Source organism: Oceaniglobus roseus, assembly GCF_002869745.1.
Classification (GTDB): Bacteria; Pseudomonadota; Alphaproteobacteria; order Rhodobacterales; family Rhodobacteraceae; genus Oceaniglobus; species Oceaniglobus roseus.
This window is the reverse complement of sequence record NZ_PNOS01000040.1, coordinates 1-44,614: the sequence shown is the minus strand read 5'-3', so window position 1 is coordinate 44,614 and position 44,614 is coordinate 1. Positions and strand designations below refer to the sequence as shown.

Sequence of the window (44,614 nt, the reverse complement as noted above, 5' to 3'; positions counted from 1 at the left end):
CCCCCCGCCACCGCGCCGGTGACGCCCCGCACCGGGGGGCTCGGCATCGGGCTCTCGGGCATCGCCGACTGGAGCACGGAACAGTCCTTCATCGACCTGATGAAGACCGCGCGCTCCTGGATCGGCCATCTGCCGGGCCGCTTCGGCGGCGTCGGCTACGAGGAGATGGAGGCGGACGGCCTGTTCGACGCGCAGGGCTGGCCCCGGTCGGTGCCGCACGATCTCGGCAGCATCGGCACCCTGATCCTGACCGACATGCCGGAGGCCGCCACCGGCCTTGCCGGGCGCCATGTCCTGCGCTTCGAGGGCCGCGGCATCGTCGAGGTCGGCGGCCGGGTGTCCAACGTCCGCTACGGGCCGAACGAGGTGCGCTTCAACTATGCGCCCGGCCCCGGCGCGGTCGAGATCCGGATCCAGCGCTCGGACCCCGCGGGCACCGGCGACCATGTCCGCGCCATCACCGTGATGCGCGAGGACCAGGCCGCCGCCTACGACGCGGGCGCGCGGTTCAACCCGGCGTTCCTGGCGCTTCTCGACGGCATGACCGTCCTGCGGTTCATGGACTGGATGGGCACCAACGGATCGACCCAGTCGGCCTGGGAGAACCGGCCGCGGGTCGATGACGCGACCTATGCGCGGAGGGGCGTGCCGGTCGAGGTGATGGTGGATCTCGCGAACGCCGTGGGCGCGGATCCATGGTTCAACATGCCCCACCTCGCCGACGACGCCTATGTCCGCCGCTTCGCCGAGGCGGTGAAGGAGCGGCTCGCGCCCGGGCGGCGGGCGATGGTGGAGTTCTCGAACGAGGTCTGGAACTATGCCTTCCCGCAGGCGGTCTGGGCGGCGGACGGGGCCGAGGCGCGGTGGGGCGTGCGGGACGCGGCGGCGCAGTTCCACGGGATGCGCGCGGCCGAGGTGGCGCGGATCTGGTCCTCGGTGATGCCCGCCGACAGGCTGGTGAACGTGATCGCCACGCACACCGGCTGGCTCGGACTGGAAGAGGCGATCCTGACCGCGCCGCTCTGGACGGCCGAGCCGGGGGTGACGGCACCGCCCGCCGCCTATTTCGACGCCTATGCCGTGTCGGGCTACTTCGGCGGGATCCTCGGCAACGAGGCCGATCTTGCCACGGTCGAAGGCTGGCTGGCGAAGAGCCGTGCCGCGGCAGAGGCGGAGGCGACGGAGCGGAACCTCGCCGGCGAAGCGCGCGACGGCTACATCGCCGCGCACCGCTACGACCTCGCCTCGGCGCTGGCCGGGCAGGACATCCTCGACGGCAGCGTGTCGGGACAGCTCGAAACCGCCCTGCCCGACCTCGTGAGCCGCGTCTGGCCCTACCATGCGGAGGTGGCGCGGCGCTACGGGCTGGAGCTGGTGGTCTACGAAGGCGGCAGCCATGTCGTCGGGATCGGCCCGGTGGTCGAGGACGCGGCGATGACCGACTTCCTGATCCACTTCAACTACAGCCCCGAGATGGGCGCGATCTACGACGCGCTGCTGGCGGGCTGGCGGGCGCTCGGCGCCGGGGTCTTCACCGCCTACAGCGACGTCTACGCGCCGACGAAATGGGGCAGCTGGGGCGCCAAGCGTTTTCTCGGCGACGACAACCCGCGCTGGCGGGCGCTGGAGCGCGCAAGGGACGCGGGCCGGTGAGCCTGTCGGTGATCCTGCCCGCCCATGACGAGGCGGACTACCTCGGCCCCTGCCTCGCGGCGCTGCTGGCCTCGGACCTTGCCGGGGCGGAGGTGATCGTCATCGCCAACGCCTGCCGCGACGCGACGGCCGAGGTGGCGCGGCGGTTCGCGGCTGACTTCGCGGCGAAGGGCTGGCGGCTGGAGGTGATCGAGACGGCGACAGGCGGCAAGCTGAACGCGCTGAACCTCGGCGACGCCGCGGCGCGGTTCGGCCCGCGCGCCTATCTCGACGCCGACGTGGTGGTGAGCCCGCCGCTCCTGTCCCAGATCGCCGCGGCGCTCGACACCGGGACGCCCCGTTATGCCAGCGGCACGCCGCAGGTGGCGGCGGCGGACAATGGCGTCACGCGGGCGTACGGACGGTTCTGGGCCACGCTGCCCTTCTTCGCGACGGGTGTTCCGGGCTTCGGCCTTTACGCGGTGAACGCGGCGGGCCGGCAGCGGTGGGGCGCCTTCCCCGACATCGTCTCCGACGACACCTTCGTGCGGCTGAGCTTCGCCCCGGCCGAGCGGGTCCGCGTGCCCGCGACCTACAGCTGGCCGATGGTCGAGGGGTTCGCGAACCTCGTGCGGGTGCGGCGGCGGCAGGACCGTGGCGTGGCCGAGATCGCCCGCCTCTTCCCCGCCCTCCCGGCCAACGACGACAAGGCGGCGGTCGGGGTGCGCGGGCTGGTGACGCGGCTGCTGCGCGATCCCGCGGGCTTCGCCGTCTATGCCGCCGTCGGCGCGGCGGTCAGACTGCCGCCGCGGGGCGGGCGCGAGGGCTGGGTAAGGGGGCGCTAGGCCGTCAGCCCCGCCCTTTCAGCGCCCGGATGTGCCCGAGCAGCTTCGCCGCCTCGCGGTCGACGTCGTGGCGTTCCAGCACGCGGGCGCGCCCGGCAAGGCCCATGGCCAGCATCCGCTCCCGCGCCATCCCCGCCATCCCGACCAGCGCAGCCGCCAGCGCCTCGACGTCACCCGCGGGGACAAGCAGGCCGATCTCGGGCGTGACCAGTTCGGGAATGCCGGCGATATAGGTCGAGATGACGGGACGCCCCGTCGCCATCGCCTCCATCAGCACCATCGGCAGACCCTCGGCGAAGCTCGGCATGACAAGGGCATGGGCCGAGGCAAGCTCGGCGTTCACCCGCGCCTCGTCGACCCAGCCGGTCAGGGCGATGCGGTCTTCCAGCCCGTGCCGACGGATCGCCGCCTCGAGGTCCGGGCGCATCTGGCCGTCGCCGACGAGGGTCAGGCGGATGTCGGGGTGGCTGTCCCTCAGCCGCGCCATCGCCAGCACCAACGTCATCTGGCCCTTCTGCTCGACGAAGCGGCCGATGGTGACAAGGCGCAGCGGCCCCTCCGGCAGCGGCGTCGGTTCGGGAAAGACCGAAGGCTCGATGCCGCACTGCACGACCCTGATCTTCGGCCAGTGCTCGAACCCCGCCCAGCGATAGAGCTGCGAGCGGCCGAACTGGCTGACGGCGACGCTGAGGTCGGCACGGGCCAGCTTCAGCGGCAGCGACAGCGCCTCGGGCGCGTCGAACTCCTCGGGGCCGTGCATGGTGAAGCTGAACGGCAGCCCCGACAACGTCGCCGCCAGCATCGCCACGGCGGCGGAGTTGGTGGCGAAATGGGCGTGCAGATGTTCGACGCCCTCGGCCGCGCAGCGTTCGGCGACATAGGCGGCCTCGATGAGGTAGAACAGGTGGCGGATCGGATCGGCGCCCGCGGTGCGGATCATCCGCACCGTCAGCCCGAGGGCGGTCAGGAACGCGCCGGGCGCCTTCACCATGCGGCGCAGCACGGCCCAGAGCAGGCGCGCCACCCCCTGCTCCAGCACGTAATGCGTGCGCTGCCGCTCGCCCTCGTTCCGCGGATCGACGAGCGGCCCCTCGAACCGGCGCATGGCAAGGCGCAGGATCCCGACCCCGGACCGCTCCAGCGCGTGGATCTCGCGGCGGATGAAGCTTTGCGACGGCTGCGGGTAGGTGTTGAGGACATAGGCGATCTTCATCGGGCGGCCTTCGCGGTGGGGGTCCGGGGCGCGCGGCCCGGATCGTTACAATCGGCGTCACATCACGACACTGTGCCCTTGCCGTGGCGGTTCCGGGGTTTTTCTTTTCGTCCCGCCCCATCCGTGCCATCAGGGCCCGAGGTGGCCGCCCGGCAGAGGCGGCGATGGGGAAATCGCAATGCAGGGCGTCCTGGCCGCTTTCCGGGGGAATCAGCTGCTGTCGCGGGCGCTGCGCAGCTCGTCCTGGATCCTTGTCGGCTACAGCGGCAGCCAGGGCATGCGGCTCCTGTCGAACCTGGTGCTGACGCGGCTGCTGTTCCCCGAGGCCTTCGGGATCATGGCGCTGGTCGGCGTGGTGACGGTGGGCCTCGCCATGTTCTCGGACGTCGGCATCAGCCCCTCGATCTCGCAGAGCCGGCGCGGGGACGATCCGGATTTCCTGAACACCGCCTGGACGATCCAGATGATCCGCGGCTTCGGGCTCTGGCTGCTGTCGGCGCTGCTGGCGTGGCCCGTCTCGCGGTTCTACGACGCGCCCGAGCTTGCGCTCTACCTCCCGGTCGCCGGCATCTCGCTCGCCATCGCGGGGTTCAACCCGACGCGGATCGAGACGGCGCAGCGCCACCTGCTGATCGGGCGGCTGACGCTGCTCGACCTTGCCGCGCAGGCCATCGGGATCGCCGCGATGGTTCTGCTGGCCTGGGCCACGGGATCGGTCTTCGCGCTGGTCGTGGGCGGGGTGATCGGCACGGCGGCGAAGCTGGCGCTGACCCACTACGGCCTGCCCGGCCCCGCCAACCGGCTGCGGTGGGAGCCCTCCTGCGCGCAGGAGCTGATCCATTTCGGCAAGTGGATCTTCCTGTCGACGGCGGCCTGGTTCCTGAGCTCGCAGGGCGACAAGGCGATCCTCGGGAAGTTCCTGCCGCTCGAAACCCTCGGCGTCTACAACATCGGCTACTTCCTGGCCTCCTTCCCGCTGTCGCTGGGGCTCGCGGTGGTGGGCAAGGTGCTGATCCCCGTCTACCGCGACACGCCCCCGGCCGACTCCCCCGCGAACGCGCGAAAGCTGAGGAAGCTGCGCTACGGGCTGTCGGCGGCGGTGCTGTCGCTGCTGCTGCTGATGGCCTATTTCGGCCCCGCGCTGGTCGGGCTGCTGTACGATGCGCGCTATACGGCGGCGGGGGCGATCCTGGTGATCCTGGCCGTGGCGCAGATCCCGCAGGTGATCGGGCTGTCCTACGACCAGGCGGCGCTGGCGGCGGGGGATTCACGGCGCTTCTTCGTCTTCACCTCGGCGCGCGCCGTGCTCCAGGTCGGGCTGCTGCTGGTCGGGGTCAGCCAGTTCGGCCTGATCGGCGCGCTGGTCGCCATGGGACTGTCGCTGCTGCTGGTGCATCCCGTGCTGGTCTGGCTCGCCGTCACCCACCGGGTCTGGGATCCGCTCCACGACGCGCTGTTCTTCGGGCTCGGCGGTGCGCTGGCGGCGGGGGCCCTGTGGCTGCACGCCGCCCCGGTCGCGGCGCTGTTCAACGGCTGATCAGTCCTGCGGCGGGGCCAGCCTGCGCCGCCCCCCCGGCAGCAACCCGGCGATGCGCGCGCGAAGCGACGGGCGCCAGACCTTCGTCTTCAGCACCGGGATCGACACCACGGGGTCGAGCCCGGTCTCGCGCCGCATCTGCCCGGCGGTGCGGATCACGGGATTGCGCAGCTCCAGCAGGAAGGCGACGCCAAGGGCCGCGACGAGGCTGGCGAGCGCGCCCATCAAGACCGTCACCTTGCGGCTGCGGGTGAACGGGTAATCCGCCATCACCGCCGCCTCGATCACCGTCAGCTTCTCGGCGTTGTTGCGGGATTCGAGCCTGAGCCCGATCTCGGCATCGCTGCGCCGCGCGACCGCGACGTTCAGCTGGTCCTGGAGCGTCTCGCGGTCGCGCTCGAAATCGGCAAGCTGGCGCTCGACCTCGGGGGAGGTGTCGAGCGTCTTCGTCAGCTCCTCCAGCCGGGCGTTCAGCAGCTCGCGCTGCGCGTCGAGCGCCGCAAGCTCGGCATTGAGCTCGGCGCGCTTCTGCTCGGCCGTCGCCCGGCGGGTCTGGACGGCGCCCACCTGGTCCAGCTCGCGCTGAACCCGGATGCGCTCGCGCGCCAGGTCGAGAAGCTGCTGGTTCAGCGTAGCCACCTCGGTCCGGTTGAACTCCACGCTGCCTTCGATCGCCAGCTTGTTGTCGTTGCGGAAGGCGGCGATGCGGTCCTCGAGCGCGGCGAGATCCGCCTTCAGCCCCTCCTCGCGGCGGCGGAAGAAGTCGAGCGTCGCCTGCGACTGGTCCAGCCGCTCGGAGGTGGACTGGGCGATGGTGCGGTTCGAGATCTCGGTCGCGATCTGCTGGGCCAGCTCGGGCGAGGGCATCTCGGCCGTCACCGTCAGCATCGAGATCGTGCCGTCGTCGGCGAAGCCCTCGCGCGCCGCGGCGACGCCGTCGATCCGGATCGAGCGGCGCAGCAGGTCCACCTTCTCGCTCAGCGTCAGGGCCGGGAGATCGCGGTAGAGGCCGTAATTCTCGATCAGCCCGATCAGGCTGCCGCGCGACATGATCTGCTGTTGGATCAGCTGGAGCCGTCGCGCCGACGACCCCTCGACCGTGCTGGCCGCCAGGTCGTTCGCGATCTTCGGCCGTTCGATCTGGATCGTCTCGGACGAGCGGTAGAGGTGCGGCGTGTGCTGCGCGTAGAGGACCGACACCGCGCAGCCGAGCAGGACCAGCCCGAGGATCAGGCGAAGGTGGCGGCGCACCATGTCGATGACGTCGTCGAGTGTATAGATCGGTCCCATCCGTCCGTCCCTTTCCGCGCCGCGGAGTCTAGGCGAGCCCGCGCCCGCCGACCGGCCCGACCGGACCGGGCCCCGGTCGCGGCGCCATGCTCAGCCCCGCCCCAGGATCGGCGGACGGGCGCGGTTCAGGATCACGCCCAGAAGCTGGGTCCGCCCGCCGATCAGCCGCTCGCATTCCGCGATCCGCCGCGCCGTTGTGCGGGTGCCGTCGGAGACCAGCAGCACGCCGTCGAGCTGCGGCAGCATCGCCCCGAGGTCGTCCTGTTCCAGCATTGCGGGCATGTCGTAGAGCACGACGTCCGGCTTCAGCACGTCGATCGCGCCGTCGATGATCGTCGCCGTGACCGGGTCGTGCAGCAGGTCCGCGCCGTCCTGGAAGCTGTCCGCCCCGAGCCCGAGCGCCAGCGTCTCGCCCGAGCGCACGATGTGGTCCGAAAGGTGCGAGGCGCCGCTCAGGAACTCGCGCATCGCCACGGTCCAGCCGATGTCGAGCGCGGCGGCGACTCCGGGGCGCTTCTGGTTCATGTCCATCAGCAGGGTGCGGCTGCCCGGGATCCGCCCGAGGCTGAGGGCGAGGTTCACAGCTGTGAAGGTGGTGCCGCCGCCTGCGTCGGGCGCGGCCACGGCGACGCGCCGCCAGCCGTTCTGGCGCAGCGTCTGCACCAGCCGGGTGCGCAGCACGTCGAAGGCGTGGGCCACGGGATCGTCACGGTAGAACGACACCAGCGGCGCCCCCGATTCGCGCAGCTTGCGGGTGCGCGGGCGCACCTCGCCAAGCGCGCCCCAGCCTTCGGGACGGGTGACGAGCTGACGGTTCGCCGCCGCTGCGGTGCGCGCCGCGGGCAGCGCGGGGGCGCCCGGGGGCTGCCCGGTGAACACCGACACCCGGGCCGCGCGCTCGACCACGTCGTTCAGCCTGCGCACCCAGTCGCTGTCCCTTGTCAGCCGGTCGCGGGGCTTGCGGTGATCCGCCATGGCATCGTCTTCCTCGGGCCAGACCTCCGGATCATGGTCTCCGGCGGCATCCGCGGAGGCCGCACGTCCGGTCGGCGGCGCTGACATGTCGTTCATTGCGGCCCTGTCCCTTCCCCCGTCTGCGCTCCGGTCCGCGCTCCGGGATGCGCCCGGCCGCGGCCCCGGCCACGGTCGACTCGGCGCGACCCTGCCGGGCAATCTGGGCGCGCGTGTGGCGCGGCGGCGAAAGGATCTGGCCCGTGCCGGTAACGTGGGCGGATCGGGCGCGGTTTCAATATCCCGTCCGGCGCAGCATGACCCCGACCGTGCGCAGCATCACACCGAGGTCGCAGGCCAGCGACATGTGACGGCGGTACTGCGCGTCGATCTCCGAGCGGAACGAGAAATGGCTCTGGTTGCGCGCCGACACCTGCCAGAACCCGGTGATCCCGGGGCGCAGCGCGAAATAGGCGGCCGTATCGCCGTACAGCGCCAGCTGGCCGGGCATCATCGGGCGCGGGCCGACGATGCTCATGTCGCCGGTCAGCACGTTCCAGAACTGCGGCATCTCGTCGAGCGATGTCGCCCGCAGCAGCGCCCCGACGCGTGTGATCCGCGGATCGCGCTTCAGCTTCTGGGAGATCGCCCATTCCAGCGCCAGGGCCGGGTCGCGCTCCAGATGCCGCTGGAGGCAGGCATCGGCATCGCGCACCATCGTGCGCAGCTTCAGGATCGAGAAGCTCCGCCCGTCGCGCCCCAGCCGTTGCTGGCGATAGAAGGGCTGCCCGCCCTCGATCCAGAGCGCCAGCGCGCAGACGGCGACCACCCCGAGGATGAGCGGCGCGCAGAAGAGAACGAAGACGATGTCGGCCAGACGCTTGCCGTGGGCGGCATACCATCCCTCGGGAGCCGTGCCGGTGCGGTCGGCGCGGAACGGGTGCGACGGGGCGGCGCGGGCGGCGGCCACCTCGGGCGAGAGCAGGGAGAGAAGTGTCGCCCGGCCGCCGATCGCCCCGCCGGCCAGCGCGTCGGCACCGGCCGCGGACAGCGGAAAGCTCTCGTCTGCGAAGTCCTTCACGTCCCTGTCCCCCGGGCGGCCGCGTTGCCGCCGCCCCTGCCGCACGGGCGCCATACCGCGCCCGGGAGGTGCGGCGAAAGGCGTGGGCGGCAGGATGTTCGACAGGGCACAGGCAGCGGACCGTCACAATGAATGAAGCGCCGTCAGCCACGTCGCGGGCATCGCGATCGTTTCTGCGGCTTGCAATTTATTGCGTGTTTCGTGCCAAATTTGCGGAAAACCGCCAGAAACACACTGTTTCACCTCTACTTGGATCAATTCTCGAAATAGTCGCGGGCGGAATCTTCAATCGTCTTTCGGGCGGCGACGACGCAGCTCCCGCGATCCCGGTCCTTCCACCGCCGGAAAATGGCGGGTTTGGACGGTTTGGCACGAAGGCGGTGCAGATCGTCTCCATTTCGGAAATACCGCTGGCGTCCGGCGCCGCCAAGTGCTGACATCGCCCGGTGTGGACGTGACCTTACGGCACGCGCCGCGCGCGGAGGGAGGGAAGGATGCACTTCGGACTGAGCGACGAGCAGGAGATGATCGTCTCGACCGTGCGCGATTTCGTCGAGCGCGAGATCTACCCGCACGAGGCCGAGGTCGAGCGCACCGGCGCGGTGCCGCCGGACCTGGCCGCCGGGATCAAGCGCAAGGTGATCGATCTCGGCTTCTACGCCTGCAACTTCCCAGAGTCCGTGGGCGGTGCGGGCCTGTCGCATCTCGACTTCGCGCTGGTCGAGCGGGAACTCGGCCGCGGGTCCATGGCGCTGACGCATTTCTTCGGACGGCCGCAGAACATCCTGATGGCCTGCACCGGCGATCAGATCGAGCGTTACCTCCTGCCCGCCGTGCGGGGCGAGCGGATGGATGCCCTCGCCATGACCGAACCCGGCGCAGGCTCGGACGTGCGGGGGATGAGCTGCAGCGCCGTGCGCGAGGGCGGCGACTGGGTGCTGAACGGGACCAAGCATTTCATCTCGGGCGCGGACCACGCGGATTTCGTGATCGTCTTCGTGGCGACGGGGGTGGACGACACGCCGCACGGCCCGAAGAAGCGGATCACCTGCTTCCTCGTGGACCGCGGCACGCCGGGCTTCACGATCCGGCCCGGCTACCGCTCGGTCTCGCACCGGGGCTATGCCAACTGCATCCTCGACTTCGACGGCTGCCGCCTGCCCGACGCGCAGGTGCTGGGCGAGGTCGACGGCGGCTTCGCGGTGATGAACGAATGGCTCTATGCCACGCGGATCACCGTGGCCACCATGGCCGTGGGCCGGGCGCGGCGGGTGTTCGACATGGCGCTGGCCCACGCGGCGGAGAGGAAGCAGTTCGGGCAGCAGATAGGCAAGTTCCAGGGCGTCGGCTTCCAGATCGCCGACATGGTGACCGAGATCGACGCCGCCGACTGGCTGACCCTCGCCGCGGCCTGGCGGCTGGACCAGGGCCTGCCCGCGAACCGCGAGATCGCGTCGGCCAAGCTCTATGCCTCGGAGATGCTGGCGCGGGTGACGGACCGGGCGCTGCAGATCTTCGGCGGCATGGGCCTGATGGACGACCTGCCGATCGAGCGGTTCTGGCGCGACGCGCGGGTCGAGCGGATCTGGGACGGCACCTCCGAGATCCAGCGCCACATCATCGCCCGCGACCTGCTGCGTCCGCTGGGGGCGTGATGGGCGCTCTGGGCCGGCTGCTGAAGCCCCGCTCCATCGCCATCGTCGGCGGGGGCGCATGGTGTGCGAACGTGGTGGCGGCGAACCGCGCCATCGGCTTCGACGGCGCGCTCTGGCCCGTGCACCCGACGCGTACCGAAGTGGACGGGCTGCCGGTGTACGCGTCTCTTTCCGCCCTGCCCGCCCCCCCCGACGCCTGCTTCCTCGGCGTGAACCGGCATGCGACCGTCGCGCTGGTGGAGGAACTTGCCGCCATGGGCGCGGGCGGCGCGGTCTGCTTCGCGGCGGAGTTCGGCGAAAGCCAGGCCGAGACGGGCGACGGCACCGCCTTGCAGGCCAGGCTGGTGGCGGCGGCGGGCGACATGCCGATCGTTGGGCCGAACTGCTATGGCCTTCTGAACTACCTCGACGGGGCGGCGCTCTGGCCCGACCAGCACGGCGGCGCGCGGGTCGAGCGCGGCGTGGCGATCCTGGCGCAGAGTTCAAACATCGCCTGCAACCTCACCATGCAGACGCGGGGCCTGCCGCTGGCCTTCGTCGGCACCCTCGGCAACCAGGCACAGACCGGGCTGAGCCGGTTGGGCCGCGCGCTGCTCGAAGATCCGCGGATCACGGCGCTTGGCCTGCACATCGAGGGGATCGACGACCTTGCCGCCTTCGAGGCGCTGGCGAACCATGCCCGCGCCCTCGGCAAGCCCGTCGTCGCGCTGCGCGTGGGGCTGTCAGAAGGGGCGCAGGCGGCGGCGCTGTCGCACACCGCCTCGCTCGCCGGAAGCAGCGCGGGGGCGAAGGCGCTGCTGGAGCGGCTCGGGATCGCGCAGGTCTTCACCCTGCCCGCGCTGCTCGAGACGTTGAAGCTGCTGCACGTCACGGGGCCGCTCCGGTCGAACCGGATCGCCTCGCTCTCCTGCTCGGGGGGCGAGGCGAGCCTTGTCGCGGACATGGCGGAAGGCTCGGGGCTGGTGTTCCCGTCGCTCGGCGACCGGCAGAGGGCGGACCTGCGCGCGGCGCTCGGGCCGAACACGGCGCTGGCCAATCCGCTCGACTACCAGACCGGGGTTTGGGGCGACGTCGCGGCCACCACGCGCGCCTTCACCGCGATGATGCAGGGCGACCTCGCGCTCGGCGTCGTGGTGCTGGACCTGCCGCGGGCCGACCGCTGCGATCCCGCCGACTGGCGCAAGGTGTACGAGGCAGTGGCGGCGACGCGGGCGGCGACACGCATCCCCATGGCCCTGCTCGCCCTGCAGCCCGAGAACATGCCGGAGGCCGAGGTGACGACGCTCGCGGCCCGCGGCATCCCGGCGCTCTGCGGCGGGGCCGAGGGGCTGGCCGCCATCGCCTGCGCCGCGCGGCTGGGGACAGACAAGGGCCCCCTGCCCCCGCTCCTGCTGCCCGCCGACCGGGCCGAGGCCGAAACGCTGGACGAGGCGGCGGCGAAGGCGCTCCTTGCCCGTCACGGGCTGGCGGTGCCCGAGGGGCGCCGTGTGGCCGACGGGGATGGCGCGGCGGAGGCGGCCGAAACGCTCGGCTTTCCCGTGGCGCTGAAGGGCACCGGCGCGGCGCACAAGAGCGAGGCGGGGCTGGTGGCGTTGAACCTGCGCGATGCGGGCGCGGTGCGCGACGCCGCGCGCGCCATGCCGGACGGCCCGTTCCTGGTCGAGCGGATGGTGGAGGGCGCGCTCTGCGAGCTGCTGGTCGGCGTGGTGTCGGACCCGGCCCACGGTCATGTTCTGACCCTCGGCGCCGGGGGCACGCGTGCCGAGCTGATCGCCGACACCGTGTCATTGCTGCTGCCGGTGGACGGGGCCGCGATCCGCGCGGCGCTGCTGCGGCTGCGCGCGGCCCCGCTGCTGACCGGGTTCCGTGGCGCGCCCGCAGCGGATATGGAGGCAGTGGTGACGGCGGTGCTGGCGGTGCAGGCCTTCGTCGCCGCCAACCGCGCCGCGGTGCAGGAGGTGGAGATCAACCCGCTGATCTGCACCGGAACCGCCGCCATCGCCGCCGACGCCCTGATCCGCGCCGCAAGAGGAGCCCTGACATGAGCGACCCCGTGAAGACCCGCCGCGACGGCGCGGTGCTGGAAGTGACCCTGGACCGGTGGAAGGCGAACGCCATCGACCTCGTGACCTCGCGGCGGATGGGCGAGGTCTTTGCCGCCTTCCGCGACGATCCCGACCTGCGGGTGGCGATCCTGACCGGGGCGGGCGAGAAGTTCTTCTGCCCCGGCTGGGACCTGAAGGCGGCGAACGACGGCGACGCGGTGGACGGAGACTATGGCGTCGGCGGCTTCGGCGGCCTGCAGGAGCTGCCGGGGCTGAACAAGCCGGTGATCGCGGCGATCAACGGCATCTGCTGCGGCGGCGGGCTGGAGCTGGCGCTGTCCTGCGACCTGCTGCTGGCCGCCGACCACGCCACCTTCGCCCTGCCCGAGATCCGCTCGGGGACGCTGGCGGATGCCGCGACGCTGAAGCTGCCCCGGCGCATCCCCTACCACATCGCGGTGGAGATGCTGCTGACGGGGCGCTGGATCGACGCGGAGGAGGCCGCGCGGTGGGGCCTCGTCAACCGGGTGCTGCCGGGGTCGGAGCTGATGGACGCGGCGCGCACGCTGGCGGCGGAGCTGGCGGCGGGGCCGCCCCTGGTCTTCGCCGCGATCAAGGAGGTGCTGCGCGAGGCCGAGGACATGGCCTTCCGCGACGCGCTGAACAGGATCACGAGGAGCCAGTTCCCGACGGTCGAGCGGCTCTACCGCTCGGAGGACCAGAAGGAGGGCGCACGGGCCTTCGCCGAGAAGCGGGATCCGGTCTGGAAGGGGCGCTGAGGCGAAGACGGCGCTCCTTGGCGGCGGCGGACCGGGGCTCTGCCCCGGACCCCGGGATACTTGGAAAGTAAAGATGGGGGGTGCGGGGGGGCTGCCCGGCGGGGCGCCCGGTCTTGAGCACCGGGTTGAGCCGCGGCGGAGGGCGGACGCGATGGCGTGTCGCGCTCAGATCTTCCGGAGGGCCAGGACGGCGTTGAGGCCGCCGAAGGCGAAGGCGTTGGAGAGGACGACATCGACCTTCGCCTCGCGCGCCTCGTTCGGGACCACGTCGAGGGCGCATTCGGGATCGGGCTCCTCGTAGCCGATGGTGGGGGCGATCACGCCATCCCTCAGCGCCATGATGCAGGCGAGCAGTTCGACCGCGCCGGTGCCGCCGATCAGGTGGCCGTGCATCGACTTGGTCGAGGAGATCATCAGCGCATCGGCATGGGGTCCGAAGACATCGGCGACGGCGGCGCATTCCGTCTTGTCGTTGGCCGCCGTGCCGGTTCCGTGGGCGTTGATGTAGCCGACCGCGTCGCGGCTTACCCCTGCGTCCTTCATCGCCCCGGCGATGGCGCGCGCCGCGCCCTGTTTCGAGGGCATCACGATGTCGGCGGCGTCGGAGGTCATGGCGAAGCCGACGACCTCGGCCAGCATCTCGGCGCCGCGGGCGCGGGCGTGCTCGTAGTCCTCGAAGACGAAGATCCCCGCCCCCTCGCCCTGGACCATGCCGCTGCGGCCGAGCGAGAACGGGCGGCAGGCGTCCTTCGACATGACGCGCAGGCCCTCCCAGGCCTTGACGCCGCCGAAGCAGAGCATCGATTCCGATCCGCCGGTGACCATCACCGGGGTCATCCCCGAGCGTACCATGGCGAAGGCCTGACCCATCGCGTGGTTCGAGGAGGCGCAGGCGGTGGCGACCGTGAAGGACGGGCCCTTCAGGTTGTATTCCATGCTGACGTGGGAGCACGCCGCGTTGTTCATCAGCTTCGGCACGACGAAGGGGTGGACGCGGTTCTTCCCCTCCTCGTAGACCGCGCGGTAGTTCTCGTCCCAGGTCTGAACCCCGCCCCCGGCGGTGCCGAGCACGACGCCGGCGCGGGCCGCGAGATCGCCGTGGAAATCGAGGCCGGACTGGGCGATCGCCTCGCGCGCGGCGAGCAGGGTGAACTGGGTGAAGCGGTCGTAGAGGGCGATCTGCTGTCGGTTGAACTCGGCCTCGGGGTCGTAGTCGGTGACCTGGCCGCCGATGCGCACGGACAGACGCTCGACATCGCGGAAGTCGAGCGGGCCGATGCCGCAGCGTCCCTCGCGCATCGCCTCGAGCGTGGCGGGGACCGAGTGACCGAGGGCGTTGATCGTGCCGGCCCCGGTGATGACGACCCGTCTCATCCCGCCTTCCGGTCCGCCACGAGACCCTCGACCGCCGTCACGATGGCGGCGACGGAGGAGATGTCGAAATCGCTCTGGCTGGGATCGTTGGCGTTGAAGGGCACCTGGATGTCGAACTCCTCCTCGATGGCGAAGATCGATTCGACCAGGCCCAGACTGTCGATCCCGAGATCCTCGAGCGTCTGGTCCATGCTCACGTCCGAGGGTTCGACCACGGCCTGCTCCGCGATGATGCGGACGACCTTCTCCCTGATGGCTTCGTCCATGTGCTGCCCCCTGCGACCTGCTGTCCCGCGGGTGATCTAGTCACTCGGGACCGGCTTTGGAACCGCTTTTTTGGGCGAACTGCGCAAGGAACCGCGGCAGCCGCCGCAGCGCCTTGTACATCTCGACGTTCTGTTCGAGCTTCACCGCCGGATAGCCCATCATCACCCGCCCCGGCGGCACGTTCGAGGTGGCCTTGGTGCCGCCGGTGAGGATCACGTCGTCGCCGATGAAGATGTTGTCGGCCGCGCCGCTCTGCCCGCCGAAGACGCAGCGGTCGCCGATCACGGTGGACCCCGCGATGCCGGTCATCGAGGCCATCAGGCAGTCGCGCCCCACCACGACGTTGTGGCCCAGCATGCAGAGATTGTCGATCTTGCAGCCGTCGCCCACCACCGTGTCGCGGATCGTGCCGCGGTCGATGCAGGCGTTGGCGCCGAGTTCCACGTCGTTGCCGATCCGGACCGAGCCGAGGGAATGGATGCGCGTCCAGGACTGCTTCTTCGCCGCGCCCGCGCCGCGCATGGAGCTTCGCGCCTGTTCGACCCCCGAGGTCTCGGGGGTGACGAAGGAAAGCCCGTCGCCGCCGATGACGCAGCCGGGCTGGCCGATGAAGCGGTCGCCGATCACGACGCGCGCCATGATCCGCGCGCCGTTCAGGATCAGCGCGTCGTCGCCGATCCTCGCCCCCGCCTCGATCGAGACGTGGCTGGCGATGCGGGCGTTCGCGCCGATCCGCGCGCCGGGGCCGACCACCACGAGGGGGCCGATCGCCGCGCCGACGCCGATGGTGGCCGAGGGGTCGATCACGGCGGTGGGGTGGATGCCCTTCGGGATCGCCGGGCCCGAATCGAGCAGCGCGGTGAGGTGGGCCATCGCATAGCGGGGCCGCGGCACGACGAGCGCCGCCTCCAGGCCGAGCGCCTGCCAGTCGGCGCCTTCCCAGACCAGCGCGGCGCGGGCGGCCCCCCGTGCGAGGCCCTCGGCGTATTTCGGCTGCATGGCCAGGGCCAGGTCGTCGGGCCCGGCCATGGCGGGTTCGGCCGCGCCGGTCAGCGTCAGCGACAGGTCGCCGAAGGCTTGGGCCCCGAGGGCGGCCGCGATGTCGGATATGGAAAAGCGCATGGTCTCACCCCGGATGGATCCGGGGCGGAGGTTAGCTGCCCATCCCCGGCATGGCCACCCCGGCCGCGCGCAGGGCGTCGAGGATCCGCCGGTCGCGGCCGTAGACGTCGCCGCGGTATTCCATGCCGCCCTCGGGCTTGGTGTAGGCGGTGCGGTAGACAAGGTGCACCGGCACCGGCTCCTTCAGGTTGATGCGGCTTTCGGCCTTGCTGCGCAGGTGGCGCTGGAACTCGCCCACCGGATCGTCGCTCTGCCGGGCGAGCAGGGCATAGGCGAAATCGAAGGGATCGTTCAGGCGGATGCAGCCGTGCGAGAAGGCGCGGCGGGTCTGCGAGAACAGGGATTTCGACGGCGTGTCATGGAGATAGATGTTGTACTTGTTCGGGAACATGAACTTGACGAGGCCGAGGGCGTTGCGCTCGGACGGGCCCTGGCGCATCGCGTAGGGGAAGGTGCGCGCGGTGTACTGGCTGAAGCCGCGGCCTCGGTTCACCACCCGGCCCTGGCGGTCGGTGATCTCGAGATAGCTCACCGCGTAGGGATTCTGGCGCAGCAGCGGCAGGTATTCGTTCACCACGATCGAGCGCGGAACGTACCAGCTGGGATTGACGACCATGTATTCCATCACGTCCGAGAACTCGGGCGTGCGGAAGCCGGATTCGTCCTTGCCGATGACCGAGCGGGTCTCGAAGGTCACCTCGCCGTCGTCGATGATCTTGGCCTTGAAGTCGGTGAGGTTGACCCAGACGTGGCGCTTGCCGCGCTCGATGTTCATCCAGCGCTCGCGCTCGAGCGCGACGAGGATCTGGCCGATCCGCTCTTCCGGGGGAATGTTCAGCGCGGCGATGGTGGTGCCGCCCGCGACGCCGTCGGGCTCCAGCCCGTTGTCGGCCTGGAACGACGCGACGGCGGCGCGCATCTCGTCGTCGTAGACCTGGGTCGCGCTGCGCCGCAGGTAGCCCTCGGCGGTCAGGCGGTCGCGCAGGGCGACGACGGACTCGCCGCTCTGGCCGGGCTCGATCCGGCTGCCGCCGATCTCGGGGCCCCAGCCGCCGCGGGCGACGACGTCCTGCAGGTGCATCTTCTCGCGGATCAGGCGGACGTATTCGGGCGAGGTCGGCATGAGGTTGCGCAGGAAGGCGAGCGGCAGGCTGGTCTCGAACCGGCGCAGGGTGTCGAGGGGGTCGAGTTCGGGCGTCGCGCGCACGATGGTCTCGTCGATCTGCTTCGGCTCGAGGATGCCGGTGTGGATGTCGTGGGCATAGGCCAGGAACATCCGGCTGAGCTCGACCTCGGCGCGGCCGCGGTCGCGGCTGCTGCGGGCGGTGCCGAGCATCCGGCGGATCGTTGCGGCATCGTAGCGGCCCTGGGGCAGCCCGTGGTCGCCCGCCCGCTCGACCACCTGCAGGAAGGCCGCGCGCCGCTTGAGGTCGTCCTCATCGTCGCCGACCCAGATCGGCTGGTAGCCGTTCTCGCGATAAAAGGCCGACAACGCGTCGTCGCGCGCGGCGCCCTCGGCGATCGCCTGCTTGAAGGCGGTCACCTGGGCCAGCGCGCCGTGGGCGTTCAGCGCAAGGGCGGCGGCGGAAAGAAGGGCAGCAGCGATGCTCCGGCGCAGGGCGGGACGAAAAGCAGGCAGCGAAAGGGACAAATCGGGATCTCCAGGACAACAGGCAACGACGCCGCGGCAGATAACGGCGTCGTGACTTCACCTTGTTGCGCCAACTGGTTGTGTCCAGTCACGTTTGTGACAGAGGCGGCACCTGTGGCTTCGCTGCATCGGCGGTCGGAAACCGGCACCCCCTTGCGCGTTAAGCAAATTTTTGCCGATGCCCGGCATATATCCCTCACCCCGGACTTCGGGTCTTGGTCGCCATGGGCGATCGTGCCATAGAGGGGACATCACCTGGGGATGAGGTGAAACAAGCCGCGCCAAGCGGCACAGGTAGAACGGGACACGATAACTTCATGACGAAAGCAAGCTCTGAGGGCCTGACGCGGCGTGCGTTGTTGGGGGCCTTCGCTGCAACCACGGTTGTGGCCGCACCGACCTATGCCAACGCCTTCGGCTTCCTGCGCGGGGCCGGCGACATTCGACGGATCAAGATGTATTCCGGGCGCACCGGCGAAAGCATCGACATGGTCTACTGGATCGAAGGGAAGTACATTCCCGATGCCCTCAAGGAAATCACCCTGTTCATGCGCGACTGGCGCAACAACAAGGTGATGAACATCGACAGCCGCACTGTAGACATCATGACGGCCGCGCACAGACTGATGGATGTGAACGAGCCCTACATGCTGCTGTCCGGCTATCGTTCGCCCGAGACGAACTCGATGCTGCGCAGCCGGTCGAGCGGTGTGGCGAAGAACTCCCTTCACCTGCGTGGACAGGCGGCCGACCTTCGGCTTCAGTCGCGTTCGGTCAACCAGATGGCGAAGGCCGCCGCGGCGTGCCATGCGGGCGGCGTGGGCCGCTATTCGAAGTCCGACTTCGTGCACATGGACTGCGGCGCCGTGCGCAGCTGGGGCCGCTGAGGCCCTTTCGGTCAGGTGACGCCGCTTCCGGGACGGGAAGCGGCGCCTGAGAAGGCAGAAGCGCGGTTGGGGATATCGCTTCCGCATCGGGACACCCCTCCAACGCCCGGATCCGGTACCGGTTCCCTGCGCGTGGACATAAAATCGAACATCGGTCAAGCGACCTGAGGGGCAGTGCAGGGGCACTGCCCCTGGTCCTTTTGTTCCGTTGTTACAACAAGATCAGCAGGCCGCCCGGCCGACGTCGGCGCTTTCGTGCCGCTCCGGAATGACAGCGGGAGGGCCGGGTCTCCCCGCCCTCCCGCCATGATCCGTGACGTGGCGCGACTCAGGCGAAGGCGTCGGCCTCGGCGTCCTTCCTCCGGCGCACGAAGTCGCGCAGCGACTCGTCGATGGCGGGATCGAGCGGCGGCTGGCGGTAATCGCCCAGCAGCTTCGCCACCCGCGCCGCCGCCAGCGTCTCGGTGTCGCGCGCGCCTTCCTCGTCCCAGGTCTCGAACGGCTTGTAGTCGAACAGCTCGCTGCGCCAGAAAGCCGACTTGAAGTTCGCCTGGGTGTGCGCGCAGCCAAGGTAATGGCCGCCCGGCCCGACCTCGGCGATGGCGCCCATCGCCTGCCCGTTCTCGGTGATGTCGATGCCGCGGGCGAGACCGTGCAGCGCGCCGAGCTGGTCGGCGTCCATCACGAACTTCTCGAACGAGGCGACGAGCCCCCCTTCGAGCCAGCCGCAGGCGTGCAGCATGAAGTTCACGCCCGAGAGCAGCCCCATGTTCAGCGAGTTCGCCGATTCGTAGGCGGCCTGCGCATCGGGCAGCTTCGAGCCGCAGAAGGCCCCGGCCGAGCGGTAGGGCAGCCCGAGGCGGCGCACCAGCTGCCCGGTGCCATAGGTGATCTGCGCGGCTTCCGGCGTGCCGAAGGTGGGCGCGCCCGAGTTCATGTCGATCGAGGTCACGAAGGCGCCGGCAATCACCGGCGCGCCCTTCCTCACCAGCTGCGAATAGGCGACGCCGGTCAGGATCTCGGCCAGCACCTGGGTCAGCGTGCCCGCGACCGACACCGGCGCCATGGCGCCGCCGACGATGAAGGGCGAGACGATGGAGGCCTGGTTGTTCGCGGCATAGACCTCGAGCGCGCCCATCATCACCGAATCGAAGGTCAGCGGCGAGTTGATGTTGATGAGCGAGGTCATCACCGTGTTCGCTTGCACGAAGTCCGCGCCGAACAGGAGGTTGCACATGTCGACCGAATCCTGCGCGCGGCTCGGCTCGGTCACGGAGCCCATGAAGGGCTTGTCGGACAGCGTCATGTGGGCGTGCAGCATGTCGAGGTGGCGCTTGTTCACCGCGACGTCCGTCGGCTCGCAGACCGTGCCGCCGGAGTGGTGCAGCCACTTCGACATGTAGCCGAGGCGCACGAAGTTGCGGAAATCCTCGATCGTCGCATAGCGGCGCCCGCCCGCGGCGGTGCGCACGAAGGGCGGACCATAGACCGGGGCCAGCACCAGGTTGCGGCCGCCGATCTCGACGTTGCGCTCCGGGTTGCGGGCGTGCTGGACGAAGGACGAGGGCGCGGTCGAGCAGAGCTGGCGGGCGAGGCCGCGGGGGATCCTGACCCGCTCGCCCTCGACATCGGCCCCCGCCTCGCGCCAGAGGGCGAGCGCCCTCGGGTTCTCGGGGAAGTTCACGCCGATCTCGGCCAGCACCGTCTCGGCGTTGCGCTCGATGATCTCGATGGCCTCGTCGTTCAGGATGTCGAGGTTCGGGATCTGCCGCTCGATGAAGCGGGCGCTTTCCACGCTGATCGCGGTGCGCTCGGCCCGGCGCGCGGCCCCGCCGCCTCCCCTTGCCCTGCGCGACGTCACGGCTTCTGTCATCGTCCCTACTCCGCCTCGTGTTCCGGTTCTCCCTCCCCTACTCCAACGCCCGTGTCGGCTGCGCCGCGATTGCGTCGCATTGGGGGGAAAAGCGACATCGCCCCTGCGGCGCGCGTTCACGTCGGGTTAAGCCCATGGCCTTACCCCTGCCTGACGTGGACGGCCCTGACGGAGGAAAATGCGATGGATTGTGCGGTGTGGCGGCTGGTGGCCCTGATGCTGGCGCTCGTCCCTGGTGGGACCGCGACGGCAGGGGAGATCTGCCGCGGCTTCGGCCCGCAGGCGCCCCGCGACATCGCCGCGACCGAGGGGCTGAACAGGCAGGCCTTCAACATCGCGCCGCCCGCGGTCGAGATGAACCTCTGCAACATCCACACCCACACCCAGGCCGAACACAAGGGGCCCGGCTTCTCGGTCTTCGCCGGGGAGGGGGAACACGGCGGATACCGCTGCAACGAGACCGAGCAGTTGAGCGCGGCGGAACTGGAGGATCCCGCCAAGGGTCATGGCGCCTTCCACGGGGTGAAGCCCGGCGATACGCTGGAGGTGCACTGGGTCTTCTCCACCTGCACCGTCGAACCGGGCCCGGGGCTCGGCGCCTGCCTCAGCGACGCCTGCTCGAACCCGCAGCTCAGGGTGGAATCGCAGGTGTTCCTCCTGGTGAACGATCCTTCGGCGCACGATTTCGCCAATTTCGACTTCGCCCACACCATCATCAACGGCCACCCCCAGCCACGCATCCTGCCCTGGGACACGGGCGCGCCGGTGGTCTTCGCGGGGTCGACCACGGGGCCGAAATACAGTGCCGAGACCTGCTCTCCGCTCCAGGTGACGTGGAGCGTGCGGCCCCGCTGCGCCCGGCTCGACATCTCGTCGCTGCACCGCTGGGCCGAACGGGGCAACGCCTTCGAGGAAGAGCACAGCCACGGCGTCCGCGCGCTGGTGACGGAGCCGGTGCTGCTGTCGCCGATCCGCTGAGCGACGGGCCATCTTGCCTAAGCGCCCGCCCTGCCGTAAGGGCGGCACATGACCGATATCGCCCAATCCCACGACCGGCTGCTGATCGTCGATTTCGGCAGCCAGGTCACGCAGCTGATCGCCCGCCGCCTGCGCGAGCTGAACGTCTACTGCGAGATCCACCCGTTCCAGAACGTCACGCCGGACTTCCTGTCGGAGTTCGCGCCGAAGGCTGTGATCCTGTCCGGCGGCCCCGCCAGCGTGATCGACGAAGGCGCCCCCCTGCCCCCGCCCGAGGTGTTCGAGCTGGGCGTGCCGGTCCTTGGCATCTGCTACGGCCAGCAGGCGATGATGCACATGCTGGGCGGCCAGGTGCTGCGCGGCGACGGCACCGCCGAGTTCGGCCGCGCCTATGTCACGCCCACCGACCACGCCACCGACCTTCTGACCGGCTGGTTTCTCGAGGGGCGCGAACAGGTGTGGATGTCGCACGGCGACCACGTCGCGAGGATCGCGCCGGGGTTCGAGGTCTCGGGCACCTCGCCCAATGCGCCCTTCGCCGTCATCGCCGACGTGAACCGCCGCTTCTACGCCGTCCAGTTCCATCCCGAAGTGCACCACACCCCGAACGGCAAGACGCTCTACGAGAACTTCGTGAAGATCGCGGGCTTCACCGGCGACTGGACGATGGAGGCCTACCGCGAGCAGGCGGTGCAGAAGATCCGCGAGCAGGTGGGCAAGGGCCGGGTGATCTGCGCGCTCTCGGGCGGCGTCGACAGCTCGGTCGCGGCGGTGCTGATCCACGAGGCGATCGGAGACCAGCTGACCTGCGTCTACGTCGATCACGGCCTGATGCGGCAGGGCGAATCCGAGCAGGTCGTGGGCATGTTCCGCGAACATTACAACCTGCCCCTGATCCACGCCGACGAATCCGAGCTGTTCCTGGGCCGCCTCGAGGGCGTGTCCGACCCCGAGACGAAGCGGAAGATCATCGGCGGCCTCTTCATCGACGTGTTCCAGAAGCACGCCGACGAGCTGGGCGGGGCCGAGTTCCTGGCGCAGGGCACGCTCTATCCCGACGTGATCGAGTCGGTGTCCTTCTCCGGCGGACCCTCGGTCACGATCAAGAGCCACCACAACGTCGGCGGCCTGCCCGAGAAGATGGGCATGAAGCTGGTCGAGCCGCTGCGCGAGCTGTTCAAGGACGAGGTCCGCGCGCTCGGGCGCGAGCTGGGCCTGCCCGACAGCTTCATCGGCCGCCACCCCTTCCCCGGCCCCGGCCTCGCCATCCGCTGCCCGGGCGAGATCACCCGCGAGAAGCTGGAGATCCTGCGGAAGGCCGATGCCGTCTACATCGACCAGATCCGCAAGCACGGGCTTTACGACGAGATCTGGCAGGCCTTCGTCGCGATCCTGCCCGTGCGCACCGTGGGCGTGATGGGCGACGGGCGCACCTACGATTTCGCCTGCGCGCTGCGCGCCGTCACCAGCGTCGACGGAATGACGGCCGACTATTATCCCTTCACCCACGAGTTTTTGGGCGAGACGGCGACGCGGATCATCAACGAGGTGAAGGGGATCAATCGGGTCACCTACGACATCACCTCGAAGCCCCCGGGCACCATCGAGTGGGAATGACTTCCCCCGTCCCGGAATGACGAGAGACAGATGACCCCGCCTTCGCCCTCCTCCGGCGCCACGATCCGCGCCACCGCCGGCCTGCGCTCCGAGGATGCGCCGCAGCCGCTGAAGGCGGCGCTGTGGATGATCGGCGCCATCGTCTCGTTCTCCTCCATGGCCGTGGCCGGGCGCAGCCTGTCGAGCGAGCTCGACACCTTCGAGATCATGACCTACCGCTCGTTCATCGGCATCGCCATCGTGGTGGGCTGCGGCGCGTTGTGGGGGACGCTCGGGCAGATCCGCACCGACCGGATCGGCACCCACCTGGTGCGCAACGTCTTCCACTTCACCGGCCAGAACCTGTGGTTCTACGCCCTGACGATGATCCCGCTGGCGCAGGTCTTCGCGCTGGAGTTCTCGTCGCCGCTCTGGGTGACGCTCTGCGCGCCGCTGTTCCTGAAGGAACGGCTGACGCTTGCGCGGCTGCTCTGCGCGCTCTCGGGCTTCGCCGGGATCCTGATCGTCGCCCGCCCCGCCGTCGATCACTTCGACCCCGGCCTCGCCGCCGCGGCGCTGGCGGCGGTCGGCTTCGCGGGCTCGGCCCTGTTCACCAAGCTTCTGACGCACGACCAGTCGATCACCTGCATCCTGTTCTGGCTGACGGTGATGCAGGCGGCCTTCGGGCTGGCCTGCGCGGGGTTCGACGGGGACATCGCCGTGCCCTCGCCGGCGCTGGTGCCGCTGGTGGTGCTGGTCGGCATCGCGGGGCTTCTGGCGCACATGTGCCTGACCAAGGCGCTGACCTTCGCGCCCGCCTCGATCGTGATGCCCTTCGACTTCCTGCGCCTGCCGGTGATCGCCGCGGTCGGGATGCTGCTGTACGGCGAGCCGCTGGACATCTGGGTGCTGGTCGGGGCCATCGTCATCTTCGGCGCCAACTACCTGAACATCTGGACCGAAGCGCGTGGACGGCGCCAGAGCGTGACAGTTTCGTGACGCTGCGTTTCCCGTTTTACGTGTGACGTAGGGTCGCGAATTGACCGAGATCACGGTTCCGCTACGAGAACATTAACAGTTCTTGGGAGGAACCACCGTGAAATCAGCCATCTCCGCCGCGACACTGGTCGCCCTGTCGACCACCGGAGCCTTCGCCGCCGGCGTCGAGCGTTCGACCCAGTCGGCGCTGATCCTGTTCGAACCGGGCAACTACGTCGAACTGAGCTACGGCAACGTCAAGCCCAGCGTGAGCGGCGTGCAGCAGGTGCCCGCCGGTGCGACATCGCCCGCGGGCGCCAGTTCGGGCGACGTGCTGGAGGATTACTCGACGCTTTCCTTCGGCTTCAAGATGGCGGTGAACGAGAAGGTCGACCTGGCCCTCGTCATCGATGAGCCGATCGGCGCCGACACCTTCTACCGCCCGAACACCGGCTACCTCTACGGCGGCTCGACCCTCGCCTTCGGCGGCTCGCAGGCCAGCATCGACAGCAACGCGGCGACGCTCCTCGGACGCTACAAGATCAACGAGAACTTCTCGGTCTTCGGCGGCCTGCGGGCGCTCAGGACCGGCGGGCAGGTGTCGCTCTTCAACGGCTACAAGCTCGACGTGCCGAAGGAGACGGATTACGGCTATGTCGTCGGCGTCGCCTACGAGAAGCCCGAGATCGCGCTGCGCGTCGCGCTGACCTACAACTCGGCGATCAAGCACGCCTTCACCGCCAACGAATCCGCCGTCAACCCGGCCACCGGCGCCCCCATCGCCCTGTCGACCGCGATGCCCGTCGAGATCCCGCAGTCGGTGAACCTCGAGTTCCAGAGCGGCGTCGCCAAGGACACGCTGGTCTTCGGCTCGATCCGCTATGTCGACTGGACGGCCTTCACCATCGACCCGACAATCTACCGCGCCTCCACCGGCATGGCGCTGGTCGACTACAACTCGGACACGATCACCTGGACGCTCGGCGTCGGGCGCCGCTTCACCCCCAACTGGTCGGGCGCGATCTTCGCCTCCTACGAGGATCCGATGGGCGGCTTCTCGGGCAACCTCGGGCCGACGGACGGGCAGAAGTCCATCGGCGTCGCCGTCACCTACGAGCGCGACCAGTTCGAGGTGACGCTCGGCGCCCGCTACGTCGCGCTTGGCGACACGACGACCCAGGCGCCGACCTCGACCACCCCGGGCCAGGGCTTCCCGCCGGGCACCACGTTCTCCAGCTTCACCGACAACCACGCCGTTGCCGTGGGTCTGAAGGTGGCGTTCAAGTTCTGAGTGCCGCGCGACGGTATGCGCAGGGCCCCGCTTGCAGGTTGCAGGCGGGGCCTTTTCCGTTTCGCCGGACGCGCAGGGCGGCGGGGATGCGCAGGAACCGGATCGCGCATCCCGCCGGCCCCTGCTAGACCTGCCGCATGATCGCACAGAAATACCTTTCCCCCCGCGCGTGGGCCGAGCTGCTGCTGCTCTCCTGCCTCTGGGGCGCCTCCTTCGTCTCGATCCGCATCGCGCTGGACGAGGTGCCCGTGGCCTGGGTCGTGGCGCACCGGGTGTTCTGGGCGGCCGCGATCCTTTGGGCGGTGGTGGCGCTTGGCCGCCTGCCGCTGCCGAAGGGCCGCGGCACATTGGGCGCCTTCGTCGTCATGGGACTGCTGAACAACATCCTGCCCTTCTCGCTGATGGCCTGGGGACAGCTGCACATCGAGACCGGGCTGACCTCGATCCTGAACGCCACCACGGCGATCTTCGGCGTCCTCGTCGCCTCGGCGGTCTTCGCGGACGAACGGCTGACCGCGCGCCGGGCCCTTGGCGTGGCGCTCGGCTTCCTCGGGGTGGCGACGGCGATCGGGCTCGACTCGCTGGCGCAGTTCGACATCCGCTCGCTCGCGCAGCTGGCCGTGCTGGGGGGCACGTTCAGCTATGCGCTGGCGGGGGCCTGGGCGCGGCGCACGCTCCAGGGGCTGAACCCGGTGGTGGCCGCGGCGGGGATGCTCAGCGCCTCGGCCCTCATCATGGTGCCCGCGGCCTGGACGCTCGACGGCCCGCCGCGGCCGGACCTCGCGCCGCGCACGTTCATCGCCATCGGGTATTACGCCGTCATGGCGACCGCCCTGGCCTACCTGCTCTACTACCGGGTGCTGGCCATGGCCGGGGCGGGCAACCTGATGCTCTGCACCCTGATGATCCCGCCCGTGGCCATCACCCTCGGCGCGCTGATCCTCGGAGAGGCGCTGCACCCTACGGCCTATCTCGGCTTCGCGATCCTCGGCACCGGCCTCCTGATCCTGAACACCCGCGCCCGCCGCCGCGTCGCCGCCTGACCTCTGGTCACGGACCGCCGCGCACAGTAGGAGGAGCACCGGAGAACGGGAGAGCGGTGGATGATCTACGACAGTGCCGAAGCCTGGCGCGCGGCGCCGCAGAAGCGGGTGATGGTGTTCGGCATGTCGGGCCTGGGCAAGACGCACCTCGGCAACATGCTGCGCAGGTCCGGGGGCTGGTTCCACTACTCCGTCGATTACCGCATCGGCACCCGCTACATGGGCGAGCACATCGCCGACAACTTCAAGCGCGAGGCGATGAAGGTGCCGCTGCTGCGCGAGCTGCTGATGAGCGACTCGATCCATGTCGCCAGCAACATCACATTCGACAATCTCGCGCCGCTCTCGACCTACCTCGGCAAGCCGGGCGATCCCGCGAAGGGCGGCCTGCCCTTCGACGAATACATGCGCCGCCAGGACCAGCACCGCACGGCCGAGATCGCGGCGCTGCTCGACGCGGTGCCGTTCATCGGCCGCGCCTCGGACCTCTACGGCTACGACAACTTCATCTGCGACACCGGCGGGTCGATCTGCGAGGTGGTGAACCCCGAGGATCCCGAGGATCCGGTGCTGAAGCCGCTCTCCCGGCATCTGCTGCCGGTCTGGATCGAGGGCAGCGCCGCCCATACCGAGAAGCTGGTGCGCCGGTTCGACCGGGCGCCGAAGCCGATGTACTATCGACCCGACGTGCTGCGCGCCGAATGGGCCGAGTACCTGGCGAGCCACGAAGTTGCCGAGGACCGGGTCGATCCCGACGCCTTCGTGCGCTGGACCTATGCCCGGGCGCTGGCCCATCGCCAGCCGCTCTATGCCGCGATGGCGCGGCACTGGGGCGTGAGCGTCACCGCCGACCGGGTCTTCGCAGTCCAGAGCCCCGAGGACTTCGACGCGCTGATCGCCGAGGCGCTGGAGCGGCGGGCGGCGGGCGGCTGATCCCGAGGGCAGGCTGGGTGACATCACCCATCCTGCGCCCGCTCCGCGCAACAGCACGGGGCCGCGCGGCGGATTGTCCGCGCCGCGCCGGGCGGCTCTGGCAATCGCCGCGCTTTGGGTCTACCTATCGCGCTCCGCAACCAGGGATCCGCCGCCATGCCCATCCGCCTGCCCTCCACCCTGCCCGCCTTCCAGGTGCTGAAGGACGAGGGCGTCATGGTCATGTCCGAGGAGCTGGCGGCCAGCCAGGACATCCGCCCGCTCCGGGTGGCGCTGCTGAACCTGATGCCGAAGAAGATCCAGACCGAGAACCAGTTCGCCCGGCTGATCGGTGCGACGCCGCTGCAGATCGACTTCCAGCTGATCCGCATGTCCGAGCACCAGACCAGGAACACCGCCGCCGCCCACATGGAGGCGTTCTATCGCCCGTTCCAGGAGGTGAAGGACGAGAAGTTCGACGGCCTCGTGATCACTGGCGCCCCGATCGAGCACCTCGAGTTCGAGGAGGTCACCTATTGGGACGAGCTGAAGGAGGTGATGGACTGGACCCAGACCAATGTCCATTCGACCTTCGGCGTCTGCTGGGGGGGCATGGCGATGATCAACCACTTCCACGGCGTGCGGAAGCACCTGTTGCCCGCCAAGGCCTTCGGCTGCTTCCGCCACACCAACCTCGCCCCCGCCTCGCCCTACCTCAACGGCTTCTCCGACGACTGCGTGATCCCGGTCAGCCGCTGGACCGAGATGCGCCAGGACGAGATCGACGCGGCGCCTGGTCTGACCACGCTGCTCGGCAGCGACGAGGTGGGCCCGGCGCTGGTCGAGGATCCGGGGCACCGGGCGCTCTACATCTTCAACCACTTCGAATACGACAGCGACACGCTGAAGCAGGAGTACGACCGCGACGTGGCCAACGGCACGCCGATCAACGTGCCCGGCAACTACTATCCCGACGACGACCCCTCGCAGAAGCCGCAGAACCGCTGGCGCAGCCACGCGCACCTTCTATATGGCAACTGGATCAACCAGATATACCAGACCACGCCCTATGAGATTTCGCGCATTGGCCACTAGCCTGATCGTCGCCATGGCCGCCCTCGGCGGCTGCGGCGCCCTTGTCGACGGCCGGGCCGACCGGATCGAGGCGGCGGCCGAGGCCGCCTATCCGCCCGAGGGCCGCTTCGTCGAGGTCGACGGGCAGCGGGTCCACTATGTCGAGGCGGGGCAAGGTCCGGACCTGGTGCTGATCCACGGCGCCTCGGGATCGACCCGGGATTTCACCATCGGCTTCATCGACCGGCTGACGGACCGTTACCGCGTCATCGCCTTCGACCGCCCCGGGCTTGGCTATACCGACCGCGTCTCCGACGCCTTCGGCGGACCCTTCGACACCACCGCCGAAAGCCCGCAGCAGCAGGCCGCCTTCCTGAAGAAGGCCGCCGACGAGATCGGCGTGCGGCGTCCCATCGTCCTCGGCCATTCCTACGGCGGCGCGGTCGCCATGGCCTGGGCGCTGGACCAGGATCCGGCGGCGGCGGTGATCGTCTCGGGCGCGACCGAGCCCTGGCCGGGCGGGCTCGGCTTCCTCTACGGGCTCACCGCCTCCTCGGTCGGCGGCGCCGCCATCGTGCCGCTGATCACCGCCTTCGCGGGCAAGTCCCAGGTCGAGGCCGCGCTGCGCGAGATCTTCAGGCCGAACCCGGTGCCCCCCGGCTATCTCGAGCGGATCGGCTGGCCCCTGACCCTGCGCCGCGCGACCTTCCGCGCCAACGCCCGGCAGGTGGATTCCCTGCGCCCCCATGTCGTCGCCATGTCCGAACGCTATGCCACGCTCGACCTGCCGCTCGAGATCGTGCACGGCAAGGCGGACGAGGTGGTGCCGCCCGACATCCACTCCGAGGTGCTGGCGAAACAGGTGAAGGGCGCGCACCTGGTCCTGCTCGACGATGTCGGCCACATGCCCCACCACGTCCAGCCGCAGGCCGTCGTCGATGCCATCGACCGCGCCGCCAGACGCGCCGGATTGCGCTGAGCCGGCCACGCCCCTACCTTTGGGACAAGCGTGAGGAGCCCCCATGAGCCTGCCCTTCGACGGCGCGATCAGCCGCTATTACAACGACGAGGCCCCCGAGGCGGTGCGCACCGCGATCCGCACGGGCGAGAAGAAGGACATCATCGACCCGGGCTTCCCTTACGGGGAACGGATGGAGCGCGACGCCTACGACGACGCGCTCGACAGGCTCCAGCTGCAGCTCGTCCGCCTGCAGGCCGACGTGAAGGCGACGGGCAAGCGGCTGGCCGTGGTGTTCGAGGGGCGCGACGCGGCCGGCAAGGGCGGCGCCATCGCGCGCTTCACCCGTAACCTGAACCCCCGGGTCTGCCGCACCGTGGCGCTGTCCAAGCCGACCGAGCGCGAACAGGGCGAATGGTACTTCCAGCGCTACGTCGAGGAGCTGCCATCGGCCGGGGAGATCGTGCTGTTCGACCGCTCCTGGTACAACCGCGGCGTGGTCGAGAAGGTGTTCGGCTTCTGCACCGACGCCGAGCGCGAGCGCTTCTTCAACCAGGTGACGCGGTTCGAGGAGATGCTGGTCAACGACGGCATCGTTCTGGTCAAGCTCTGGCTGAACGTCGGCCGCGCCGAGCAGCTGCGCCGGTTCCTGGCCCGCGAACACGACCCGCTGAAGCAGTGGAAGCTCAGCTGGATCGACGTCGAGGGGCTGAAACGCTGGGACGCCTATTCCGAGGCCATCGCCGAGACCCTGGCGCGCTCGGACGGCGCCGCGGCCCCCTGGACGGTGATCCGGGCCGACGACAAGCGGCGCGCGCGGATCGCGGCGATCCAGGCGGTGCTGTCGCGAATAGATTTCGACGGCAAGGACGAGGCCGCCATCGGCACGCCCGACCCGAAGATCTGCGGCGGGGTCGACCTGTGGGATTCCGATGGGAACGGCTAAGCGCGGCTACCATCACGGCAACCTGCGCCAGGCGCTGGTCGAGGCCGCGCTGCAGCTTATCGAGGAGAAGGGGCCGACCGGCTTCACCCTCTCGGAGGCGGCGAAGCAGGCGGGGGTGACGCCGGCCGCCGTCTACCGCCATTTCGAGGGGCGCGAGGACCTGATCGCCGAGGTGGCGCGCCAGGGCTACGAGATCTTCGCCGACCTGATGGATTACGCCTACGATTCCGGCCAGCCCTCGGCACTGTCGGCCTTCGCCGCCACGGGCCGCGCCTATCTCGCCTTCGCGCGGCGCCATCCGGGCCACTACGTGGCGATGTTCGAATCGGGCATCTCGATCAACCGCACGCCCGAGCTGGCGCAGGTCGCGCGCCGCGGTCTCGGAGTGCTGGAGAAGGCGGCGGCGGAACTGTCGCAGCACATCCCGCCCGAACGCCGCCCGCCGCCGCAGATGTTCTCGGCCCATATCTGGGCGATGTCCCACGGCGTGGTCGAGCTTTTCGCCCGCGGCTCGCCCGGAACGAAGTCGCCGTTTCCGCCCGAGGACCTGCTGGAGACCGGGATCGGCATCTACCTGCGCGGCCTCGGCCTGATCGCGCCCGACGGCTGAGACGCAGGATGGGTGATATCACCCATCCTACCCTGTCGCGGGCACATGTCTTCTCCGTTGGATGGGTGATATCACCCATCCTACCGCCTTGGACCATACCGCGGCATTTTCCCTGTTGCACTTTCCGCTGCACTTGCGAAACATTCCGCAACCCACCGAGGGAGCGCCCCCGCCGCATGGCCATGTCCCGTCTTGCCCGTTCCGAGGCCGCCCGCGGCCTGCTCATGGTCAGCCCTCCTGCCCTCTATGCGCTTCTTCTACTGGCCGTGCCGCTGGCCGCGATCCTCGCCTTCAGCTTCTGGAGCCAGGACTTCCTGACCATCGACTTCACGCCGACGCTGAAGAACTATCGCGAGGCCTTTTCCGAGCCGCTTTACATGCAACTGATGCTGCGCTCGGTGCTGATCGCGGGCTCGGTCACGCTGGCCACCGTGATCCTCGCCTTCCCGATCGCCTATTTCGTCAGCTTCCACGTGCCGCCGCACAGGAAGTCGCTCTGGATCTTCCTCATCACCATCCCGTTCTGGACCTCCTACCTGATCCGGGTGTTCCTGTGGAAGGTGATCCTCGGCTACAACGGCGTGCTGAACACCACGCTGCAGGGCCTCGGGATCACGGACGAACCGCTGACCTTCATCCTCTACAACGCCAATGCCGTGGTCATCACGCTGGCCCATGCCTTCGCGCCCTTCGCGATCCTGCCGATCTTCGTCAGTCTCGAGAAGATCGACCGCTCGCTGCTCGAAGCCTCGCGCGACCTCGGCGAGAACCACGTCATGACCTTCCTGCGCGTCACCCTGCCCCTTGCCGTGCCGGGGATCGTCGCCGCGGTGCTGATCGTCTTCATCCCGACCATCGGCGACTACGTCACGCCGCGTCTCGTCGGCGGGCCGGACGGGCTGATGATCGCCAACATGATCCAGACCCAGTTCCTGAAGCTGAACAACGCGCCCATGGGCGCCGCGCTGGCGGTGATCGCCATGTCGATCGTCACGCTGATCGCGCTGTTCTTCCTGTTCCTGAACCGCAAGTACCTCCGGGGCCGGTCGTGAAGGGCGGCGGGCTGCTGCGCGGCTACGCGCTCCTCTACCTGCTGTTCCTCTACGCGCCGATCATCCTGCTGCCGATCTTCGCCTTCAACAGCTCGACCATCATCGCCTTCCCGCTTTCGGAGTTCACCACTCAGTGGTTCCGGGAGATCCCGAACACCCCGGCGCTGGTCGAGTCGGTGAAGACCAGCCTGATCATCGCTGTTTCGACCGCGCTTCTGTCGACCGTTCTCGGCATCTGCGCCGCGCGGGCCGGGGCGAAGTACCGCTTTCCCGGCAAGGCGCCGATCCTCGGCTTCATCATGCTGCCGCTGGTGCTGCCCGAGATCATCGTCGCCGTCTCGATGCTGGTGGTGCTGCTGGCGCTCGGCCTGCCACTGGGCCACTGGACGGTGATCCTGGGGCACACGCTGATCTGCACGCCGTTCTGCATCGCGATCCTGAACTCGGCCTTCGCCAACCTCGACGCCTCGCTGGAAGAGGCGGCCTACGACCTCGGCGAGACGGCCTGGAGCACCTTCCGGCTCATCACCCTGCCCCTCGTCATGCCCGGCATCGTCTCGGCGCTGCTGATCTCGTTCACGATCTCGCTCGACGAGTTCATCATCGCCTTCTTCCTGACGGGGACCGAACCGACGCTGCCGGTCTATCTCTGGGGGCAGCTGAGGTTTCCCCAGAAGATCCCGGTGGTGATGGCCCTTGGCACCATCCTTGTCGCGATGTCGGTGACGCTGCTGACCTTCGCCGAATTCATGCGCCGCCGCGGCATCGCCAAGGCGGGGCGCAAAGACACCGGAGGCTTCCTGTGAAGAACCCGCCCATCGTGTCGCTTCGGGGCGTGCACAAGTATTACGGCAACTACCACGCGCTCCGGGGCATCGACCTCGACATCGGCGCGGGCGAGTTCTTCTCGCTGCTCGGGCCCTCAGGCTGCGGCAAGACCACGCTCCTGCGGACCATCGCGGGGTTCGAGGATCCGTCGGACGGCGTGCTGCTGCTCGACGGCAAGGACATGGCCCATGTGCCCGCGAACCGGCGGCCGACCAACATGGTGTTCCAGTCCTATGCCATCTTCCCGCACCTGACGGTGGCCGAGAATGTGGCCTTCGGGCTGCGGCGCCGGTCGGACCTCGACCGCAGCGCGAAGCAGAAGATGGTCGAGGAGTCGCTCGAGATGGTCGGGCTTGGCGGCTATGGCGGGCGGGCCGCCCATGCGCTCTCGGGTGGGCAGCGGCAGCGGGTGGCGCTGGCCCGGGCGCTGATCCTGCACCCCAAGGTGCTGCTCCTGGACGAGCCGCTGTCGGCGCTCGACAAGAAGCTGCGCGAGCAGATGCAGAACGAGCTGCGGCGCCTGCAGCGCCATGTCGGGATCACCTTCATCCTCGTCACCCACGACCAGGAAGAGGCGCTGATCATGTCCGACCGCATCGCTGTTATGTTCGAGGGCGAGATCGCGCAGCTGGCCGATCCCCAGACGCTCTATCGCCGGCCGGTGACGCGGCGCGTGGCGGATTTCATTGGCGTGATGAACTTCCTGCCCGCGAAGGTGGACGGCAGGACGCTGGAGATCGCGGGCCTGGGCCGGGCCGAGGTGCAGCCGGACCAGGCGCCCTCGGGGATGCCCTCGGGCTCGGGGCACATCGGCATCCGTCCCGAAACCATGTCGGTCCTGTTCGAGGGCGAGAAGACGCCGGTGCGCGTCGCCGACGGCAAGGTGGTGGAACTCGCCTATTACGGCGACATGACCTATTACCAGGTGCTGCTGGACGGCACCGAAAGTCCCGTCACGGTGTCGATGAAAAACCTCGTCGGCCGCAAGGTTCTGGAGCGGGGCGACCGCGCCCGGATCAGCTGGGACGAACGCTCGCTCGTGGTCTTCCCCTGAGATGACCGATGCCAAGGCCCCGCCCCTGCGCCGCGTCGCGGCCATCGACATCGCGCGCACCCTCGCCCTGGTCGCCATGGCGGTCTATCACCTGATCTACGACCTGATGATGTTCGGCGTGGTCTCCAGCGACGTGGCGCTGAGCGGGGGCTTCCGCTGGCTTGCCGTGCTGACCGCGGGCAGCTTCCTGTTCCTTGCCGGGATCGGCCTGAAGCTCGCCAACCGCGAGCGCCTGCACCTCGGCCGCGCGCTGAAGCGGATCGGGGTGATCGCCGTCGCGGCCGCGCTGGTCAGCCTCGCGACCTATGTGGCGATGCCGGGCGCCTTCGTGTTCTTCGGCATCCTCCATTCGATCGCCACCGCATCGCTGATCGGGCTGCTCTTCGTGCGGCTGCCGTGGTGGGTCAGCCTTGCCGGGGCCGCCGCCGTGGTCTGGGTGGCCTTCAACGTGGCAAGTCCGCTGTTCGATCCGAAATGGCTCGGCTGGACCGGGCTCGGCACCGTCCGCTACAACACCGTGGATTTCGAGCCGGTCTTCCCCTGGCTCGCGCCGTTGCTGGTCGGCCTCGCGATCACGCAGCTGACGATCCGCAGCGCCTTCTGGACGCCCCGGCCCATCTCCGGCCTGACCGCAGCGCTCGGCTGGCCCGGGCGGCATTCGCTGGTGATCTACCTGATCCACCAGCCGGTGCTTGTCGCCCTGGTATGGAGCGCGGTGCAGCTGGGCCTGATCGGCTGAGGCTCAGTCCTCGGCGTTGGCCTCGGCGCGGGACTTGCCGGTGACGTCCAGCGCCAGCGTCGCCGCCATGAACCGGTCGAGATCGCCGTCGAGAACGCCCTGCGTGTCGGAGGTCTCCACGTTCGTCCGCAGGTCCTTCACCATCTGGTAGGGCTGAAGGACGTAGGAGCGGATCTGGTTGCCCCAGCCCGCGTCGCCCTTGTTGTCGTGGGCCTCGGTGATGGCGGCGTTCCTGCGGTCCAGCTCCATCTGGTAGAGCCGCGACTTCAGGGCCTTCATGGCGATGTCACGGTTCTGGTGCTGCGACTTCTCCGAACTCGTCACGACGATGCCCGTCGGAAGGTGGGTGATCCGCACCGCCGAATCCGTGGTGTTGACGTGCTGCCCGCCCGCGCCGGAAGAACGGTAGGTGTCGATCCGGATCTCGTTCGGCGCCACCTCGATCTCGATGTTGTCGTCGACGACGGGATAGACCCAGACCGACGAGAAGGACGTGTGCCGCCGCGCCGCGCTGTCGTAGGGCGAGATGCGCACCAGCCGGTGCACGCCGCTCTCGGACTTCAGCCAGCCATAGGCGTTCGGTCCGGAAATCTTGTAGGCGGCGGACTTGATCCCCGCTTCCTCGCCCGCGCTTTCGGACTGCAACTCGACCTTGTAGCCCTTCTTCTCGGCCCAGCGGACATACATCCGCGCCAGCATCGCCGCCCAATCGCACGATTCCGTCCCGCCGGCGCCCGAGTTGATCTCGAGGAACGTGTCGTTGCCGTCGGCCTCGCCGTTCAGCAGCGCCTCGATCTCGGCCTCGGCGGCGCGCTTGGCCAGCGCCTTCAGCGCCGCCTCGGCCTCGCCCACCACCTCGTCGTCGTCCTCCATCTCGCCCAGCTCGATCAGCTCGATGTTGTCGGACAGCTCCTGGCTCATCCCCTCGTAGCGCGCCATGGCGTCGACCAGCATCTGCCGGTCGCGCATCAGCTTCTGCGCCTTGTCGGGATCGTTCCAGAGGTTCGGATCCTCGACCATCGCGTTGAACTCCTCCATGCGATGGGGGGCGGTCTCGACATCCATGCGCTGGCCCAGAAGGTGCAGCGACTTGCGGATCGACTCGATGGTGGACTGCGTCTCGGCGCGCATGAAGGCAGGATCCTGAAAAGGGAGTTTCTCGGGCAGTTCGTCATAACAACGCGACCCCGGGGAGACAAGTCCGCCCCGCCCGGAACACCGGGCGGGAGGCACGGGACTGCCCGTCGTCGGTCAGTAGAGCCCGCCCGAGGACAGCGACCCGAAGCTCGCCCGCTTCTTCGGGATCTTCGCGACGCTGCCGGTGGAGGTGCGCACGTTCTGCCCCTCGTCCGCGCCCTCGCCCGAGGAGAACAAGGGCAGGTTCGCGCCCATGGCGAAGCCGCCGTCGAAGGCGACGCCGAACACCGGCTCTTCGCCGAGGCGGAAGTATTCGGCGATCACGTTGTCGCCCGTGGCGCTGTCGGAGAGCCGCGCGCCGGTGAAGCGGTCGATGTTGATGAACTGTCCGCCCGGCGGCACCTCGAACGGGCCGCCGCCGTACTTCGCCGTCGCCTTCTGCATGAACCGGTCGAACACCGGCGCGCAGAGCCCGCCGCCCGAGCCGGAGCGGCCCATGGGGCGCGGCCGGTCGTAGCCGATGTAGCAGCCCGCGGCGATGTTCGAGGTGAAGCCGACGAACCAGGCGTCCTTCTCGTCGTTGGTGGTGCCGGTCTTGCCCGCGACGGGGACGTTCAGGTGGATCTTGCCGCGCGCCGTCCCGCGTTCGACCACGCCCTTCATCATCGAGGTCAGCTGGTAGGCGGTGATCGCGTCCATCACCCGCTCGCGGTTCGAGGTGATGGCCGGCGACTCGCCCGGGGCCAGCGAGGCGAGCGTGCATTCCGGGCAGGTCCGCTGGTCGTGCTTGTAGACCGTGGCGCCGTTGCGGTCCTGCACCCGGTCGACCAGCGTCGGCTCCACCCGCTCGCCGCCGTTGGCGAACATGGAATAGGCGGCGACCATGCGGAACAGCGTCGTCTCCTCGGCGCCAAGCGCATTGGCCAGGAACCGGCCCATATTGTCGTAGACGCCGAACTTCTCGGCATAGCGGGCGACGGTGTCCATGCCCACTTCCTCGGCCAGGCGCACGGTCATCAGGTTGCGCGACTGCTCGATGCCGGTCCTGAGCGGGGTCGGGCCGTAGTACTTGTTGGAATAGTTCTTCGGCCGCCACAGGCCCTGGGGCGTGTTGATCTCGATCGGGGCGTCGACCACGATCGTCGCGGGCGAGAAGCCGGAATCGAGCGCCGCCGCATAGACGAAGGGCTTGAAGGACGAACCGGGCTGGCGCGTCGCCTGGGTGGCGCGGTTGAACACCGAGTACTGGTAGGAGAAGCCGCCCTGCATCGCCAGCACGCGGCCGTTGTGCACGTCCATCGCCATGAAGGCGCCCTGCACTTCCGGGACCTGGCGCAGCGTCCAGCGGATGAACGAGCCGTCGCTGTCGCTGGTCATCTTGCGCACCAGCACCACGTCCCCGACATCCAGCAGGTCGCCCGCCACCTTCGCCCGCGGCCCGAGCTTGCCGCCCTTCAGCCGCTTCCTCGCCCACTCGACATCCTTCGGCTCGATCCAGTGGCCTTCGCCGTCCTCCTCCACGCCCTCGATCCCGATGCGCGCCGAGGTCTCGCCGACCTCCAGCACCACCGCGGGATGCCAGGGGTTCTCCAGCACCACGTCGCGCGGCACGTTCGTCTCGGCCAGCGCCGCGCGCCAGCTTTCCTCCGAGCCGAGCTTGGCGGGCTCGATCGTCTTGCCGGTGCCGCGCCAGATGCCAAGCCCGCGGTCGTAGCTTTCCAGCGCCTCGCGCAGCGCCTCGGCGGCGACCTCCTGCAACTCGGGGTCGATGGTGGCGCGGATGCTGAGCCCGCCGGTGAAGAACTCGGTCTCGCCGAACTCGCCCGAGAGCTGGCGGCGGATCTCGTCGGTGAAGTAGTCGCGCGGCGGCAGGGCCGAGCGGAAGCTTTCGTAATCGCCGTTCTGCACCGAGCGCAGGGGCGCGACGCGCGCCTCGCGGTACTCGGCCTCGGTGATGTAGCCGTTCTCGAACATCTCGCGCAGCACGAAGTTGCGGCGGGTGATCGCCGCCTCCTTGTCGCGCACGGGGTGATAGTTCGACGGCGCCTTCGGCAGGGAGGCGAGATAGGCGGCGTCGGCGGGCGTGAGCTCGGACAGGGTCTTGTTGAAATAGGTCTGCGCCGCGGCGGCCACCCCGAAGGAGTTCTGCCCGAGGAAGATCTCGTTCAGGTACAGTTCCAGGATCTTGTCCTTCGACAGCGTGCCCTCCATCCGCGAGGCCAGGATCAGCTCCTTCACCTTGCGCTCGGCCGATCGTTCGCCGCCCAGCAGGAAGTTCTTCATCACCTGCTGGGTGATCGTCGAGGCGCCGCGCAGCGAACCGCCCTTGGCCGCGGTGATGGCGGCGGCGAGCATCCCGCGCGGGTCATAGCCCTTGTGGGTGTAGAAGTTCTTGTCCTCGGCCGAGATGAAGGCGTGCTTCACCAGGTCCGGGATCTCGTCGGCGGGCACGAAGAGGCGCCGCTCCTCGGCGAACTCGTCGATGATCCGCCCCTCGCCCGAGTAGATCCGGCTGATCGTCGGCGGCGCGTACTGCGCCAGCTGGTCGGTGTTCGGCAGGTCGCGCGAATACATCCAGAACACCGCGCCGATGGTCAGCGCCGCGAACAGGGCCGCCAGCGTCAGCCAGCTGAAGATCGCCCCGAAAAAGGCGAGGATGAAGCGGACCATGACTTGGGGCCTCCTGCGATGGTGGCCCTTCATAGACGAGGGCCCCGGCGTGGTCAAAACCGCTGTCGCCCCCTCAGGCGCATTCCCGCGGAGCGACAGGTCACGATTTGGCGATGCCGCGGCGCCTCAGGGCCGGATCAGCCGGGGCTTGCGCGCGTCCTCCTCGGCCCAGGCCACCAGCGCGTTGCGGATGCCGACCGCGGCGCGCTGCCGCCAGGCCGGGTCGCGCAGGCGCGTGCGATCGGCGCTGTTGGACAGGAACCCCAGTTCGACCAGCGCCGACGGGATGTCGGGCGCCTTCAGCACCGAGAATCCGGCGCGAAGACGCGGCCGCTTGTGCAGGTTGCCCGTCTGCTCCGAAAGCCCCTGCACCAGCGCCCGCGCCAGCCGGTCGGAGCGCGGCGTGGTGTTCAGCCGGGCCATGTCCATAAGCACCGTCGCAACCACGTCGTCCTGCCCGCTGAGGTCGAGCCCGGCCAGGAGGTCGTCGCGGTCGTGCCGCTCGGCCAGCACCCGAGACGCCTCGTCCGAGGCCTCCTCGGACAGGGTATAGACCGTGGCGCCCGAGGCGCGCCCCTCGGCCAGCGCGTCGGCGTGCAGAGACAGGAACACGTCCGCCCCCGCCTCCCGCGCCGCGGACACGCGGGTTTCGAGGGGCACGAAGACGTCGCTTTCCCGCGTCATCACCACCCGGAAGCGCGGGTTCTGCTGGAGCACCCCCCGCAGGTCGAGCGCGAAGCGCAGCATCAGGTCGGCCTCGAACACGCCCCCGGCCTCGGCGCCCGGGTCGATGCCGCCGTGCCCGGGGTCGAGCATCACGACCAGCGGACGCGCCTCGGCGCCGCCCGAGGGCCGCGCCGCCACCTGCGCCGTGGCGGGCAGCGACAGGCGCGCGCCCTCCGGGGCACCCGCGGCGGCGGCGAAGCTCTTCTCGTCGGTGGGCGCCAGCTGGATCTTCAGGACCGCCGCGCCGCCGCCGTCGCCGGTGGCCATCCCGGCTGTCTCCAGCGCCATGGGTTCGGTCAGGTTCATCACCACGCGCGACCACTGCCTGTGGAACGGCCCCGCGACGACGCCATCCACGACGTCGCTGTGGTCGATGGCGGCGATGTCCTGCCCCGCCCAGTCGACCACCGAGAAGTCGATCACCAGCCGCCGCGGCGCGTCCAGCGTGAAGATGCGGAACGGCACCGGCTGGCTGAGCGTGAGGGTGATCTGGAGGTTGGCGCCGAAATCCGCGATCTCCGACCGCTCGAGGTCGGGCCGCGCGAGGGCGTTGAGGTCGTCCTCGGCCCGGGCCGGCTGGGCGCACAGGAGGACGAGCCCCGCGAGAACGGGTGCTAATCGTTGTGTAAGGGTCATGGCCTGCTCTGCTCTGTCGGCCTGTTCCGGCCGTTGCCCCGAGCCTAGCGCAAAATTGCCGAGGGCGGAACGGAAAACGCCCGCCGCTTGACAGCTTTCTGCGCCCGGCCCTGCGGCGGCGCGGCAGACACCACGCAACCCCGCCAGATCGAGGCTTGCGCCGCGGGCGCTGCCGTCTGACAAAGAGGCATCCGTGCCTGTGCGGCTGCGGCGGTTTCGGGAGGGGAGCCCATGGATTTCGACCTCGGAGAGGAACGGCAGGCCATCTTCGACATGGCCCGCGCCTTCGGACAGGAGCACATCGCCCCCCATGCCCGCGACTGGGAGAAGGCCGGGACGATCCCCCGCGACCTCTGGCCGAAGGCGGCGGACCTGGGGCTGGCCGGGATCTACGTCTCGGAAGAGAGCGGCGGCAGCGGACTGGGCCGGCTCGAGTCGGCGCTGGTGTTCGAGGCGCTGTCGATGGCCTGCCCCTCGGTCGCGGCGTTCCTTTCGATCCACAACATGTGCGCGTGGATGATCGACCGCTACGGCTCGGACGAGATGAAGGCGCGGGTGCTGCCGAAGGCGCTGAGCATGGAAATGGTCCTGTCCTACTGCCTGACGGAACCCGGCTCGGGCAGCGACGCCGCGGCGCTGAAGACGAAGGCCGAGCGCACGAACGAGGGCTGGCGGCTGACGGGGACCAAGGCCTTCATCTCGGGCGGCGGCTATTCCGACGGCTACCTCGTGATGTGCCGCACCGGCGCGGCGGGGCCGAAGGGCGTCTCGGCGGCGCTGGTCGAGGACGGGGCGAAGGGGCTCAGCTTCGGCGGGCTCGAGGACAAGATGGGTTGGCGGTCGCAGCCGACCCGACAGGTGCAGCTGGACGATTGCGACATTCCCTCCGAAAACCTGCTGGGAGAAGAGGGCAAGGGTTTCACCTATGCGATGTCGGGCCTCGACGGCGGGCGGCTGAACATCGCCGCCTGCTCGCTTGGCGCCGCGCAGGCCGCGCTGGATGCCACCCTCGCCTACATGGCCGGGCGCAAGGCCTTCGGCCAGTCCATCGACCAGTTCCAGGCGCTCCAGTTCCGCCTCGCCGACATGGAGATCGAGCTTCAGGCCGCCCGCGTCTTCCTGCGCCAGGCGGCGTGGAAATACGACCGGGGCGCGCCCGATACGACCAAGCACTGCGCCATGGCGAAGAAGTTCGTCACCGAGGCGGGATCGCGCGTCGTCGACCAGTGCCTGCAACTTCATGGCGGCTACGGCTATCTTGCCGACTACGGGATCGAGAAACTGGTGCGCGACCTCCGGGTGCACCAGATCCTGGAAGGCACCAACGAGATCATGCGCCTGATCGTGGCGCGGAAGATGCTGGCGCAATGAGCGATGTCCTGATCCGCACCGAGGGGCGCGCCGGGCGCATCACCCTGAACCGCCCGAAGGCTCTGAACGCCCTGACCCACGAGATGTGCCTGGCGATCGACGCGGCCCTGATCGCCTGGGCAAGGGATCCGGCGGTCGCGCTGGTCCTGATCGACGGCGCGGGCGAAAAGGCCTTCTGCGCCGGGGGCGACATCGCCAGGATGTACGAGGCCGGGCGCGCGGGCGATTTCCACTGGCCGCGGCAGTTCTGGCGCGACGAGTACCGGATGAACGCGCGGCTCTACCATTATCGAAAGCCCGTGGTCAGCTTCCTGCAGGGCTTCACCATGGGGGGCGGCGTCGGGGTCGGCTGCCACGGTTCGCACCGCGTCGTCGGCGAAAGCTCCCGCATCGCCATGCCGGAAGCGGGGATCGGGCTGGTGCCGGACGTCGGCGGCTCGCTGCTCCTCGCCCGCGCGCCGGGGCGGGTCGGCGAGTACCTGGGCGTCACCGCGGGCCGGATGGCGGCGGGCGATGCGATCTTCGCGGGCTTCGCCGACCATTTCGTGCCCGAGGCCGAGTGGCCCGCCCTTGCCGCAGAGCTGGCCGCAACCGGCGAGGTCGACCGTATCGCAGCCGCCGCCACCGCGCCGCCCGCCGCCGACCTCGAAGGGCGGCAGGCCGACATCGACCGCCTCTTCGCCGCCGAAAGCTGGGAGGCGCTGCGCGCGGCCCTTGCCGGCGATCCGTCGGACACCGCGCAAGCCGCCGCCGCCGCGCTCGACAAGGTCTCGCCCCTCTCGGCAGCCCTGACGCTGGAGCTTGTGCGGCAGGTGCGCCGCCTCGACAGCATCGAGGGGGCGCTGGACATGGAGTACCGCGTGACCTCCCGCGCGATGGAGCATGGCGACCTGATGGAAGGCGTGCGCGCGATGATCGTCGACAAGGACCACGCGCCACGCTGGATGCCCTTCGATCCCGCGAAGGTGCAGAGGATGCTGGCGCCGGTGACGGAGAACGGACTGGACCTGGGAGGAACCACATGAAGATCGGATTTATCGGCCTCGGCAACATGGGCGCGCCGATGGCGAAGAACCTCGCCGCCGCGGGCCACGAGGTGCGGGGCTTCGACGTCACCGACGTCGCCGTCGAGGGCGTTTCGCAGGCCGCCTCCGCCGCCGAGGCCGCGCAGGGCGCCGATGTGGTCGTCACGATGCTGCCGAACGGCGAGATCCTGCGCGCCGTCGCGGCCGAGATCCACCCCGCGATGGAGCCGGGCGCGATCCACCTCGACTGCTCGACCGTCGATGTCGCCTCCAGCCAGGCGGTGGCCGAAGCGGCGTCGGGCCACGGCCTTTCGGCGCTCGATGCGCCCGTGTCGGGCGGCACCGGCGGCGCGGCGGCGGGCACGCTGACTTTCATGGTGGGCGGCGACGCGGGTGCGGTCGAGACCTGCCGCCCGCTGTTCGACGTCATGGGCCAGAAGGCGGTGCATTGCGGCGCGGCGGGCATGGGCCAGGCGGCGAAGATCTGCAACAACATGATCCTCGGCGTGACGATGATCGCCACCTGCGAGGCCTTCGCGATGGCCGACAAGCTGGGGCTTGCCCGCGAGGCGATGTTCGACGTGGTCTCGACCTCGTCGGGCGCGTCGTGGTCGATGAACACCTACTGCCCCGCCCCGGGAGTCGGCCCGAAATCCCCCGCCGACAACGGCTATCGGCCCGGCTTCGCGGCGGACCTGATGCTGAAGGACCTGCGCCTGTCCCAGGCCGCCGCCGCCACCGCCGATGCCGACACGCCCATGGGGAAGGCCGCCTGCGACCTCTACGCGAGGTTCGTGGAAGAGGAGGACGGCCGCGGCAAGGACTTCTCCGCCATGCTTCCCCGGTTCGAGAAGCGCCACCGCGGCTGAGAGCCCGCGGCCCCGCCCATCGACGCGGGCGCACGGGGGCCGCGGCGAACCGCGCCCCTGCTTTTTCTCTGCAGAAAGATCAGGAATCCGACGGCCGCAACGAAAGAGGCCGCCCGATCAGGGGCGGCCTCCGGCGCGTCAGAGCCGTGCAGTTCCGGTCGCGATCACATGCGCGAGGCGACGTTTTCCCAGTTCACCAGGTTGTCGAGGAAGTTCGTCAGGTAGGCGGGACGCTTGTTGCGGAAGTCGATGTAATACGAATGCTCCCACACGTCGCAGCCCAGAAGCGCGGTCTGGTCGAAGCAGACGGGGTTCACGCCGTTCTCGGTCTTCGTGACCTTCAGCGAGCCGTCGGTGTCCTTCACCAGCCAGGCCCAGCCGGAACCGAACTGCCCGCCGCCGGCCGCGGCGAAGGCTTCCTTGAACTTGTCGACCGAGCCGAAGCTTTCGGTCAGGGCCTTTTCGACCTCGGAGGGCATCGAGCCGCCGTTTGGGCTCATCATTTCCCAGAACTGGTTGTGGTTCCAGAGCTGGCTGATGTTGTTGAAGATGCCCGACTGGGCGACAGCGCCCTTGTCGTAGGTGCCCTTGATGATCTCCTCGAGGGACTTGCCCTCCCACTCGGTGCCCGCGATCAGCTTGTTGCCGTTGTCGACATAGGCCTTGTGGTGGATGTCATGGTGATATTCCAGCGTCTCCTTCGACATGCCCTTCGAGGCCAGGGCGTCGTGGGCATAGGGAAGGTCGGGAAGTTCGAAAGCCATGGGAAACCCCTTTTGCTATGTCATTTGATGCCCGATACCTGAGCCGGGGACCGGCCCGCGTCAAGGCTTCATCTGGGCAACGACGGCCCCGGCCGATTGTTCCATGACACGGGGTTCGGCAGACGGGAAAGGCCGCGCCACGGCCCCGGGGCCATGACGCGGCGCGTGTCACTCTTTGCGGAAACCGTCGGCTCAGTTGGCCGGTGCCTCGGCGGGGGCGCTTTCGGCCGGGGCCGCGTCGGCGGGGGCGGCATCGCCCGAGCCGGAGTCGGCGGCCGGGGCCTCGACCGTCACGTTCGCCGTCGCGTCACCGCTGCCGGCGCTGCCGCCGGCACTGCCTCCGCCGACCGACAGGTTGCCGTCGGAGAAGACGATCCAGGCGATGACCGCCAAGGCGACGACGATGCCGCCGACGATGAAGGCCATCGCGCCGCCGCCCGACTTGCGGACTTCGACTTCGCGTTCGCGGACGTAGGTGTGGCCGGGATCTTGGTGTGCCATGTTACTCGCTCCAGAACTACAGTTGGCGCGACAACATCGGGCGGGCCCGGATGGTTCCCTGCGCCCTCAATAATCGGTGTAGATCGGCGCAGGCTGGTGCTTCGGCTGGCCGAATCCGTGCCCGCTGTAGACGACCGCGCTGAAGGCGGCGAGGATCAGCATCCCCGCGACGCCCGCCGCGAAGCCGGCGAGGGCGGACGGGACTTTCGGGTTTCGGAACATGGTGTGTCTCCCTTCTTGCCGCCGCAAAGCTAGTCAGGGGTGCCGCTGGGTCAAGGCGGGTGCGGCGGCGGGCGCCGGTGTCCGCGAGACGACACCATCAACGCTGCGTGACGGATGGTCGCGCGGTGCTGGTGTTTGTCCTGCGACGTTGGCACATAGGGCGGGCAGCGAAAGGAGACTCGATGTTCTGGATTCTGGCCACCGCTCTCGGGGCGATCACGGCGTCCCTGATCGTGCTGGCCCTCGTGCGCCGCGGACGCGCCGCGCCCTCCGCCGCCGCGGCCGAGATCCGGATCTACCGCGACCAGCTCGACGAGGTGGAGCGCGACCTGGCCCGCGGCACGCTCGAGCCGGAAGAGGCCGAGCGGGTGCGCCTCGAGATCTCGCGCCGCCTGCTCGAGGCCGACCGCGCCGCGGCCGCCGCGGCCGCCC

At 69.4% G+C, this 44,614-nt stretch carries 40 protein-coding genes and 1 pseudogene; 26 read left to right on the top strand and 15 right to left on the bottom strand.

The features are described 5' to 3' along the window. Both A7B20_RS17490 and A7B20_RS17485 read left to right on the top strand, forming a co-directional pair. Positions 1-1,653 (top strand): annotated as a pseudogene (locus A7B20_RS17490) (hypothetical protein); the annotation flags it as partial. Then, on the top strand, positions 1,650-2,477 hold the full coding sequence (locus A7B20_RS17485; protein ID WP_245867072.1) for a glycosyltransferase family 2 protein: 828 nt from the start codon (positions 1,650-1,652) through the stop codon (positions 2,475-2,477). The pseudogene A7B20_RS17490 and the gene A7B20_RS17485, both read left to right, overlap by 4 nt. Positions 2,478-2,481: 4 nt before the next feature. Here the strand turns inward: A7B20_RS17485 and A7B20_RS17480 are convergent, their stop codons facing one another. Beyond that, positions 2,482-3,690, bottom strand: a complete 1,209-nt coding sequence (locus A7B20_RS17480) for a glycosyltransferase family 4 protein (RefSeq protein ID WP_102109869.1) — start codon at positions 3,688-3,690, stop codon at positions 2,482-2,484. A gap of 178 nt (positions 3,691-3,868) precedes the next feature. On the opposite strand from A7B20_RS17480, the gene A7B20_RS17475 reads away from it, so the two are divergent. After that, positions 3,869-5,227: an oligosaccharide flippase family protein gene (locus A7B20_RS17475; protein WP_102109868.1), complete on the top strand. Its 1,359-nt coding sequence runs from the start codon at positions 3,869-3,871 to the stop codon at positions 5,225-5,227. On the opposite strand, the gene A7B20_RS17470 is transcribed toward A7B20_RS17475, so the two are convergent. From A7B20_RS17470 to A7B20_RS17460, 3 genes are all read right to left on the bottom strand, one after another. Beyond that, positions 5,228-6,517: a GumC family protein gene (locus A7B20_RS17470; protein ID WP_109791160.1), complete on the bottom strand. Its 1,290-nt coding sequence runs from the start codon at positions 6,515-6,517 to the stop codon at positions 5,228-5,230. It lies immediately after the preceding gene. A gap of 90 nt (positions 6,518-6,607) precedes the next feature. Beyond that, positions 6,608-7,588 carry a P-loop NTPase family protein gene (locus A7B20_RS17465; protein WP_102109867.1) on the bottom strand — a complete coding sequence of 327 codons (981 nt, stop codon included), beginning with the start codon at positions 7,586-7,588 and terminating at the stop codon, positions 6,608-6,610. Between the two features lie 175 nt (positions 7,589-7,763). After that, positions 7,764-8,549: a sugar transferase gene (locus A7B20_RS17460; protein ID WP_245867069.1), complete on the bottom strand. Its 786-nt coding sequence runs from the start codon at positions 8,547-8,549 to the stop codon at positions 7,764-7,766. A gap of 128 nt (positions 8,550-8,677) precedes the next feature. On the opposite strand from A7B20_RS17460, the gene A7B20_RS21340 reads away from it, so the two are divergent. The 4 genes from A7B20_RS21340 to A7B20_RS17445 are packed head-to-tail and all read left to right on the top strand — an operon-like array spanning position 8,678 to position 13,028. After that, positions 8,678-8,986 carry a hypothetical protein gene (locus A7B20_RS21340; RefSeq protein ID WP_157937719.1) on the top strand — a complete coding sequence of 103 codons (309 nt, stop codon included), beginning with the start codon at positions 8,678-8,680 and terminating at the stop codon, positions 8,984-8,986. Positions 8,987-9,043: 57 nt separating this feature from the next. Beyond that, positions 9,044-10,204, top strand: a complete 1,161-nt coding sequence (locus tag A7B20_RS17455; protein ID WP_102109865.1) for an acyl-CoA dehydrogenase family protein — start codon at positions 9,044-9,046, stop codon at positions 10,202-10,204. Beyond that, complete coding sequence (locus A7B20_RS17450; RefSeq protein ID WP_102109864.1) at positions 10,204-12,249, top strand: acetate--CoA ligase family protein; 2,046 nt, start codon at positions 10,204-10,206, stop codon at positions 12,247-12,249. Before A7B20_RS17455 ends, A7B20_RS17450 begins: the two co-directional genes overlap by 1 nt. Then, positions 12,246-13,028 carry a carnitinyl-CoA dehydratase gene (locus A7B20_RS17445; RefSeq protein ID WP_102109863.1) on the top strand — a complete coding sequence of 261 codons (783 nt, stop codon included), beginning with the start codon at positions 12,246-12,248 and terminating at the stop codon, positions 13,026-13,028. The genes A7B20_RS17450 and A7B20_RS17445 overlap by 4 nt, the downstream gene beginning before the upstream one ends. Positions 13,029-13,193: 165 nt before the next feature. Here the strand turns inward: A7B20_RS17445 and A7B20_RS17440 are convergent, their stop codons facing one another. From A7B20_RS17440 to A7B20_RS17425, 4 genes are read right to left on the bottom strand one after another with little or no spacing between them, the layout of a single operon-like run. Continuing rightward, positions 13,194-14,402 carry a beta-ketoacyl-[acyl-carrier-protein] synthase family protein gene (locus A7B20_RS17440; RefSeq protein ID WP_102109862.1) on the bottom strand — a complete coding sequence of 403 codons (1,209 nt, stop codon included), beginning with the start codon at positions 14,400-14,402 and terminating at the stop codon, positions 13,194-13,196. Further along, positions 14,399-14,668 carry an acyl carrier protein gene (locus A7B20_RS17435; protein WP_102109861.1) on the bottom strand — a complete coding sequence of 90 codons (270 nt, stop codon included), beginning with the start codon at positions 14,666-14,668 and terminating at the stop codon, positions 14,399-14,401. The genes A7B20_RS17440 and A7B20_RS17435 overlap by 4 nt, the downstream gene beginning before the upstream one ends. A gap of 40 nt (positions 14,669-14,708) precedes the next feature. Next, entirely contained in the window at positions 14,709-15,791 is a 1,083-nt protein-coding gene (locus tag A7B20_RS17430; protein ID WP_102109860.1) for a UDP-3-O-(3-hydroxymyristoyl)glucosamine N-acyltransferase, read from the bottom strand. Positions 15,792-15,822: 31 nt separating this feature from the next. Next, positions 15,823-17,442 (bottom strand): L,D-transpeptidase family protein, encoded by a 1,620-nt coding sequence (locus A7B20_RS17425; RefSeq protein ID WP_245867066.1) that lies wholly within the window; start codon positions 17,440-17,442, stop codon positions 15,823-15,825. A gap of 317 nt (positions 17,443-17,759) precedes the next feature. Between A7B20_RS17425 and mepK the strand changes: the two genes are divergently transcribed. Continuing rightward, on the top strand, positions 17,760-18,329 hold the full coding sequence (gene mepK, locus A7B20_RS17420) for a peptidoglycan L,D-endopeptidase MepK (protein WP_102109859.1): 570 nt from the start codon (positions 17,760-17,762) through the stop codon (positions 18,327-18,329). 328 nt (positions 18,330-18,657) lie between these two features. Here mepK and A7B20_RS17415 read toward each other — a convergent pair whose 3' ends face one another. Further along, entirely contained in the window at positions 18,658-20,202 is a 1,545-nt protein-coding gene (locus A7B20_RS17415; RefSeq protein WP_102109858.1) for a trimethylamine methyltransferase family protein, read from the bottom strand. 183 nt (positions 20,203-20,385) lie between these two features. On the opposite strand from A7B20_RS17415, the gene A7B20_RS17410 reads away from it, so the two are divergent. From A7B20_RS17410 to A7B20_RS17345, 14 genes are all read left to right on the top strand, one after another. Further along, positions 20,386-21,180 carry a delta-class carbonic anhydrase gene (locus tag A7B20_RS17410; RefSeq protein WP_157937718.1) on the top strand — a complete coding sequence of 265 codons (795 nt, stop codon included), beginning with the start codon at positions 20,386-20,388 and terminating at the stop codon, positions 21,178-21,180. A 48-nt stretch (positions 21,181-21,228) separates the two neighbouring features. Continuing rightward, complete coding sequence (gene guaA / locus A7B20_RS17405; RefSeq protein WP_102109857.1) at positions 21,229-22,797, top strand: glutamine-hydrolyzing GMP synthase; 1,569 nt, start codon at positions 21,229-21,231, stop codon at positions 22,795-22,797. Between the two features lie 30 nt (positions 22,798-22,827). After that, positions 22,828-23,775 (top strand): DMT family transporter, encoded by a 948-nt coding sequence (locus A7B20_RS17400; protein WP_102109856.1) that lies wholly within the window; start codon positions 22,828-22,830, stop codon positions 23,773-23,775. Positions 23,776-23,872: 97 nt separating this feature from the next. Next, complete coding sequence (locus tag A7B20_RS17395; protein ID WP_245867064.1) at positions 23,873-25,045, top strand: outer membrane protein transport protein; 1,173 nt, start codon at positions 23,873-23,875, stop codon at positions 25,043-25,045. A gap of 137 nt (positions 25,046-25,182) precedes the next feature. Beyond that, positions 25,183-26,088: a DMT family transporter gene (locus A7B20_RS17390; RefSeq protein WP_102109854.1), complete on the top strand. Its 906-nt coding sequence runs from the start codon at positions 25,183-25,185 to the stop codon at positions 26,086-26,088. A 60-nt stretch (positions 26,089-26,148) separates the two neighbouring features. After that, entirely contained in the window at positions 26,149-27,021 is an 873-nt protein-coding gene (locus A7B20_RS17385; protein ID WP_102109853.1) for an ATPase, read from the top strand. A 156-nt stretch (positions 27,022-27,177) separates the two neighbouring features. Then, entirely contained in the window at positions 27,178-28,095 is a 918-nt protein-coding gene (gene metA / locus A7B20_RS17380) for a homoserine O-acetyltransferase MetA (RefSeq protein WP_102109852.1), read from the top strand. Further along, positions 28,085-29,053 (top strand): alpha/beta fold hydrolase, encoded by a 969-nt coding sequence (locus A7B20_RS17375; RefSeq protein ID WP_245867062.1) that lies wholly within the window; start codon positions 28,085-28,087, stop codon positions 29,051-29,053. The genes metA and A7B20_RS17375 overlap by 11 nt, the downstream gene beginning before the upstream one ends. 43 nt (positions 29,054-29,096) lie before the next feature. Continuing rightward, positions 29,097-29,978 (top strand): polyphosphate kinase 2, encoded by an 882-nt coding sequence (gene ppk2 / locus A7B20_RS17370; RefSeq protein ID WP_102109850.1) that lies wholly within the window; start codon positions 29,097-29,099, stop codon positions 29,976-29,978. Continuing rightward, complete coding sequence (locus A7B20_RS17365; RefSeq protein ID WP_102109849.1) at positions 29,965-30,588, top strand: TetR/AcrR family transcriptional regulator; 624 nt, start codon at positions 29,965-29,967, stop codon at positions 30,586-30,588. The genes ppk2 and A7B20_RS17365 overlap by 14 nt, the downstream gene beginning before the upstream one ends. A gap of 176 nt (positions 30,589-30,764) precedes the next feature. Beyond that, positions 30,765-31,640 carry an ABC transporter permease gene (locus A7B20_RS17360; RefSeq protein WP_425437183.1) on the top strand — a complete coding sequence of 292 codons (876 nt, stop codon included), beginning with the start codon at positions 30,765-30,767 and terminating at the stop codon, positions 31,638-31,640. Then, positions 31,637-32,446, top strand: coding sequence for an ABC transporter permease (locus A7B20_RS17355; RefSeq protein ID WP_102109848.1), 810 nt, complete (start codon positions 31,637-31,639; stop codon positions 32,444-32,446). Before A7B20_RS17360 ends, A7B20_RS17355 begins: the two co-directional genes overlap by 4 nt. Continuing rightward, positions 32,443-33,522 (top strand): ABC transporter ATP-binding protein, encoded by a 1,080-nt coding sequence (locus A7B20_RS17350; protein WP_245867059.1) that lies wholly within the window; start codon positions 32,443-32,445, stop codon positions 33,520-33,522. Before A7B20_RS17355 ends, A7B20_RS17350 begins: the two co-directional genes overlap by 4 nt. Position 33,523: 1 nt before the next feature. Further along, the gene (locus A7B20_RS17345; protein ID WP_102109847.1) at positions 33,524-34,261 is read left to right on the top strand and encodes a heparan-alpha-glucosaminide N-acetyltransferase; all 738 of its coding nucleotides are present in this window, start codon (positions 33,524-33,526) and stop codon (positions 34,259-34,261) included. Positions 34,262-34,264: 3 nt separating this feature from the next. Here the strand turns inward: A7B20_RS17345 and prfB are convergent, their stop codons facing one another. The 3 genes from prfB to A7B20_RS17330 form a co-directional block, all read right to left on the bottom strand. Continuing rightward, on the bottom strand, positions 34,265-35,392 hold the full coding sequence (gene prfB, locus A7B20_RS17340; RefSeq protein WP_102109846.1) for a peptide chain release factor 2: 1,128 nt from the start codon (positions 35,390-35,392) through the stop codon (positions 34,265-34,267). A 120-nt stretch (positions 35,393-35,512) separates the two neighbouring features. Next, on the bottom strand, positions 35,513-38,068 hold the full coding sequence (locus tag A7B20_RS17335; protein ID WP_102109845.1) for a penicillin-binding protein 1A: 2,556 nt from the start codon (positions 38,066-38,068) through the stop codon (positions 35,513-35,515). Positions 38,069-38,194: 126 nt separating this feature from the next. Then, on the bottom strand, positions 38,195-39,430 hold the full coding sequence (locus A7B20_RS17330; RefSeq protein WP_102109844.1) for an N-acetylmuramoyl-L-alanine amidase: 1,236 nt from the start codon (positions 39,428-39,430) through the stop codon (positions 38,195-38,197). Between the two features lie 231 nt (positions 39,431-39,661). Here A7B20_RS17330 and A7B20_RS17325 point away from each other — a divergent pair, with 231 nt between their 5' ends. Genes A7B20_RS17325 through mmsB form a run of 3 tightly spaced genes read left to right on the top strand, consistent with a single transcriptional unit; the run spans position 39,662 to position 42,695 of the window. Then, positions 39,662-40,801, top strand: a complete 1,140-nt coding sequence (locus tag A7B20_RS17325) for an acyl-CoA dehydrogenase family protein (RefSeq protein ID WP_102109843.1) — start codon at positions 39,662-39,664, stop codon at positions 40,799-40,801. After that, positions 40,798-41,826: an enoyl-CoA hydratase/isomerase family protein gene (locus tag A7B20_RS17320; RefSeq protein WP_102109842.1), complete on the top strand. Its 1,029-nt coding sequence runs from the start codon at positions 40,798-40,800 to the stop codon at positions 41,824-41,826. The genes A7B20_RS17325 and A7B20_RS17320 overlap by 4 nt, the downstream gene beginning before the upstream one ends. Then, a complete protein-coding gene (mmsB, locus tag A7B20_RS17315; protein ID WP_102109841.1) occupies positions 41,823-42,695 on the top strand; it encodes a 3-hydroxyisobutyrate dehydrogenase in 873 nt (290 codons plus the stop codon). Before A7B20_RS17320 ends, mmsB begins: the two co-directional genes overlap by 4 nt. 164 nt (positions 42,696-42,859) lie before the next feature. On the opposite strand, the gene A7B20_RS17310 is transcribed toward mmsB, so the two are convergent. The 3 genes from A7B20_RS17310 to A7B20_RS21335 form a co-directional block, all read right to left on the bottom strand. Further along, complete coding sequence (locus A7B20_RS17310; RefSeq protein ID WP_102109840.1) at positions 42,860-43,459, bottom strand: superoxide dismutase; 600 nt, start codon at positions 43,457-43,459, stop codon at positions 42,860-42,862. A 192-nt stretch (positions 43,460-43,651) separates the two neighbouring features. Beyond that, positions 43,652-43,960 (bottom strand): hypothetical protein, encoded by a 309-nt coding sequence (locus tag A7B20_RS17305; RefSeq protein WP_102109839.1) that lies wholly within the window; start codon positions 43,958-43,960, stop codon positions 43,652-43,654. A 66-nt stretch (positions 43,961-44,026) separates the two neighbouring features. Further along, positions 44,027-44,182: a hypothetical protein gene (locus A7B20_RS21335; protein WP_157937717.1), complete on the bottom strand. Its 156-nt coding sequence runs from the start codon at positions 44,180-44,182 to the stop codon at positions 44,027-44,029. Positions 44,183-44,364: 182 nt separating this feature from the next. Here A7B20_RS21335 and ccmI point away from each other — a divergent pair. Then, a partial coding sequence (gene ccmI / locus A7B20_RS17300; RefSeq protein WP_102109838.1) for a c-type cytochrome biogenesis protein CcmI occupies positions 44,365-44,614 on the top strand: 250 nt, incomplete at its 3' end.

What these genes read in the sequence shown, in the direction of transcription:
- A7B20_RS17470 (WP_109791160.1), bottom strand. Translation starts at nt 6,517, where the DNA reads ATGGGACCGATCTATACACTCGACGACGTCATCGACATGGTGCGCCGC.
- mmsB (WP_102109841.1), top strand. Translation starts at nt 41,823, where the DNA reads ATGAAGATCGGATTTATCGGCCTCGGCAACATGGGCGCGCCGATGGCG.
- A7B20_RS17310 (WP_102109840.1), bottom strand. Translation starts at nt 43,459, where the DNA reads ATGGCTTTCGAACTTCCCGACCTTCCCTATGCCCACGACGCCCTGGCC.
- A7B20_RS17335 (WP_102109845.1), bottom strand. Translation starts at nt 38,068, where the DNA reads ATGGTCCGCTTCATCCTCGCCTTTTTCGGGGCGATCTTCAGCTGGCTG.
- A7B20_RS17465 (WP_102109867.1), bottom strand. Translation starts at nt 7,588, where the DNA reads ATGAACGACATGTCAGCGCCGCCGACCGGACGTGCGGCCTCCGCGGAT.
- mepK (WP_102109859.1), top strand. Translation starts at nt 17,760, where the DNA reads ATGACGAAAGCAAGCTCTGAGGGCCTGACGCGGCGTGCGTTGTTGGGG.
- A7B20_RS17360 (WP_425437183.1), top strand. Translation starts at nt 30,765, where the DNA reads ATGGCCATGTCCCGTCTTGCCCGTTCCGAGGCCGCCCGCGGCCTGCTC.
- A7B20_RS17345 (WP_102109847.1), top strand. Translation starts at nt 33,524, where the DNA reads ATGACCGATGCCAAGGCCCCGCCCCTGCGCCGCGTCGCGGCCATCGAC.
- A7B20_RS17445 (WP_102109863.1), top strand. Translation starts at nt 12,246, where the DNA reads ATGAGCGACCCCGTGAAGACCCGCCGCGACGGCGCGGTGCTGGAAGTG.
- A7B20_RS17430 (WP_102109860.1), bottom strand. Translation starts at nt 15,791, where the DNA reads ATGCGCTTTTCCATATCCGACATCGCGGCCGCCCTCGGGGCCCAAGCC.
- A7B20_RS17325 (WP_102109843.1), top strand. Translation starts at nt 39,662, where the DNA reads ATGGATTTCGACCTCGGAGAGGAACGGCAGGCCATCTTCGACATGGCC.
- A7B20_RS17455 (WP_102109865.1), top strand. Translation starts at nt 9,044, where the DNA reads ATGCACTTCGGACTGAGCGACGAGCAGGAGATGATCGTCTCGACCGTG.
- A7B20_RS17390 (WP_102109854.1), top strand. Translation starts at nt 25,183, where the DNA reads ATGATCGCACAGAAATACCTTTCCCCCCGCGCGTGGGCCGAGCTGCTG.
- A7B20_RS17385 (WP_102109853.1), top strand. Translation starts at nt 26,149, where the DNA reads ATGATCTACGACAGTGCCGAAGCCTGGCGCGCGGCGCCGCAGAAGCGG.
- A7B20_RS17480 (WP_102109869.1), bottom strand. Translation starts at nt 3,690, where the DNA reads ATGAAGATCGCCTATGTCCTCAACACCTACCCGCAGCCGTCGCAAAGC.
- A7B20_RS21335 (WP_157937717.1), bottom strand. Translation starts at nt 44,182, where the DNA reads ATGTTCCGAAACCCGAAAGTCCCGTCCGCCCTCGCCGGCTTCGCGGCG.
- A7B20_RS17440 (WP_102109862.1), bottom strand. Translation starts at nt 14,402, where the DNA reads ATGAGACGGGTCGTCATCACCGGGGCCGGCACGATCAACGCCCTCGGT.
- metA (WP_102109852.1), top strand. Translation starts at nt 27,178, where the DNA reads ATGCCCATCCGCCTGCCCTCCACCCTGCCCGCCTTCCAGGTGCTGAAG.
- A7B20_RS17330 (WP_102109844.1), bottom strand. Translation starts at nt 39,430, where the DNA reads ATGACCCTTACACAACGATTAGCACCCGTTCTCGCGGGGCTCGTCCTC.
- prfB (WP_102109846.1), bottom strand. Translation starts at nt 35,392, where the DNA reads ATGCGCGCCGAGACGCAGTCCACCATCGAGTCGATCCGCAAGTCGCTG.
- A7B20_RS17415 (WP_102109858.1), bottom strand. Translation starts at nt 20,202, where the DNA reads ATGACAGAAGCCGTGACGTCGCGCAGGGCAAGGGGAGGCGGCGGGGCC.
- A7B20_RS21340 (WP_157937719.1), top strand. Translation starts at nt 8,678, where the DNA reads ATGAATGAAGCGCCGTCAGCCACGTCGCGGGCATCGCGATCGTTTCTG.
- A7B20_RS17305 (WP_102109839.1), bottom strand. Translation starts at nt 43,960, where the DNA reads ATGGCACACCAAGATCCCGGCCACACCTACGTCCGCGAACGCGAAGTC.
- A7B20_RS17435 (WP_102109861.1), bottom strand. Translation starts at nt 14,668, where the DNA reads ATGGACGAAGCCATCAGGGAGAAGGTCGTCCGCATCATCGCGGAGCAG.
- A7B20_RS17365 (WP_102109849.1), top strand. Translation starts at nt 29,965, where the DNA reads ATGGGAACGGCTAAGCGCGGCTACCATCACGGCAACCTGCGCCAGGCG.
- A7B20_RS17450 (WP_102109864.1), top strand. Translation starts at nt 10,204, where the DNA reads ATGGGCGCTCTGGGCCGGCTGCTGAAGCCCCGCTCCATCGCCATCGTC.
- A7B20_RS17475 (WP_102109868.1), top strand. Translation starts at nt 3,869, where the DNA reads ATGCAGGGCGTCCTGGCCGCTTTCCGGGGGAATCAGCTGCTGTCGCGG.
- A7B20_RS17400 (WP_102109856.1), top strand. Translation starts at nt 22,828, where the DNA reads ATGACCCCGCCTTCGCCCTCCTCCGGCGCCACGATCCGCGCCACCGCC.
- A7B20_RS17410 (WP_157937718.1), top strand. Translation starts at nt 20,386, where the DNA reads ATGGATTGTGCGGTGTGGCGGCTGGTGGCCCTGATGCTGGCGCTCGTC.
- guaA (WP_102109857.1), top strand. Translation starts at nt 21,229, where the DNA reads ATGACCGATATCGCCCAATCCCACGACCGGCTGCTGATCGTCGATTTC.
- A7B20_RS17320 (WP_102109842.1), top strand. Translation starts at nt 40,798, where the DNA reads ATGAGCGATGTCCTGATCCGCACCGAGGGGCGCGCCGGGCGCATCACC.
- ppk2 (WP_102109850.1), top strand. Translation starts at nt 29,097, where the DNA reads ATGAGCCTGCCCTTCGACGGCGCGATCAGCCGCTATTACAACGACGAG.